This window comes from Wenzhouxiangella sp. YN1, assembly GCF_056324145.1.
Genome location: NZ_JBJNIO010000090.1, coordinates 57,672 through 114,540 on the forward strand (window position 1 = coordinate 57,672; position 56,869 = coordinate 114,540).

A 56,869-nucleotide genomic window follows, 5' to 3' on the forward strand; every position below is an offset into this window, starting at 1 on the left:
GCCGGGATCATCGATTCGAAGCCGGACTGGCGCAGCTGCTTTTGCACGTGGTGAAACAGCTCGCGGTAGCGCGCTTCGACCACCTGAGCCAGGGTCTGACGTTCAAGGCGGCGCGGCGCGCGGTCGCCGACGCTGGGTACCTGGATGGTTTCATCGGAGCCCGCCATCTGCTCCAGGGCACAGGCATATTTGATCTTGATTTCCTCGGCGTGCACGGTCGGAGTGCGCAAGGCCACGGCAATGTCGTTGGTCACCAGGTCGCCGGCAATCGGAATGCAGGCGGTATGGCGGATGGCGCCCTCGGTAAACACGGCGATGTCGGTCGTACCGGCGCCGATATCGACCAGACCGATCCCCAGGTCCTTTTCATCTTCGCTGAGCACCGCATGGCTGGAAGCCAGCTGCTGCAGAATGAGATCATCGACCTGCAGGCCGCAGCGGGCCACGCATTTGGTGACGTTCTGGACCGCGCTGACAGCAGCGGTGACCAGATGCACCCGCGCCTCCAGACGCACACCCGACATGCCGACCGGCTGGCGGATGCCGTCGGTGGAGTCGATCACGTATTCCTGCGGCAGCACGTGCAGGATGTTCTGATCGGCCGGAATGGCCACCGCGCGGGCCGACTCCAGCACGCGTTCGACGTCGCCGTCGGTGACCTCCTTGTCGCGGATGGCCACGGCGCCGTGCGAGTTGAGCGAGCTGATGTGGCTGCCGGCGATGCCGGCAAATACCGAATGAATCTGACAGTCGGCCATCAGCTCGGCCTCCTCGATGGCACGCTGAATGGACTGCTCGGTCGACTCGATATCCACCACCACGCCGCGCTTGAGCCCGCGTGAGGGATGCGAGCCGAGGCTGACCACCTCGACCTGCCCGTCCGACTGCACCTCGCCGACAATCGCGACAATCTTGCTCGTGCCGATATCCAGCCCGACCACCAGTGATTTGTCCGGCCGCTTAGCCATGACTCGTTTGCTCTCCCGCGGAATCTTCGTCGTTGTCTTCGATCACATCGACCCAGCGCACGGCCAGGCCGTTGGTGTAGCGCATGTCGACCATCCGGATCGGTCGCTCGAGGTCGAAAAGCGCCGGCTGCGCGCTGATGTAGCGCTGCAGACGCAGGTCGACATGCTCCCGGCCGAGCACCAGTACCAGGCCGTTGTCGAGCCGCAGCCGCCAGGCGCCACGTTCGTCGACCGTCAGCTCGGCGACATCGCGCCCGATCTGCCCCAGCTGGCTGCGAAAGGCCTGCCAGCGCTCGAGCACCTCGTCGGCGCGCGTCTCCGGCCCGCGCAGGCGCGCCAGCCCCTGCATGCTTTCGCTGCCACTGACAGCGAAGACTTCGCCGCGCTGGCTCAGCAGACGGTCGTCATTCCAGCGCGCGATCGGGCGATGCTCGACAATGTCGATCAACAAAGCGTCGGGCCACTGGCGGCTGACTTCCGAGCGCGCGACCCAGGGCAGCGACTCGACCCGTTCGCGTATGTTATCCAGGTCCGCAGCGAAAAAGCCCTGGCCGGCCTCGTCGGCCACGGCCGCGCGAATCTGGCTGGCGCTGGTGCGCGTCAGCTCACCGGCCACGTCCAGCCAGCGAATCGGCCACTGCTCGCCGCCAATCAGCCCCGAGCGCAGCCACAGCGCCGCAAGCAGGGTCACACCGACCAGCACGGCGCTTGCCAGCCACACCGGTCTCATCGTGCGCTCAGGCTGGTTTCCAGAATCCGCCATACCAGCTCCTCAAAATCGATTCCGTCCGCTTTTGCGGCCATGGGCATGAGCGAATGATCCGTCATGCCCGGCGTGGTGTTGACCTCCAGCAGCCACGGCTGCCCTGATTCATCCATCATCACGTCGACCCGCCCCCAGCCCGAGGTGCCCAGCACCTGGAACGCCTGCAGACAAACGCCGGCAAGGCTGGATTCGGTGTCTGCATCCAGGCCGCAGGGGCACAGATACCGGGTGTCGCCGGTCTCGTACTTGGCCTGATAGTCGTAGAACTCGCGCGGCGTTGTCAGCCGGATCAACGGCAGCACGCGATCATTCAGGATCGCGGCGGTGTATTCAGAACCGCCGATCATTCGTTCGACCAGCACCGTGGTGTCGTAAGACAGGGCTTTTTCCAGCGCCGGAGCCAGCTCGTCGGGCTCGAGCACGCGGCTCATGCCCAGGCTCGAGCCCTCGCGCGCCGGCTTGACAAACAGCGGCGGCGGCAACGTTTCGAGAATTGCCGCGGCGTCTTCGACAGCATGCGCCACGCGCCATTCGGGTGTGGGCAGTCCGCAGGCGGCGAAAACCCGCTTGCTCTGCAGCTTGTCCATGCTCAGTGCTGAGGCCAGCACGCCCGAACCGGTAACCGGCACGCCGTAGATGCGCAGCGCGCCCTGGAGCATGCCGTCCTCGCCGCCGCGACCATGCAGCAGGTTGAACACGCGGTCGTAATGGCCGGCCGCCACGTGCTCCAGCAGCCGCCGCGCGCCGTCGACCACGCTGAACTGGATGCCGAGTTTCTCCAGGGCGGCGGCTACGGCCCGACCACCGCGCAGCGAGACTTCGCGCTCGCCGCTGTCGCCGCCCACCACCAGGGCCACCTGTCCGAACTTGCGCGGGTCGCCCAGGTTCATGCCGCCTCCTGCGCATAACGCCGGCGCAACAGCTCGCCCAGACGGCCGACATCGCCGGCACCGGTCACCAGCAGCAGATCGCCGTCTTCAAGCAACTGCGGCAGCACATCGACCGCCTCGTCAACCGCGCCCACGCGCAGCTGCGGTATCTCGCGGCGCCGCTTGACCGCCCGCGCCAGCGCGTCCGAATCGATGCCGGCCAGCGCTTCCTCGCCGGCCGAATACAGATCCGCCAGCACCAGCGAATCGGCGCTGGCAAGCACTCTGACAAAGTCGTCGAACTGATCCCGGGTGCGGGTATAGCGATGGGGCTGGAAGAACAGCACCAGGCGACGATCCGGCCAGCCTTCGCGCGCGGCCTCGATCACGGCTTCCAGCTCGGTCGGGTGATGCCCGTAATCCTCGAAGGCGAGCACGCGGCGACCGTGTACTTCAAGCGCGCCGATTTCGGCAAACCTTCGGCCGATGCCACCAAAGCCTTGCAGGCCGCGCACGATGACCTCCGGTGCGATGCCGATTTCGCTGGCCACGGCAGCCGCGCCAAGGGCGTTGAGTACGTTGTGGCGCCCGGGCTGTGCAAGGCTGACGGCGCGAGCGCTTTCCTGGCCAGGCAGCCACAGATCGAAGTGCATGGTTCGCCCCTGCTGGCGCAACCGACTGGCACGCACGTCCGCGCGCTCGTCGAACCCGTAGGTCACGACGGCGCGTCCGACTTCGGGAATCAGCTCGGCAACGTGCGCGTCGTCGATGCAGAGCACGGCGACGCCGAAAAACGGCAGATGGTGCAGAAAATCGAGAAACGCGCGCTGCAGCTGGTCGAAACTGCCCTGATAGGCATCCAGATGATCACGGTCGATATTGGTCACCACCGAGATCACCGGCTGCAATTTCAGAAACGATCCGTCGGACTCGTCGGCCTCGGCGACCAGATAACGACCCTCGCCCAACCGGGCGCCCGTTCCGAAAGCGTTGACCAGCCCGCCGACGATGAAAGTCGGGTCCAGGCCGGCCTCGGCCAGCAAGGTGGCCAGCAATGAGGTCGTGGTTGTCTTGCCGTGGGTTCCAGCCACGGCAATGCCCTGGCGAAAGCGCATCAGTTCGCCCAGCATCTCGGCGCGGGCAATGACCGGAACCCGCCGCTCGCGGGCAGCCATCACCTCGGGGTTGTCCTCGGGGACAGCGCCGGACACCACCACCACATCGGCATCACCCAGATGATCAGCGGCGTGGCCGATGTGGACCTCGGCACCATGCGCGCGCAATCGCGACAGGTTGGCCGACGTCTGCAGGTCGGATCCGCTTACCAGAAAGCCCAGGTTGATCAGCACCTCGGCGATGCCGCTCATGCCGGCACCACCGATGCCCACCAGGTGTATCCGGCGCGTGCGATGCATCAGATGCTCAGCCTGCGTTCGCGCGGTCATGCCGCCACCTCCAGGCAGGCGCTGGCCACCGCCTCGGCCGCGGCGCCTCGCGCCAGGCTCCGTGCATTGCGCGAGCGCGCCAGCAGCTGTGCGCGGCTGGCCTCGCCCAGGAACTCGACCAGCCAGTCGGCGTCAAGCTCGTGGTCGCGCCGCAACCAGGCCGCATCCGCGTCCACCAGATAGCGGGCATTGCGGTATTGATGATCATCCACGGCGTGGGGAAACGGCACCAGCAAGGCCGCCAGCCCGGCGGCGGCCAGCTCGGCCACGGTCAGCGCCCCGGCGCGGCAGATGGCCAGATCGGCCTCGCCCCAGGCGCCGGCCATATCGTCAATGAATTCGACCACCTCGGCCTGCACTCCCGCCTGGCGGTACGCTCGGCGAGCATGCTCGAGCTGGCGACCGGCCTGATGCAGTACCCGCGGTCGCCGCGACTCAGGCAAGCGCGCCAGCGCCTGCGGCAACACTTCGGCAAATACGCGCGCGCCCAGGCTGCCGCCGACGACCACCAAGCGCAACGGGCCTTGCCGCTGCGCGAAGCGGCGCTCGGGATCGGGCAGCTCGGAGATCTCGCGACGGACCGGATTGCCCACGTGCTGCGCGCGCGCAAGCGTATCGGGAAAGCCGGTCATCACGCGCTGTGCCAGCGGCCGCAGCCAGCGATTGGTCAGGCCGGCAATCGCGTTTTGTTCATGGATCACCAGCGGCACGCCCTGCAGGCGCGCAGCCAGGCCACCGGGCCCGGCCACATAGCCACCCATGCTCAGCACGCAGTCAGGCCGCTGCTTGCGAATCAGGCGTCGGGCCTGACTCATGGCCTTGAGTACGCGCCAGGGCGCAGCCAGCCAGCCGGCAAGACCGCGACCGCGCAGGCCGCTGATCGTGATTCGCTCGAGGGCAAGCCCAGCGGCCGGCACCAGCCGGTTTTCCAGCCCCGAAGGCGTACCCAGCCAGCTCACCCGGGCACCCCGCTCACGCAGCACCGCGGCGACCGCCAGGCCGGGAAAGATGTGGCCGCCGGTGCCCGCCGCCATGATCATCACGCGCGGCTGACTCATGCCTGCCACTCCCGGCGCCGGCGCGGTTGCCGGCGCGCCTCCAGGCTCAGCTCGCTGTGGACCTTGAGCACCACGCCGATGGCCACCAGGGTCATGATCAGACTGCTGCCGCCGGCGGAAATCAGCGGCAGCGTCAGGCCCTTGGTTGGCAACATGCCGAGGTTCACGCCCATGCTCACCAGCGCTTGCATGCCGATCCACAGGCCGATACCCCACACCAGAAAGGCCGAAAAGGGTCGCTCCTGGCGCTGCGCCTGCGCGCCGATCAGAAAGATGCGCCCCACCAGCAGGGCAAACAAGCCAAGCACGAAAACGATACCGACGAGGCCGAGCTCTTCGGCCAGCACCGCGAAGATGAAATCGGTATGCGCCTCGGGCAGGTAGTAAAGCTTTTGCACGCTTTCGCCCAGACCAACGCCGTTGATCTGGCCCCGCCCCACGGCAATCAGCGCCTGGGTCAGCTGAAACCCGGTGTTGAATGGATCGGCCCAGGGATCAACGAAAGTCATCACGCGTTTGAGGCGATAAGGCTCGAGGGCAGCAAATGTCAGCAGCGGCACGCTGCCCAACCCGAGCACGAACAGATGCTTCCAGGCAGCGCCCGCCAGCCAGATCATGCCGCCGACGATGGCTCCCAGAACCACGGCCGAGCCCATGTCGGGCTGCTTGAGCAGCATGGCTGCCAGCAGCCCCACCAGCAGCAAAGGCTTGAGCGTTTCCAGAAACTTGCCCCGCCCCAGCTCCGGGCGCTTGGCGAGGTAGCCGGCCACGAACATGATCATCAGCAGCTTGACCGCTTCGACCACCTGAAAATTCGACACGCCCAGGTTGATCCAGCGCGTGGAGCCGTTGACCTCATGGCCCAGCCCCGGAACAAACGGCAGCAGAAGCAACACCACCGACAAAGGAAAGGCCAACGGCGCGAGCTGCTGCATCCGGCGCGTGCCGATGGTGGCCACAACGGCAGCAAATGTCAGGCCCAGAATGATGAAGATCATGTGCTTGGCAAGAAAATGCCAGACCGATACCGAATAGCTGTCGGCCACGGCAATCGAGGTGGATGCCACCATGATCACGCCCACCACCAGCAGTCCGATCGTCGACAGAACGACCACCTTGTCGACATCGGTCGGAGGCGTGACATCGGTTGCGCGATATGCTTGTCTGACATGTGCCATCGCAATCACCTGATCTTCATCGTGGCCAGGCCCGCCAGAACGAGCATGACGGAGATGATCCAGAAACGCACGATCACTTTCGGCTCGGGCCAGCCCTTGAGCTCGAAGTGATGATGAATCGGGGCCATGCGGAAGAGCCGGCGCCCGGTCAGCTTGAAGGAAGCGACCTGCAGAATGACCGACAAGGTCTCGATGACGAAAATACCGGCCATGACGAAAAACACGATCTCCTGGCGCACGGCCACGGCAACGACACCCAGCGCAGCACCCACGGCCAGGGCACCGACATCGCCCATGAATACCTGAGCCGGATACGTGTTGAACCACAGAAACCCGAGCCCGCCACCGGCCAGCGCCGCGCAGAAGATCGCCAGCTCGCCGACGCCGGGAATATAGGGCAGGGCCAGATAATCGGCAAAAACGGTGTGCCCGGTGGCGTAGGCAAATATCCCCAGCCCCACCGCCACGAACACCGCCGGCATGATGGCCAGGCCGTCGAGACCGTCGGTGAGGTTGACGGCATTCGACGAGCCGACGATCACGAAATAGCTCAGGGCGATAAAGCCCAACCCCAGCGGCACGGCAACATCCTTGAAGAAGGGCACGAACAGCTGCGTATTGGCCGGCACATCGGCGCTGAGATAGAGAAACATCGCCACCAGCAGGGCCGTCAGCGACTGCAGACTGTACTTCCAGCGCGCCGACAGACCGTCACTGCTCTTGTACTTGAGCTTGCGCCAGTCATCGACGAAGCCGATGGCGCCGAAGGCCGCGGTCACCAGCAGCACCATCCAGACATAGCGATTGGCCAGGTCGGCCCACAGCAGCGTCGAAAGCAGCAACGCCACCAGCACCAGCGTGCCGCCCATCGTCGGTGTACCCGCCTTGGTCAGATGCGACTCGGGCCCGAGCTCGCGAATGGGCTGACCAATCTGGCGCTCGGTCATGTGGCGAATGAACAAGGGGCCCACGACCAGCGACACAACCATCGCCGTGAGCGCGGCCATGATGGTTCTGAAAGTGATGTAGCCAAACAGCGCAACGTCGGCCATCAAAACGTAATCGAGCAGCCAGGTCAGCATGCAATCTCCCCCTCCAGCAACAGCTCAACAATGCGCTCCATGCTCATCGAGCGCGACCCCTTGATCAGGCAGACCACGCCGGGCCGGAGCTGCGCGGCCAGCGATTCGAACAATGCCTCGTGACCCTCGAAGTGCTGCGCCCGACCCTCGAATTCGGAAGAGCTGATCGCGGCCAGCTCACCGATGGTGAACAGGCGGCTGATGCCCAGATCATGCGCCGTACGGGCGATATCGGCATGCAGGCGCTCACCATCGGGGCCCAGCTCGCCCATGTCACCCAGCACCAGCCAGCGTTCCTCTGCCTCCATTTCAGCCAGCACCTGCAGGCCGGCAAGGAGTGAGCCCGGGTTGGCGTTGTAGCTGTCATCAAGAAGCTGCCAGCCCTGCCGGTGGCGGAGAAGCTGCAAGCGCCCGGGTACCGGCTCGATGGTCGACAGCGACTCGGCGATGGCGGCGAGCGCCACGCCTCGCGCGACGGCCACCGCGGTCGCGGCGAGCGCGTTGCAGAAATTGTGCCGGCCCGGCAGCCTCGGCTCGAAACGAAAGTCGCCGGCCGGTGTATTGACCAGGCCGGTACCGTGCGCGAGCACGCCGGAGACATTGGCTGCGCCGCTCATGCCGAAACTGATGATGCGCCGATCGCCGACCAGCTCGCGCCACAGCGGAGCGAATGCATCGTCGGCATTGATCACTGCGATGCCGTCGGCAGGCAGGGCAGAAAACAGTTCACCCTTGGTCCGGGCCACCCCTTCGATACTGCCCAGCCCCTCGAGATGCGCCGGCCCGGCATTGGTGACCACGGCGACGTCGGGCCGGGCCATTTCAGCCAGGATGGCAATGTCGCCCGGCTGATTGGCACCCATTTCGATCACCGCGTGATGGTGCGATGCGTCGAGGCGCGCCAGCGTCAGCGGCACGCCCAGTTCGTTGTTGTAGTTGCCGCGCGTGGCCAGTACCGGGCCCTGGCGACCAAGCATGGCAGCCAGCATTTCCTTGACCGTGGTCTTGCCGTTGCTGCCGGTAATGCCGATCACGCCGACATCCAGCCTTTCACGCCAGGCCCGGGCAAGCCGCGCCATGGCCCGAGGCACGTGTTCGACCAGCAGCTGCGGCAGGCTGGCGCCGATGTCGCGACTGACCAGCGCAGCCGCCGCACCCGCCTGTCGAGCCTGATCCAGAAAGGCATGCCCGTCATGACGTTCGCCTTGCAGCGCACAGAACATCTGGCCGGCCTCGAGCTGCCGGGTGTCGTGGATCATGCCCTGGACTTCGACGTTGTCGCCAAGGACCCGGCCGTGGGCAATGGCCGCCATCTCCTCGAGAGTGAAGCGCATCATGCCGCCACCCCCAGCGCCTGGCGGACGCTGTCGTGGTCATCGCAGGGCAGGCGTTCATCGCCGATGACCTGCTCGGTTTCGTGGCCCTTGCCCGCCACCAGCACGACGTCGCCGGCCTGCCCCTGGCCAAGCGCGTGGGCAATGGCACCGGCGCGATCGCGAATCACGGTCGAGTGCTGCGGTCGCGCCATGCCGGCCTGAATATCGCGAATGATGGCCAGACCATCCTCGTTGCGCGGATTGTCGTCGGTCAGCACGATGTGATCGGCCAGGCGCTCGGCAAGACGCCCCATCTTCGGTCGCTTGGCGCGATCTCGATCGCCACCGCAGCCAAAAACGCACCACAAGCTGCCCTTGGCCAGCTCGCGCGCGCTCACAAGCGCGTTGTCCAGAGCATCGGGCGTGTGCGCATAGTCAATCAGCGCCAGCGGGTGGCCCGATCGTCCGATCGGCTCCATGCGCCCGGGCACCGGCTTGAGCGCCGCCAGCTTTTCGCTGATCGCTGCAGCACCGTGTCCGCGCGCGGCCAGCTCGGCGGCCACGATCAGGAGATTCCACAGATTGAGGCGACCGACAAGCCGTGAGCGGGCGACAAGGCGGGTACTCTCCAGCTGGAAATCGGCTTCCAGGCCGCTGGCATCGGCGCGCAGCAACTTCGCCCGCGCGCAGCCGGCGGCACCATTCGACAGCGAATAGCCGATCACCCGACCATCTGCGGCCAGCCGATCAGCCAGTGAGCGCCCGAAATCGTCGTCCAGGTTGATCAACTGGCGTTCGCTGCGATAGGCAGTAAACAATCGCGTCTTGGCCGCCGCATAAGCCGCCAGGTCGGCGTGGTAGTCCAGGTGGTCATGGCCCAGGCAGGTAAGAATCGTGGTGGTGAACTTCAGGCCTTCGAGCCGGCCCTGATCGAGCGCATGAGAGGACGCCTCCAGCACCACGCTTCGGATGCCCCGCGCCGCCAGCGCGGCCAGCTGGCGGTAAACGCTGAAAATATCCGGCGTGGTCAGGCTGGCGGCTCGCAGCTGCCCGGGCCGGCCCCAGCCCAGCGTGCCGATCATGGCGCCGTCCAGCGCCTGGGCCAGCAGCCAGGCGACCGAGCTCTTGCCGTTGGTGCCGGTCACCGCGACCAGATCGAGCCCCTCGATACGCTCACCCCAGCAGCGGCGCGCCAGCTCGGGCAGATGCGCGGGCAGCTCGGGCAGCTGCGCAACCGGCAACTCCACGCCTGGCGGTACCGCCATGCGGCCATCATGCACGACGGCGACGGCCCCGCGCTCGCGGGCCTGCTGCAAAAACCGCAGGCCGTGGCCGGACGCGCCCCCGAGGGCAACGAACACGTCGCCGGGTTCGAGTACCCGGGAATCCAGGCACAGACCGTTGACCGCAGGATTCCCGCGCGGCAGTGACTCGGCCAGGCCGTCCAGGAGCCGGTGGAGCGAGAGCTCAATCATGCGCTTCCTCCACCCGGGCCATCAGCAGACCGGGATCATCGGGCGGCACGTTGAACAGGCGCAGACCCGCAGCCATCACATCGGCAAACAGTGGCGCGGCAACCTGACCACCATAATAATGATCGCCGGAGGGATCGTTGATGACGACAACTGCCGCCAGTTTCGGATCGGATACTGGCGCAAACCCGGCAAAGCTGGCTACGTAGCGATCACCATAGCCACCGGCTGCCGCCTTGCGCGATGTGCCGGTCTTTCCGGCCACCCGATAACCTTCAACACGGCCGGCCCGGCCGGTGCCCTCGGGACCGGTCACGGTTTCGAGCATGTGCGTCAGCTCGCGAGCCAGGTTGGGGTCGAGCACCGAGTGCGGCGGATTGTTGGCGTCGGCGATGAAAGTCGGCTGGCGAAGTCGCCCCTCGTCGGCAATCGCGGCCATGGCCCGGGCCAGCTGCAGGGGCGTGACCGAAAGGCCGTAGCCGTAGGCCAGCGTGGCCTGTTCGAGCTTGCGCCAGCGCTCATAGTCACGCAGCACTCCGGCCGACTCGCCGGGAAAACCGGTACCGGCCACGGCGCCGAACCCGAAGCGTGAGTACATGCTCCAAAGGTGACGGGCGTCCATCGACAGCACCAGCTGCACCACGCCGACGTTGGAGGACTTGGTCAGGATCCGCTCGACCGTCAGATCACCATAGTCGCGCACGTCGCGAATGTCGTGGCCCGACACGGTGATCACGCCCGGCGAGGTATCGACGACCATCCCGGGGCTGGCGACCCCGGCTTCAAGTGCTGCAGCCACGGCGAAGGGTTTCATCACCGAGCCCGGCTCGAGCACGTCGGTCAGCGCGCGATTGCGCAGGCCTTCGGACGGATGGCGAGCGCTTGCATTGGGGTTGTAGGAGGGGTAGTTGACCATGGCGAGAATCTCGCCGCTGTCGACATCCAGCACCACGACCGAGCCGGAACGCGCCTCGAACTCCATGACCTGGGACTTGAGATCCCGGAAGGCGAGATACTGCAGACGCCGGTCGATGGTCAGCTTCAGATCCCGCCCGGGACTGGCCTCGCGAATCAGATCGACGTTCTGCACGGTGCGACCGAAGCGGTCCTTGATCACGCGCTTGGCCCCGGGCTGCCCCTGAAGCCAGTCGTTGTAGCCCAGCTCCAGCCCCTCCTGGCCGATATCATCGATGTTGGTAAAGCCCAGCACCTGGGCGCTGACTTCACCGGTGGGATAGAAGCGCCGATACTCGCGCTGCAGGAACACGCCGGGAATGGCCAGCTCACGGATCTTTTCAGCCAGATCCGGATTGATCTGACGGCGCAGCCAGACGAACTCGCGGCCGGCGCGCTGGGTCAGGCGTCGCTCCATGTTCTCGGCGTTGGCGTCGAGCAGGCTGGCCAGACGTGGAATCTGATCGGCTGCCTGGAGCAGCTCGCCCGGGTGTGCCCAGACCGACTCGACCGGCGTCGATACGGCCAGCGGCTCGCCGTTGCGATCCAGAATACTGCCGCGAACCGTTGGAATGGATACCTCGCGCAGATAGCGGGCTTCCCCCTGGCTCTGCAGAAACTCGGTTTCCATCACCTGCAGATTGACTGCGCGTGCCACCACCGTCACCGCCGCAAGCAGCATCAGCCCGGCCGTGATCCACACTCTTGTCGTGCTGGAGCTGGCTGACTTGTCGCTCATGGCGAGGTCACCAGAATGCGGACGTTTTCAGGGGTGGCCATGTCGAGCTGCTCACGTGCCTGACTTTCGACTCTTCCGGCATCACCCAGCCAGGCCTGCTCGAGCTGCAGCCGGCTCCATTCAACACGTGCCGCATCGCGTGCGGTTTCGGCGTTCTGCAGGGCAACAAACAGCTGACGCGACTCGTGGCGCAGCACGACCACGCCGATCGCACTGCCCAGTACGGCTGCAGTCAACACCAGCACCAGCAGCCAGCGAATCATGTTGCCTCCCCGGCGGTCTTTTCGGCCACACGCATACGCGAACTGCGAGCGCGTGGGTTGCGTTCGGCTTCGCTCTCGTCGGCCTGAACCATCGAGCCGACCAGCCTCAGCTGGGGGACAAACGCCGGCGCCACCGGCAGACGACGACTGGCCGGCGGCGGCTTGGCGGCCCTGGCAAAGCGGCGCTTGACCAGCCGATCCTCCAGCGAGTGGAAGCTGATGACCACCAGGCGCCCGCCGGGCGCGAGCGCCGCAATGGCGTCGTCGAGCGCCTGTTCGAGCGCGCCGAGCTCGTCGTTGATGAAGATCCGCAGCGCCTGAAAGGTGCGCGTGGCAGGGTGCCGGGGCGAAGGCGGCCCGGGCACGGCCTCGCTGACGATTGCCGCCAGCTGTGCGGTCCGCTCGATGGCCTCGTGCTCGCGCCGTCTGACAATCGCGCGGGCAATACGGCGGGCAAAGCGCTCTTCGCCGTACTCCTTGATGACCCGGGCGATTTCCGTCTCGCCGGCCCGCGCCAGCCACGCGGCCACCGGCTCACCGCTGTCGGGGTCCATGCGCATGTCCAGCGGGCCATCGTGTTGAAAGCTGAAGCCTCGTGCGGGATCATCGAGCTGCGGGGAGGAAACACCGACATCGAGCAGCAGGCCATCGACCCGCCCGCCCAGGTCAAGCGCGTCGATGACAGCTCCGATCTCGGCGAAGTTTGCGCGGCGGATCGTCACTCGAGTATCGTCGGCGTATTTCTCGCGCGCGTCGGCTATCGCCTGTGGGTCGCGGTCAGTCAGCACCAGTCGCCCTTCCTCGCCGAGCAGCTCCAACAGCGCCGCGCTGTGGCCGCCGCGGCCGTATGTGGCGTCGACATAGATGCCATCGGAACGCACCTGCAATGCATCGAGAGCCGGCCCTTGCAGCACCGGTATATGTTGATGTCTGATTGCCATCGGCTTCAGAGAACCAGCTGCGCCATTTCCGGCGACGCCTGATCCTGAATCTCGCGTTCTTCGACGGCCCGGCGCTCATTGAGAATGTCTTCGTTCCAGATCTCGAAGCGCTGCCCCATGCCCATGAACACCGCCCGCTTTTCAAGGCCGGCCACCTGCCGGAGCGTGAGCGGCAACAGAATTCGGGAATTGGAGTCCAGCTCGAACTGGGTGGCCGAGCCCACCAGCCGACGCTGCAGACTGCGGTGGCTGGCGTTGAAAGTGGAAAGACCCATCACCTCGTCGCGGATCCGCTCCCACTCCGGGTAGGGATAAAGCCAGAGGCAACCGGCGTCGAAAGCCGAATAAGTGAGCACCAGGCGATTCCCGCACTCTTCCTCGAGCTCCTCGCGGTACCGTGTTGGCACCGCCAGGCGGCCTTTGGAGTCCAGATTGATGGCGGTTTCACCAAAAAACACGGCTCGGCTCTCGCTTCCACTAAAAAACCACTAAATCCCACAATTTCCCACTTGCCGTCACCTTATCCGGCGCAATACCGGCTGTCAAGCAGTTTCAACGGCGTGGCAGCGAGGTCCGAACGGCCCTGTGGACGGCCAAACCGGCATCGAAAACGGGGATATGGTCAGATGCGCAATGCCGGATCATCGGCAGTGGCGTGGATGCGGGAAGAACCGGGCGCCCTGCTGCGCCGATGGCCAGTCGAGCCTCGGACCACCACGGCACTTTCGGATACTGACGGAAGCGGCATTGGAAACCGGGGCGGGGTGATCCCCCGACCGCGATCCAGTCACTCCGCCCCCGGCCCCCAGAGCATGCGATCGAGCGCGCGTTCCGGGCTGAAACGCTCGAGGTCGATGGCGTCATCTTCGAACTCGACGCCCTCCTCCTCGAGGCGCCGGCGCTGTTCGGCAGCCTTGTCGCTGCCTTCGGGGAAGCTGATTTTTCCCTGGGCGTTGACAACGCGATGCCAGGGCAGCGCCATCCTTTTCGGCGCACGACCGAGCGCCTGACCAACCAGGCGCGCGCGGCCCGGCAGGCCGGCGCGGCGGGCCACCTCGCCATAGTTGAGCACGCAGCCCGGCGGGATGCCGGCAACCGCGTCGCGGATGCGCTGATAGCGGTCCTCGTCGCCGGCCGGCTCAGGGGTCCTGTTTGTCCGTTCGTTCACGCGCAAGACTCAAGATTTGGGAGAGAATACCGTTGAGGATGTTGAGTTCGTTGTCGTCGGGTCGTGCACGCAGGTAGAGTCGGCGCAAGCGCTGCATCAGGCGCTTGGGCTGGTCGGGGTTGAGGAAGCGTATCGCCAGCAGCGACTCTTCCAGCCGCTGGAAGAAGAACTCCAGACGCCCGGGCTCGACCGGGGACCAGTCCGGTGGTGGCGTTTCCCCCGGCCCGCCGCCGATCATCGCCAGATGGACTTCATAGACCAGAATCTGGACCGCCTGAGCGAGGTTGATGGAGGAATAGCTCTCGCTGGTCGGAATATTGACCAACCAGTGGCAGCGCCTGATCTCTTCGTTGTCGAGCCCGCTCTTCTCGCGCCCGAAGACCAGCGCCACCTCGTGGCGACCGGCCTCCTGAACCGCTTTTTCGGCGGCAGTGCGCGGGTCGAACAGCGGCTGCGACAGCGAACGCTTGCGGGCGGTGGTGCCCAGCACCAGCGGGCAACCGGCAATGGCTTCCATGAAACTGTCGACCACGACTGCACGAGCCAGGATATCGTCCGCGCTGGAAGCCATGGCAATGGCTTCCGCCGACGGGAACCGTGACGGCGACACCAGGCAGAGCTGATCGAGCCCCATCACCTTCATCGCACGTGCCGCAGCACCGATATTGCCCGGGTGCGTGGTGCCCACCAGCACAACCCGGATATTGCTCGCTGGGTTTGTCATGCGCGACATTCTACCTTTGCGCCTGTATTCGAGTCTTGCCGCTGATCACCAGGCCCGCACAAGCGGCAGCAATCCTTTATGCTTGTGGTCTCGGCACTTCAACCTGTTTGCAATGTCCAATCCGCATCTCAACATCGCTACGGAAGCGGCGCGTCAGGCCGCTGATATCGCACTTCGCTATCGCTCGCGCCTGGAAGGCATTCCGATCGAGCGCAAGGCCCGGCACGACTACGTCAGCGAGGTCGACCGGGCTTGCGAGCAGGTCATACGCGAGCATATCGGCCGGCACCACCGTGATCACGTCATCCTGGGCGAGGAAGGTGGTCGGACGGGCAAAGGCGATCACGTATGGATCGTCGACCCCATCGACGGCACAAGCAACTACCTGCGCGGCATCCCGCACTTCGCCATTTCCATTGCCTTGCAGATCAGGGGCCGTCTCGAAGCCGGCGTCATCTACGATCCCCTGCGTGAGGAAATGTTCACCGCCAGCCGTGGTCAGGGCGCCTTTCTCAACAGTCAGCGCATGCGCGTGTCGGGCCGCAAGGAGTTGTCCACGGCGGTCGTGGCGACCGCCTTTCCGTTTCGCCAGCGACGCCTGATGACGGCCTATCAGGCGATGTTCGATTCGGTCTTCGACCGCGTCGAAGACATTCGCCGTGCCGGCACCGCTTCGCTGGACCTGGCCTATGTCGCCTGTGGTCGCCTCGATGGCTACTGGGAACTGAACCTCAAGCCCTGGGATATTGCCGCCGGCGCCCTGCTGGTACAGGAAGCCGGAGGCGTGGTCATGGATGTCACCGGCGGCGATCGCTGGCTGCAGTCCGGCCATATCCTGGCGGCCCCGTTCAAGCTGATCACCTCCATGCGCGCCGCGATCGAACCGCACGTGACCGAGAGCATCAAGGCGCGCGTGTCGGGGGCGACTGCGCTGGCCGAGGGCGACGGCGAATCCGGTAGCTGAGGCCGGGCGACCCGCTCAAACCGCCAGGCCGGCAGCATGCCCCGATGCCCAGGCCCACTGAAAGTTGTGGCCGCCGAGATGCCCGGTGACATCGACGACCTCGCCGATGAAATACACTCCGGGATGGTCACGGCAACCCAGGGTCTTTGACGACAATACGCTGGTATCGACACCGCCGATAGTGACCTCGGCGGTGGCGTAACCCTCGGTTCCTGCGGGCCATACCCGCCACGGCTTGAGCCGCATGACGGCATCGTCGATATCCACGTCGGACACCTCGGCCATGGGCTTGTCGGCCAGCCACAGCTGGCACCAGCGCTCGGCGACGCGGCGCGGCAGCAGCTCGGCCAGCGCATTCTTGAGCGTCAGCCTGGGGCGACTGCGCCGCAGTTCGCGTAAACGCCCTGCCAGATCAACATCAGGCAGCAAGTCGATCAAGACGGGCTCGCCGGGGCGCCAGTACGAAGAGGTCTGCAGCATGGCCGGCCCGCTGAGCCCCTGATGCGTGAACAGGATGTTTTCCCGAAACTCCTCGTTACCGGCCCTGCTGCGGCTGTCCATGGACACGCCGGCGAGGTCGCGAATCTGCCCGAGCTTGCGACCTTCGAGTACAAAGGGCACCAGCGCCGCGCGCGTCGGCTGGATTGGCAGCCCCAGCTGGCGGGCAAAGTCGAATCCGAAGCCACTCGCTCCCATGCGCGGAATGGAATAACCGCCGGTGGCGATCACCAGCGATTCGCAGTACAGCGCACCAGCCGGACCGCGGAGCCGATGTGGCGGCCCCAGCTGCTCGATGTGGACCGGCGAATGGGTGCGCACTTCAACGCCGGCGGCCTCACATTCGGCCAGCAGCAGCCGGACGATATCCTTCGAAGAGCGATCGCAGAACAGCTGCCCCAGCTTCTTCTCGTGATACGGAATTTCGTGGCGGTCGACCAGAGCAATGAAGTCAAACGGTGTGTAACGGCTGAGCGCAGACTTGCAGAAGTGCGGATTGGCGGAGAGGAAGTTCTCGGGCCCGGAATGCATGTTGGTGAAATTGCAGCGGCCGCCGCCAGACATCAGTATCTTCTTGCCGACCTTGTTGGCGTGGTCAACCACCCGCACCGAGCGCCCGCGGCGCCCGGCCACCAGCGCACACATCAGGCCGGCTGCACCGGCGCCGATGATGCACACGTCAACGTGATTCGTCTCGCTCCCGGGGCCGCTCATCGCGGCATTCTACTCGAGACGCAGCGGTTTCAATCCGGTTTCTGAAGGATCAGGCGGGCAGCCAGGCCGCCCGGAGCCGGCCGGTTGGCCAGCTCCAGACGCGAGTCGAAACGCTCGCAGACGGCGGCCACGATCGACAGACCCAGGCCGCTGCCCGAACCCGGCTCACCGGCGCGGTGAAAGCGCTGCGTCACCACCGCCAGATTCTCCGGGGCAATACCCGGCCCGCGATCGCGGACATCAATGACAACCGTGTCGTCGCCGGTGCGAATGTCGCAACGCACCTGCGCGCCCCTCGGGCTGTGCTGAATCGCGTTCTCGATGAGATTGCGCACAGCGACATGCAAGAGCCCGACCGGCATGCTGACCGCTATCGAGTCCGCCGCAGCGGATGTTGTCAAGCGCACGTCTCGGGCCTGCATCAGAAATGAGAGTTCGCGCGCGACAGCCGCGATCACTTTCACCGCGTCGGCCCGATGGTCGCCCTCGGCAGGCACCGTGTCTGCATCAACCCGTGCAAGCATCAGCAGTTGCTCGACCAACCTGCTCATGCGGTCGACACCCACCTCGGCCTGTGACAGCGCACGGCTGCGCGCCTCACCTTCGGCCGCCTGTGCCACCTGAAGCTGAGTCTTGACCCCGGCCAGCGGGGTCCTGAGTTCATGCGCGGCGTCGGCGTTGAAGCGGCGCTCGCGCTCGATCGATGATCGCAGTCGCTCGAACAGGCGATTGAGGGCTGCCACCAGCGGCTCGACCTCGGGCGGCGCTCCCCTTTCCGGCAGGGCCTCAAGCGCGTCGGCATGGCGCTGCCGGATCGATTCGCGCAAACGCTCCAGCGGAGCCAGCCCACGGCCCACGCCAGCCCAGACCAGAACCACCATGCCCGGCAGCACCAGCAGGAAAGGCAGTGAAACGGCCAGGGCCGCATCGCGCACCAGCTCGGAGCGCAACGCCTGACGCTCGGCGGTTGCCAGGCGCACGCCGCTGATGCGATCGGTGAGGGTAAAAACCCGCCACCGCTCGCCGTCGACCCGGCGGGTACTGAATCCATCTTCGCGTGGCTGGTCGATCAGCGGCGGGGCATCTCCGGACGTGCTCAATACCTCGCCTTCCAGGCTCCACAGCTGACAGGTCAACTGCGAGGGAAGCGCCCCGGTGCCAGTTTCGGTGTTGATGACCGGACAGGACATGCCGCGTTCGCGCAGCTCGAACTGGCCACGGGCAAGCAGGCCCTGCACCATCCGCGCCGAAGATGCCAGGCGGATATCGAGGACCTGCTGCAGCTCCGCGCGCACGTGCACCAGAAACCAGGCCATTGCGGCGACCCAAAGTACCGTCAGCAGCGCGGCGATGCCGATGACCAGGCGCTTGCGCAGCGACATCAGGAGGCGGCCCCGGGAATGCGGTAGCCCAGACCGCGGACGTTTTCAATCAAATCGCGTCCCAGCTTGCGCCTGAGGTTGTGGATGTGTACCGTCACGGCGTTGCTCTCCACACCCTCGTTCCAGCCATACAACCAGTCCTTGATGCGTTCGAAGCTGACCACCTTGCCGCGGTTTTCCAACAGCAGGTGAAGCAGCGCCGCTTCGCGACGTGACAGGTCGATGCGGCTGCCCTCGAGCATGGCCTGCTGTTCGATCGGATCGAAAGCGAGCCTGCCGTGGCGAATTTCGCTGACGGCCTGGCCGCCGCTGCGGCGCTGGACGGCCCGCAGGCGAGCCGCCAGTTCGTCCAGATCGAACGGTTTGGTCACATAATCATCAGCGCCACAGTCAAGACCGGTGATCCGCTCGCGGACATCATCGAAGGCCGTCAGAATGACGACCGGGCGGTCACCACCCCGTGCCCGGAACCAGCGCAGCAGCTCCAGCCCGGAACATCCGGGCAGCGCCAGATCCAGAATCACGGCATCAAAGCCGGGCTGCTCCAGCCCGTGGCGGCCCTGGTGACCATCGCGCAGCCAGGTCACGGCGAACCCCTTCAGCCCGAGGCCGGCAACGATTCCTTCGCCGACCAGCGGGTCATCTTCAATCAGCAGGACGTGCACGCAGAGACCTTCCTCATCAACATCGCGCCACCGGGCGTTAACTCTGTCTTAATCCTGACCGCGTACGCTGTCAACCAGAGCAATGGTTTGCGCTCCCGGCCAACCACAGCGCTGCGCCTGAAGCGACTGCGGTCCGGCGATGAAGTTCCCGACTGCACCTGCTGCGCTGCCGCACGGCTGAGGCAAATCCTGGACATGAACATGAACAAGGAGTGGATGATGAAATTCCGGACCCGACTATCGCTGCTGGCCATCGGGTCGGCTCTGCTGATGATCAACGTCAGCGCCGCCGCCGAAGATGACTGGCCACAGGCGCTGCAGGCGCTTGAGTCCCGGGGCCTGCAGATCGATGACGAGTTCCCGGCACCGGACGGCCTGCGCGGCTTCGTGGGGCAGGCCAATGGCCAGCAGGTCGCCATTTACGCCACCGGCGACAGCGACCGCGTGATCATCGGGCAGATGATCGACGGGCAGGGCAACAACCTGACCCAGCGCCACCTCCGGGATCACGCGCCAAAACCCGACCTTGAAGCGGCCTGGAAACGACTGGAAAGCGCCGACTGGATTCGGGAAGGCTCGGCCGAGGCTGAACGCGTGGTCTACGTGTTCACCGACCCCAACTGCCCCTACTGCAGCGCGTTCTGGCAAGCCTCTCGCCCATACGTCGGCAAGCAGGCGCAGCTGCGCCACATCATGGTAGGCGTCATCCGCCCCGACAGCACCAACAAGTCGGCAGCCATCCTGGCGTCGGACGACCCCGCGGCCGCACTGACCCGCCACGAAAGGAGCACCAAGCGCGGTGGTGGCGGTGTCGAGCCACTGAACCCCGTTCCCTCCTCGCTGCAGCAGCGCCTGCAGGCACATCGCCAGCTCATGAACGAGTTTGGCGCCCAGGCTACGCCGGCCATTTTCTTCAAGGATGAAAACGGTGAAGTTCGTCGTCTGATGGGCATGCAGTCCATCCAGGTGATCGCCGAACAGATCTTTCAGCAGCCCAAGCAGCCCGTCAACGACCCAAGCCTGAAACGCTACGATCGTTGATCCGGGACAGCTGGTGCGCGCCGGGCCGGTGACCTGAAACTCGCCCGGGGCAGGCTCAGCCGCCGGTAAACAGCCGCACCGGCTTGAGCCGGCCCTGTCCGTCCATCTCGCCGATACCAACAAAGGCGCTCGGCCCATAGATTCGGACCTGCCCTGCGTGTGCCGGGCGCAGCTGGGCCAGACGCTGGCCCTGGGCAATGCGGCGCGCCTGCTGGTCATCGAGCTCGACCGCGGGCAAGTGCGCCAGCGCCTGATCTGGGGGCAGCATCAGCGCATGCGCCTCGGCGCGGGCCAGTGACTCGAGCGCTTCGAGCGCGACGGCATCATCGACGCTGAACGGCGCGCTAGCTGTCCGGCGCAGGCCCGAAAGGTGAGCGCCGCAACCCAGTGCCTGGCCGATATCTCGCGCCAGCGATCGGATGTAAGTGCCTTTCGTGCAGTGCACCCTCAGGCGCAGGGTGTCTTCGTCTCGACCGAGCAGCTCGAGCGCATGGATGACGACAGCGCGCGGCGGTCGTTCCACGCTCTCGCCCCGGCGGGCCAGCTCGTAGAGCCGCCGCCCCTTGTGCTTGAGCGCCGAGTGCATCGGTGGAATCTGTTCGATGGGGCCGCGGAATTGCTGCAGCACGGCGTCGAGGCGCACATCGTCCAGCACCGGTACCGGCCGCCGTTCGAGCACTTCGCCCGTGGCATCCTCGCTGTCGGTCGTCAAGCCCAGGCGCACATCGGCTTCATAAGTCTTGTCGGCTTCGAGCAGAAAGGCGGCCACCTTGGTGGCCTGACCGAAACACAGCGTCAGCAACCCCGAGGCCATCGGATCGAGCGTGCCGGTGTGGCCGGCCTTCTTGATGCCGATGATCCGCTTGGCCCGCCCCAGCGCGGCGTTGGAGGTCATGCCGGTCGGCTTGTCGAGGAGCAGAATCCCGTTTGCGCTCATCGTTTGTTGCTGAATCACCATTGAACTCACTCAACGCGAAGGGCGCGAAGAAGGCATGAGAACCTCGAAGACAGACGTATTCAGGACGTGCGCCGGGCGGCTCCCGTCAGTCGATTGAACTTCAGGATCTTTTCCTCGCCGACGCCAGAAGCTGCTCGATGCGGTCACCGGTTTCCGACGAGGTATCGTGCATGAACTTCAGCGTGGGCGTGTGGCGCAGGTGAACGCGCTTGCCCAGCTGGTGGCGAACCTGGCCGACGTGCTCGTTGAGAAACTCCACGATCTCCGGAGCCTGCTCGACCTCGAGGACAGCAACGAAGATCTTCGCGTGCGAGATATCGCGCGAGACCTCGACGTCGGTGACGCTGATCAGCCCGCTCGGGATATCGTACTCGAACTCGCTGTGCAGCAAGTCGGCGAGCTCGCGCCGCAGCAGTCCGGCGACGCGTTCCGAGCGGGGTGCCGTATTCATCGCCGCGCCCGCCTCAGTCCAGGGTGCGCTGTACTTCAATACGCTCGAAGCACTCGATCTGGTCGCCCGGCTTGACGTCGTTGTACTGCTTGACGCCAATACCGCACTCGGTGCCGGCCTGAACTTCAGCAACGTCGTCCTTGAAACGGCGCAGCGACTCGAGCTCGCCTTCGAAAATGACCACGTTGTCGCGCAGCACACGGATCGGGTTGGCTCGCTTGACCACGCCTTCGACGACCAGACAGCCTGCAATTGCGCCCAGCTTGGACGAGCGGAACACGTCCTTGACCTCGGCCAGGCCGATGATCTGCTCCTTGGTATCGGTACCCAGCAGGCCGGAAATGGCCTTCTTGATATCGTCGATCGCGTCATAGATGACGCTGTAATAGTTCAGGTCCAGGTCGGCTTCCTGGATGATCTTGCGTGCGGCCGCATCTGCGCGCACGTTGAAACCGATGATGATCGCGCTCGAAGCCTGGGCCAGGCTGGCATCGGATTCGGTAATGCCGCCAACGCCGGAGGCGATCACGTTGACCCGGACTTCCTGGTTGGACAGGCGCGTCAGCGCGTCACGTAGCGCCTCCACCGAGCCCTGCACATCGGCCTTGATCACAAGATTGACATCCTGCTGCTCTTCAGGACTTTCACCCATCTGATCGAACAGGCTCTGCAGCTTGGCGGCCTGTTTCTCGGCCAGCCGCCCTTCGCGGGCGGACTGCTTGCGCTGGTCAGCGGCCTCGCGCGCCTTCTTCTCGTCGGCCACGGTGAGCACATCATCGCCAGCGTCGGGGACGCCCGAAAGACCCAGCACCTCGGCTGGAATCGAGGGCCCGGCCTCGTCGATGGGCTGTCCGGCCTCGTTGAACATAGCCCGCACGCGGCCGAATTCCTCTCCGGCCAGAATGGTGTCACCACGCCTGAGCGTACCGTCCTGTACCAGGATGGTGGCCACCGGCCCGCGGCCGCGATCCAGTGAAGACTCCACCACCACGCCCCGGCAGCGCCGCTCGGGATTGGCCTTGAGCTCCAGCACCTCGGCCTGCAACAGAACTGCATCGAGCAGGTTGTCGATACCGTCGCCGGTGATGGCCGACAGCGGCACGAAGATCTCTTCGCCACCCCAGTCTTCCGGAACGACTTCTTCGGCGGCCAGCTCGGACTTGACGCGATCGGGATCGGCCTCGGGCTTGTCCATCTTGTTGACGGCGACGATCAGCGGCACGCCGGCAGCGCGGGCGTGTTGAATGGCCTCCTTGGTCTGTGGCATGACGCCGTCGTCAGCGGCCACCACCAGAATGACGATGTCGGTTGCCTGCGCACCACGCGCCCGCATGGCCGTGAACGCGGCGTGACCCGGCGTATCCAGAAAGGTGACGACGCCGTCATCGGTTTCAACGTGATAGGCGCCGATATGCTGAGTAATGCCGCCCTCTTCTCCGGAGGCCACCTTGGCACGACGAATGTAGTCAAGCAGTGAGGTCTTGCCGTGGTCCACATGGCCCATCACGGTGACCACCGGGGGCCGCGAAACCCGATCAGCGTCATCGACGACTTCGTCTTCCTCGGCCACCAGCTGCTGTTCGATATCCTGTTCCTCGGCTGCCTTGGCCGTATGCCCCATTTCCTCGACCACCAGAATCGCGGTGTCCTGATCAAGCGGCTGGTTGATCGTGACCATCGTGCCCATGTTCATCAGCACCTTGATCAGCTCGCCAGCCTTGACCGCCATCAACTTGGCGAGCTCGCCGACGGTGATCGTCTCGGGCACTTCGATCTCGCGCTTGACCGGAGCGGTCGGCTTCTGGAAACCGTGTTCACCACTGACCGTGCTGGCAACACGTGCGGCGCGAGCGCCGCCCTTGCGCTTGGGCTTGCGGCGCTTGGACTTGGGCGCAATGCGCAGCTCTTCACGGCCGTAGCGCGTGGGCGCATCGCCCTTGCCCTTGGCTGCCTGGCGCTCGGCCTCCTTCTGTCTGGCCTGGCGCGCCACTTTTTCCTCGACTTTCTTGAGCGCTTCGGCTTCGGCGCGCTGACGCGCCTCCTCCTTGAGCCGCTCTTCTTCCTCGGCCTCGCGCTTCTTGCGCTCCTCCTCGTCGAGCCGCGCCTGTTCCGCGGCCTCGCGCTGGCGACGCTCGGCTTCTTCGCGTTCAGCCTGCTCGGCTTCTTCCCGCTGGCGCCGGGCTTCTTCCAGCGCCTTGGCCGCGGCCTCGCGCTCGGGGTCGCCCTGCTCCTGCTCGGAGATGTCGCCACGCTTGACGTACGTGCGGCGCTTGCGCACTTCCACGTTGACCGTCCTTGACGGTGCCGCACCGCGCGACCGGGTTCGACCCGCGCCGCCGGTAGGCACCTTGAGCTCACTCACGCTCTTGCGCGTCAGCGTGACCCGGGTCGGCTGGGTGGCATCATCACCTTCGCTCTTGCCGTGGCTCGAGCGCAGGTGGGTCAGCAACTTGATCTTGTCTTCATTGGTCACCTCGGCCTCGGCGTCCTTGACCTCGATGCCGGCCTCATTGAGCTGAGTGATCAGGCGTTTGACATCAACGCCCAATACATCAGCAAGCTGCGAAACAGTGACCTGAGACATGTGTATTCCTCGAACCTCTTTTATTCCTCGGCAAACCAGTGCGCGCGTGCCTTCATGATCAGATCGGCGGCGAGCTCGGGCTCCAGACTCTCGATCCCGTCGAGCTCGTCGACCGAGCACTCGGCCAGATCGTCACGCGTCCGGATGCCCTTTTCCGCCAGCCGGTAGGCAATGGTGTCGGTCATGCCTTCCAGATCAAGCAGATCCTGCTCCGGCTTGTGCTCTTCGAGCTGTTCCTCGGAGGCGATCATCTGCGTCAACAGGGCATCGCGCGCGCGCTGGCGCAGTTCAGAGACGACGTTCTCGTCGAACTCCTCGATTGCAAGCAGCTCGCTTTCCGGCACATAGGCCACTTCATCGATATTGGTGAAGCCTTCCTGCACCAGAATGCTTGCCACCTCCTCGTCGACATCCAGTTTGGTCTTGAACATCTCGAGAATGGTGCGTGCTTCCGTCTCGCTCTTGTGCTCGGCTTCCTCGACCGTCATCACGTTCAGGTCCCAGCCGGTCAGCTCGGAAGCAAGCCGGACGTTCTGTCCGCCGCGGCCGATCGCCTGTGACAGGCTGTCTTCCTCGACGGCAATATCCATGCTGTGGGTGTCTTCGTGAACCACGATCGAATGCACTTCCGCCGGCGCCATCGCATTGATCACGAACTGGGCGGGGTTTTCATCCCACAGGATGATGTCGATACGCTCGCCGGCGAGTTCATTGGATACCGCCTGAACGCGCGAGCCACGCATGCCCACACAGGCACCGATCGGGTCGGTGCGGTCATCGAGGGCATGCACGGCGATCTTGGCGCGGCGGCCGGCGTCGCGGGCGGCGCCCTTGAGCTCGAGCAACTCCTGGCCAATCTCGGGCACTTCGAGCTTGAACAGCTCGATCAGGAACTCGTTCATCGTGCGGCTGACAAAAAGCTGCGGCCCGCGCACTTCCGAACGCACCTCGTACAAATAGCCACGCACGCGATCATTGATGCGGGCCGTCTCTCCGGGAATGGTGTGGCGCGACGGAATGAAAGCTTCGGCATTCTCTCCCAGATCGAGCATGATGCCGCCCTTTTCCATGCGCTTGATCTGACCGCTGATGAGTTCGCCCACGCGCTCTTCGAAGGCCTCGACCACCTGGGCGCGCTCGGCCTGGCGCACGCGCTGGACGATCACCTGCTTGGCGGCCTGCGCGGCAATGCGCCCGAATTCCGGCGGCTCCATCGGCTCTTCAATCGCGTCGCCCACATCCAGATCGGCATCGTATTCGCGCGCCTCGGTCAGACGGATCTGACGATCCTCGGACTCCAGCTCTGCCTCTTCCTCGTCATCGGAAATCACTTCCCAGCGGCGAAATGCCTCGTAGCCGCCGGTGCGGCGATCGATGGCGACGCGCACTTCGATATCTTCGGGGTGACGACGGCGCGCGGCTGACGCCAGCGCGGCCTCGATGGCCTCGAAGATCGTCTCGTGTGACAGACCCTTCTCGTTGGAGACGGCCTCGACCACCTGCAGGATTTCCTTGCCCTTATCCATCATTGCCAAGTTCCGCAAAATTCACTACGAATTCGTTCCTATTGCCGCTTCGCGGCCAGCAGTGCGTCGACATCAGGCGCCAGGCTGGCGCGCTGAATGTCGGCAACGGTGAGCGTATGCCGTTCGCCGTCGACTTCCAGCGTCACCTGGTCGTCGTCGGCGCTGACGATCACGCCCTTGAATCTGCGCCGCCCCTCAACGGGTGCAGCCAACCTCACTTTTGCCATCTGGCCGGTAAAGCGGGCGAACTGGGCGCCGGTAAACAGCGGTCGTTCGATACCGGGCGAAGACACTTCCAGCGTGTACTGGCCGCTGAGCGGGTCTTCAACGTCAAGCAGGGCCGAAACCTCTCGGCTGACGTGCTCGCAGTCGTCGATGCCGACACCGATTTCCGGTCGATCGATATACAGCCGGATCAACCGATTCTTGGGGTTGGACTGGTACTCGATGCCGACGAACTCGTAGCCGAGGTCGGCGACCAGCGGCGCCAGCATAGCTTCCAGCTTGTCGCTCACTGCCACGTCGGCTTCTCCAACAAAAAAAGCCCCTTGGACCAGGGGCTTTTTTCTTCATCTGAAAACCTGGTAGCGGGGGCAGGATTCGAACCTGCGACCTTCGGGTTATGAGCCCGACGAGCTGCCAGACTGCTCCACCCCGCAATCGAAGTTGATCATTATAGAATCGAGTGCATTCAAATGCAAGCCCGATCCCCGAAAAAAGCCTTGAAAAATGTCAGCCTCCTCGATCTTCCGTCTGACGATCGTCCGCCTGACGACCTCGAGGGCGCGCAAGCGTATCACGAAGTGCGGCCACGATGTAGAGCGAAAAGGCGACGGCCGTGACCTGCCCGACCATGTGCAGGCGCCGCAGCAGCCCGCGCCACCAGCCGAACTTGTGTTCCTTGGTGCGGTGCCGAAGCCCGCTGATCAGTTCGAAACTCATGCCCCGCCCGAAGCGCTTGGCGGTGTAGTTCAGCGCCACCTCGATGCGAAAACCGCGCTTGTGCCGCGCCGGCACCAGCTGCCAGATCCGCCGCTGGACGGCACGCTCACCGCCGATGATCGGAAAGACGTGCAACAGCCGGTTGAGCCACAGCGTTCGCCGAGCACGCAGACCGACGTGCATGTCCACCTTTCCGGCGGCCACCGGCGCAATGAGCCGCGAAATGTCGGCGTGAGTCAGGCCGGTCACGTCGGCGTCGAGAAACAGCAGAATCTCGCTGCGCGCGCGCGCCACTCCCGCCTCGAGCGCAGCCGCCTTGCCGCCGTTGGCCGGCAGCTCGATCACGCTGGCACCCGCGGCCCGGGCGCGCCGGGCGGTCGCATCGCTGGAGCCGTCGTCAACGACAATCACCTCGCAGAGCTGCGGATGACTGACCACAGCCGCAACCACGCAACCCACGGTCGCCGCCTCGTTGTAGGCTGCCATCACGACCGAAACCATTGCTTCCTCACCAGCACACCCACAATCAGATACGCCGCCGCGGCCAGCAGCACGAAAACGAGAAAGGCCAGTTCGACATGGACGATCAGATCTTCGAGGCGCTGGGCCGAATCGACCACGCCGAAAGCCAGCCCGGCCAGCAGCAGGGTGATGCTGGCCACCGCGGCCAGGTTGATCACCAGCCAGCGTGCCGGCGGCATCCGGAAAACTCCGGAGAGCACCTGTGCCGCGATCCGCGTGCCGTAGACGAACTTGGAAAGATAGAGCAACCAACCGCCGTTCTGAACGAACAGCGCTTCGAGACGCAGGAACAAACGGCGAGACTGGCGTCGCCGGACTCGCTCGCGGGCAAACTCGGGGTACCAGCGGCCGAGCATGTACCAGACAAAATCCGACAGCATCGTGGCGGCCACGGCCACTGCCAGCACCGTCAGCCACTCCAGTCTTTCAGTGCCGGCCAGGTACAGCGCCGGCAGAAGAACTGCCTCGCCAACCAGCAGCAGGCCGACAAACAGCATGAGATAAGGGTAGGCCGCAAAAAAGCCCAGCACCGGCTGAAAAACCCCCGCCGCCTCTTCCATCCACGCTCTCCGTTCGTTGATGCGTCTTACATCTTCAGTGCGGATTGTACCTGCAAGCCAAACGGCCGCAGCGCGGCGCATCAATTCTTGCGTGTAGAATCCGAAAGCTGGATCCAACAGACCCTGTGAATAGAATGAAACGACTGATTCCGGCAGCTCTGCTGCTTTTGGCCGGTTCCGCACTGGCCCAGACGCCCGCACTGAAGCAGATCATGGCCGACCCGCAGTGGATTGGCCCGGCGGTCGAACAAGCCTGGTGGCAGCTCGACGGCCAGGCGATTCACTATCGCGTTGCGCGCGCCGACAGCGAACTGCACGACATCCACAGGATTGACCTTGCCAGCGGCGAGGACCGCATCCTCGACCACGCCGCACAGGCGCGAATGGACGGCGCCAACCCGGTTTTCCATCGCGCGACCGGCCGCGTGGTTTTCGTACGCAACGGCAACCTGTTTGCGCGCCTGCCCAGAACAGCCGAACTGCTGCAGCTGACCCGCAGCACCGAGGCCGATGCCCAGCCTGCCTTCGACGCCGACGGCCAGCGCATCGTTTTCCGGCGCGGCAACCAATGGTGGACTTACGACCTGAACCGGCGTCTGGGCTGGCCGGCAGCCGACCTGCGCTTTGAAGACGAGCCCGACACCGAGCCCGAGGATGAGCTCGCGCAGATGCAGCTTCGCCTGTTTCAGAGCCTGCGTGACCAGCTGGACACCAGGCAGGAAGCGCGCGACGAAACCGAGCAGGCGGCCAGCGAGGACCCCAGCCGATCGGTCGCGCCCTGGTACCTGGGTGAGAGCATGCAACCGGGTGCCTCAGCGCTTTCGCCCAACGGACGCTGGCTGCTGCTGGCCGTTGAGCCGGCTGCCCACAACAACGGCCAGACCGGCCAGATGCCGCACTACGTCACCCAGTCGGGCTATATCGATGTCGAAGATGTGCGCACCCGGGTGGGTCGCAATGCACCGGCACCGAGCAAGCTCTGGCTGCTCGACCTCAAGACACGGAAGAAGCACGAGCTCAGCTTCGAGAGCCTGCCGGGGATCGATCAGGACCCGCTGGCCGAACTGAAGAAAGCGCAAGACATCGAGCCTCTGGGCGAAGACGAGCTGCGAGACGTGAGCATCAGCGGCATCGAATGGCACGCCGAAGGCCGGCTGGCTGCCGTCCAGCTGCGCGCTATCGACAACAAGGACCGCTGGCTGGCGGTGATTGACGCCGCCGCCGACGAGCCATCGCTGCACCACCGCCACCGCCTCAGCGACGAGGCCTGGATCAACTGGACTTTCAATGAGTTCGGCTGGATGCCCGATTCCGAAGAGCTCTGGCTGCTGTCGGAAGAGTCCGGTTTCAGCCACTTCTACACCATCGGTGCTCGCAGCGGCTCGGCAAGACAGCGCACCCGCGGCAAGTTCGAAGTCCTGAGTCCGGTCATCATCGCCGGCGGCGAGAACGTGTTGCTGCTCTCGAACCGATCACACCCCACCGAATACGACCTCTACCGCCTCAACCTTGCCGACGACGAACTGGAACGCGTCACCGAGCAGCGCGGTATCGAGTCCTTCACCGTGCGGCCGGGAGACAACAAGCGTGTACTGGTGCGCCATTCCGCATCCTATCTGCCGCCGCAGGCAGCTGTCGTCGATCTCGACTCCGGCAAGCTCGAATCACTGACCGATACGCGCAGTGACGACTACAAAGCCGTCGAATGGCAGCAGCCCGAACTCGTTGCCGTGCCCTCGAGCCATGTCGACCGGCCCGTCTGGTCCAAGTTCTACCCGGCGCGCAACGACCCGCCCCACGGCGGCGACAAGCATCCGGTGGTGATGTTCGTTCACGGCGCCGGCTATCTGCAGAACACCTGGCAGCGTTATCCCAACTACTTCCGCGAGCAGATGTTCCACAACCTGCTCACCGAGCGCGGCTACCACGTGCTCGACATGGACTACCGCGCCAGCGCCGGCTACGGCCGCGACTGGCGAACCGCCATCTATCGCCAGATGGGCACACCCGAACTCGAAGACCTGATCGACGGCGTTGACTGGCTGATCGACAACCACAATGCCGACCCCGAGCGCGTCGGCGTCTACGGTGGCTCCTACGGCGGATTCATGGCATTCATGGCCATGTTCAATGCACCCGAAAGATTCCAGGCCGGCGCAGCGCTGCGACCGGTGACCGACTGGGCACACTACAACCACTTCTACACTTCCAACATTCTCAACACCCCGGAGATCGATCCGGAAGCCTATGCGCGCAGCTCACCGATCGAGTTCGCCGAGGGCCTGCAAGGCCACCTGCTGATCGCCCATGGCATGCTCGACTCCAACGTTTTCTACCAGGATGCCGTGCGCCTGGCGCAGCGCCTGATCGAGCTGGAAAAAAACCACTGGGAAATGGCCTCCTATCCGATGGAAGGCCACGGATTCACCCGGGCCGACAGCTGGCGCGATGAATACTGGCGTATCCTGAACCTGTTCGAAACCACTATCGGGAGGAAATAAAAGACAATGAATGTGTTCATTACGGGCAACAGCGGCGGCCTCGGCCTGGGTCTGAGCGAGGCGCTGCTCGAGCGCGACGCCATTGTCTGGGGCATGAGCCGGCAGGGCTGCCCGCTGGCCGAGCACCAGGAGGACGGCATCCGCGACCGCAAGCAGGACATCAGCAACCTCAATAACCTCGAAGAAGGCCTCGAGCGCCTGCTCTCCGACTGCCTCAGGCTGGACCTGGTGATTCTCAACGCCGGCATGCTGGGTCGTATTCAGGAAATCACGCTTACCGACGTGCACGACCTCGAGCACATCATGCGCGTCAACGTGTGGGCCAACAAGGTGATTCTCGACTGGCTCATCGAGCGCCAGATACCCATCGATCAGATCGTCGCGGTTTCCTCCGGTGCCGCCGTCAACATGAACTACGGCTGGGGTGGCTACTCGATTTCCAAGGCCGCGCTCAACAACCTGATCAAGCTCTACGCCGCCGAGATGCCCGACACGCATCTGATCAGTCTGGCACCCGGACTGGTCGACACCGGCATGCAGGACTACCTCTGTGGCGAGGTCGACAGCGAGGAATTCCCCTCGGTACAGAAACTCAGAGAGGCGCGCGGCACCGACAACATGCCCAAGCCCAGAGAAGCGGCCGATCACATCCTCGACCTGCTGGACCAGCTGAAGGAAAACCACGAGTCAGGTGATTTCGTCGACCTGCGCCATCTGTAAGCCTGCCCTCTGCGGCCCCGGCCACCGCAACGTGGCGAGCCGGGGCCGCACAACCCATCCCGCCAGCAGATCCATTCGACCGCCTGGCACAATTTCCGTCGTTTTCCCGTACTATCAGGCAGAAACCAACCCGGCTGAAAGAGGGATTCTGCAATGATGGATTTCAAGATCGGCGAAGTGCTGGGCCTGATGGCCAGGACACTGCCGTTTCTGGTGTTTCGCTTCCTGATTTACTTCGGGATCACGCTGGCCTACGTACTGGTCACCGGCGTGGGCGCGGGGGTCGGATATTTTATTGGCCATATCGGCGACAATCCCGGCGCGTTCAGCGTCTGGGGCGGTCTCGTCGGTTTCGGCATCACCGCAACGATCATCTACTTCCTGCGCGAGTATCTGCTCTACCTGGTCAAGGCCGGCCACATCGCCGTGCTGGTCGAGCTGCTCGAAGGCAAGGAGCTGCCCGGCGGCAAGGGTCAGATCGACTACGCCCAGAGCATCGTGCGCGAGCGCTTCGCGGAATCATCAGTACTGTTCGGCATCGATCAGCTCATCAAGGCCGTGCTCAAGGCCTTCAATCGGGCGTTTTTCACCATCACTTCGTTTTTGCCGATCCCCGGCGTGCAGGGCCTGGTGAAGTTCGTCAACACCATCATCAACCTGTCGCTGACCTACCTCGACGAAGTGATTCTTGCCCACAACATGCGCACCCGCGCCGACAACCCGTGGCGCTCGAGCCAGACGGCGCTGATTCTCTACGCGCAGAACTACAAGACCTTTTTGAAGAACGCGTTCTGGCTGGCGCTGTTCATCTGGGCCCTGACCTTCATCGTGTTCCTGATCGTGCTGCTGCCGGTCGCCGGCCTGGTCTCGCTGTTCCCCGGTACCGCCGGCATTCTGACCCTCGTCATCGCCCTGGTCTTCGCCTGGGGCATCAAGCAGGCGGTCATCGAGCCGATCGGCATGACCGCCCTGATGCAGGTCTACTTCAAGGTCACCGAAGGCCAACAGCCCAACCCCGAATGGGACGCGCGCCTGAGCAAGGTCACCAAGAAGTTCGGACAGATCAAGGACAAGGCGCTCGACTGGGACCGCGAAAAAGGCACCCGGCCCGAGGCGGGCGACGAACCGCCCCAAGGCGGCACGCCACAGCCCGAGCAAACCTGAGCAAGAAGAACAAGTGATGTACCCGCGGGGCCACACCCTGCGCACAACAACAAAGCGAACTGCCCCGCAACGACTGGTTGCGGGGCTTTTTTATCTTGAGAAGCCGGCTCTCGCCCCGGAAGCCAATCTTGCGCCGGCCGCGGAAAAAGCGGCTGACTTCACTGGGCGAATCGAATGTACTCCAGCGTGGCACGCGGGGTCGACAGCACGAGCCGCTGCGATTCGGCGAGTTCGGGCTGTCGCAGCGCACTCGGGTCGAGCGACTCGAAGGCCTGCCGTTCTCTTCCCGCGCGAGTCGCGTCATGATTCGCTTCTGAGCACTTCCAGCAAGTCCTGCTTTCCGAACGACTCCAGATACTGCCCCGGGCCATTCGCAATTCAAATCCCGCACCGGCAGTTGACTCAGTCGCCGGCCAATAGCGCCTGGATGGTTTCTTCGTCAATCGGCGGCTGGTCTTGTTCACGGCCTTTGCCGTAGACGCTCTGTGCCAATTGTTGCTTGTGCTCTTGCAACGTCAGGATCTTTTCTTCAACGGTGCCTTCGGCGACCAGCTTGTAGACGAACACGGGTTTGTCCTGGCCGATCCGGTGGGCGCGGTCGGTGGCCTGGTGCTCGACGGCGGGATTCCACCACGGATCGTAGTGAATGATGGTGTCAGCCTCGACCAGATTCAGGCCCACGCCGCCGGCCTTGAGGCTGACCAGAAACAGATTGACCTCCCCATCGCGAAAGCGTTGAATGGCGGCATCCCGCTTGCGCGTCTGGCCGGTCAGCTTGGTGTAGGTCAGGCCACGCTTGCCGAGCTCGCGTTCGATCAGACCGAGCATCGTCGTGAACTGCGAAAACAGCAGCACCCGGCGCCCTTCTTCGAGCAGCTCGGGAAGCAACTCGAACAGCAGATTGAATTTGGCCGACGGCACGCCCCGAACGCCGCGAGTGCCTTTGGGAAGCAGGCGCGGGTCGCAGCAAACCTGGCGCAGTTTCAGCAGCGCATCGAGCACAACGATGTGGCTTTTGGCCAGACCCCTGGAGGCGATTGCTTGATGCACCTTCTTCTCCATCGTCAGCCGAATACTCTCGTACAGCGTGGCCTGCTTGCTGTCGAGCCTGGCGTGGCGCAGCAGCTCGGTCTTGGGCGGCAGTTCAGCGGCCACGAGGTCTTTGGTCCGGCGCAACAGAAACGGGGCGATGCGCCGATTGAGGCGCTCGAGGCGCTGGCGGTCATTGTGTTTTTCGATGGGCGTGCGGTAGGTTCGATTGAAGCTTGGGCGGTCGCCCAGAAAACCCGGCATCAGGAAATCGAACTGCGCCCACAGCTCGCCCAGATGGTTTTCCATCGGCGTGCCGGTCAGGCACAGCCGATGCCGGCAATTGAGCTTGCGCGCCACTTGCGCGGCCTGGGCGGCCGGGTTCTTGATCTGCTGGGCTTCGTCCAGAATCAGGTAGTGCCATGGCTGTTCGAGCAAGACCGCGCGGTCGCGCGGCAGCAGTGGATAGGTGGTCAGCACCAGGTTGAATTCGCCCAGACGGTCGAAATAGGCGGTTCGCCCGGGCCCGTGCAAAACCGCCACCTCGAGCCCCGGCGTGAACAGTGCCGCTTCGCGCTGCCAGTTTCCCATCAGGCTGGTCGGCGCAACGATCAGGCTGGGATGGCGCATGCGCCCGGCGCGCTTTTCCACCGCCAGATGGGCCAGCGTCTGGATTGTCTTGCCCAGCCCCATGTCGTCGGCGAGAATGCCGGACATTTCGTGCTCGCGCAGGAACTGCAACCAGTCGAGGCCGTGCTGTTGGTATTCGCGCAGCTTGCCTTTGAAGGTGGTCGGCAGATTGACCTTCTTCAGGCCGGAAAAGTCGGTCAACTTGCGCGCCAGCTTCTTCAGGCTGGTAGCCCCGCGCACCGGAATGCCCTCGAGATCCAAAAGCCGCGTCGCATCGGGCCGGGCCAGTTTCAGCGCATCGTCGTCGAGCCGGTCGTAGAGGTCGAGAATGGTCTCGAGCACCGGCTCGATCTGCTCTGCCGGCACGCTCACATAGTGCCCGTCACCCGTATCCAGGTAGAGTGATTCCGGCAGATCGCCGGGGCGGTAGTTGTGCAGCAACTGATTGACCAGCGGCAACACCGGCATGATCCAGCCGTCGAACGCCAGGTCGAAACGCAGGCTGAACCAGTCGTTGCCTTGCGCTTCGACCGCGGCGTCGATGCTGTCGGATTCGCTTAAGCTGAACCCGTCGACGTCGGCCATTTCGATGCGCCAGCCGGCGTTGCGCAGCTCGGGCGCACGATGTTGCAGCCAGTCAAACCAAGCATCCCGCAGCGCCGTTCCCTCGAGCTCGCCGGCCATGCAGAAACGCTCGGTATCCACGAGCGCCAGCCCGCTTTCGATCAGCGTCTCCTGCAACCGGCTTTCAGCCGCCGTGTCCCGATGGGCGCGGATCAGGCGGTCGTTCGATTCCGACACGATGACCGTCTCCGGCTGATCCATTGGCACAACCAGATCGCCATAGGCTACGCTCAACACAGCCTCTCCCCGCTTGGGGTCAGCCGGGTCGAACGCGACCTGAAGGCAGCCCGATGGCGGCTGGTCGATGTCTTCGTAGTGCACCTCGACCGGTGTCGGCAACGCCGGCATGGCCAGCGCCAGTCGGCGGCTGAGGCGCTGCGCTTCGGTGGCCGGAATGGCCGGCGCATCCCCGAGCCAGTCCAGGGTCTGGGTGTCGAGACCCTGCGGCAGCTCCACCCTTCCGATCACGAGCGCCTCGGGATCGACGTAACACGGCGGCTCAACCGGGGCCAGCAAGCCGCCGTGCTCGACGGTCATCTCGAGTCTGTAGCCCTTGTCCTTGCCCTTGCCCTCGCGCCGCCAGTCCACGTCGAGCCTGCGCGCCTCGCCGGTCCGGAACGGCCCGCGCCGATGCCGGCCCCAGAACGCACGGCCGGACTCCGCAATTTTCATCAGTGCCAGATGACCGGCCGCCCCCGACGCTGCAAATTCGCGCGCCCAGGCTTGCGGTGCGCTGGCGCGGATCAGCGACAGAATCTCCTCGTCGGCTGGGCGCAAATAGACGGGCCGCGTCCAGGAATTGCTGATCGTCGAGGGGTTGACGCTCCGGCCCTTGCCCCAGGTTCCATCCTTCTTTAGCCGCGAAATATGGAAATCGATCGCAATCTCGCCGCCGCGGCCCGGCTGGCCGTCGAGCACGTACAGCAAGGCCTCGCGCGATTGCTCCGCGGGATCGACACTATCTGGCCTATCTGCGAGCCATCCGGCAATTTCATCACGGCTGACCGGCTCGCGGGACGATCGTGCCTGCCAGGTCAGGACCACAGCAACCACGTGCTTGCAGTTGAACGCCACCGGGCAGGAACACTCACCATCCAGCAGCACGTCACCACCATGGCGCTCGATCTCGATCAATTGCCGGTACGGCTCGAATGCCGTGCCCTGGCAACTGCCGATCAGGCGTATGCCACCGTCGGGAAGCCGCTCATGCTGCAACACGACGGCGCGACCCTCGGCAAAGTAGCGATTACCACGGCGCCAGGAACCCGGATCTGTCTCGCTCGACAGCCAGGCGGACGAAAGCTGGTGGGGGTGAATCATAGAAGGCCGTATCGGCTGGGAAAATGCTGCGATAGTTTAGCGTGCGTTGGCAGTCATTGTCAGAGCTTGGCGCCTGTTGACCCCAGCCTGGCCGCAGCCCTTTCTCCGACTCGGGTACGGTTATCAAGGCGCATAATGCCCACCACCGGCGGCAAAGCCGGGGCAAAGCAGAGGTCTTGGCATCCGGTGCATGGCCTGGTCATGCAGCATGTAGCGGCTTGATCCGATCTACCTCTTTCCTGACTGACCGGACTGCCGACCAAAGATCAACAGATCGCTGCGCATTCAACCAGAATTCCGGAGAGTTGCCAAACAAACGAGCAAACCGAAGCGCCATTTCGGGACTGACAGCACGGCGCTCGCGGAGTAATTCATTCACTGACTGGCGAGAGACGCCCAGAGACTCAGCCAATCCCGTAACAGTCAGGCCATAGTCCGGCAAGAAATCTTCTCTCAACATTTCACCAGGATGAGTCGACTTACGCTGCATACCGACGATATTAGGAATACCCCTAATCATCACCTCACTTAGCCCGGACTATTCATGACCCGACCGTCGCGAGACGGCGCCAGGTTCCGTAGCCCAAGGCGTTTCGCGACCGAGCACACCGCAATCGTACTCAGGAGACAGAATCAGGACACCCATGATCTATAGGAAATCTCCTACAGCTCACCGGGACAGTCTCCGGATTGGCGGGCGTCTCTCCCGGCGCCAGAATAGAGACATGACCTATCCACGCAGTCAGTTAGTCAGCGACGAGGAGCCCGGCTTCTTCCATTGTGTCAGCCGATGCGTACGGCGCGCCTTTCTTTGTGGCACTGACCAATACACCGGCAAGAACTTCGAGCACCGACGTCAGTGGATCGAGGACCGCCTTTTCAAGCTCTCCGAAAGCTTCGCTGTTTCGGTCTACGCCTATGCCGTCATGTCGAACCATTTCCACGTAGTTCTGCGCAGCGATCCCCGTGCGCCTTGGCGTTGGTCGGACCGAGAGGTCGCTGAACGATGGTTAGCGGTCTTTCCGGGATCGATCAGTAATCGCGACGACCCGGCCTGCGTGGAGCGCGCCACCCTCGCCCTACTTGGCAACGCCGAGCGGCTTGACGTAATCCGCCAGCGGCTCGGCTCGATCAGTTGGTTCATGCGCGCACTCAACGAACCGATTGCCCGGATGGCCAATCGGGAGGACGGCTGTACGGGGCGCTTCTGGGAGGGGCGGTTCAAGTGCCAGGCACTACTGGATGAGCAGGCCGTTGTGTCGTGCATGGCTTACGTCGACCTGAATCCGGTTCGGGCCGGCATGTGCGAGACGCTTCGCGACTCCGAGCACACCTCCGTCCGGCACCGGCTCGGGTCGACCCGATCGGCCATCGGGACAGCACTCGGCCGGGGATCACAGGACCAGTCCCTCAAGCCCGTAGCCGGGCTCGATAGCGACATGCTCGCCGACCTGACGCAACGAAGCTACATCGAGCTCGTGCGCTGGACAGGACTGCAGACGCGTCCAGACAAGCGCGGCAAACTCTCCGCAACCGAAAAATCGCCGCCCGAAGGGCTCTGGAGCGTCGCCAGCCACCCTCATGAATGGATGCGACGCGTCCAAGGCACAGAAAGCCGCTACTATCGCGCGATCGGCTCGGCTGAAGCGCTGATGCTCAAAGCCGCCGATCTCGGGCAGTGCTGGATGAAGGGCGTTTCGGGAGAGTTCGCCCTCATGAAGCTGCGAGAACAACCACTTCCCTGGTAGGCCCCTCCAGAAGCCACAAACCGGTCAATCCGGGGCCTCCGCAGGAGCGACTGCGGGCAAATTCGGCCCCAGCAAGGATTTTCGATGCGCAGATCGCTAAATCACCTCACCACCATCAACCTTTCCGACTGGTCTACCCATCGGGAAGTCGTGGGCGACGGCTATTCAGCCGTTAGAATCATGGCTGTCCTGGTTTTTGGATCAGAGTCCAATCAGATCAAGCATGCTGGCGGTTCAAGGCTTTGCGAGATCCGGATATAGCCAAAATGATGAGTTAGACGCCACTGTGCGGATACTTTCTGGGTATCCGATGAAAACGGCTGATGCCTGCTCTAACTCTTTCTCTATCTGCCGTTCTAACGATGGGTCAGGAAGGATACAGCGGTATGGATAGACGTCGCTACTCCAAAATCCAAATACCAGAACCAGGGGGATGAGCTGTCTCATAGGAGCCCACTTGCAACTAGTTCAAAAAACAGCGCTTAGTGATCAAGTCGCCCATTGCCCCGGGAATCGGTCTTATGCTGGAGATTGGGCCACTTTCCCCGCCCCCTCGAGCGCACTTATTGCAGTACGCCAGGGCAACAAAGCATTACGTACCCTGGCGGGAAACCCGCTGACGGCTCGCAGGCAATTCATATCGCCCAGATCAGGGCGGTCTGGCAGGTTGGTATCGTCAAGTAGCTGGCAGAATCGCTTGAACTCGATTTTGAGCTCGCCCGACGATCGGCCAGGGAGCCATTCCATCAACATGGAAGCGCTGGCTTTCGTAATGGCGCAGGCTTCGCCCGAGAAGGCAGCTTCCTGGATCGTTCCGTCGGCCACGCGTAACTCGACCAGGATGTCGTCGCCACACAGGGCGTCCTGCCCGCGGGCGCTATGGGTTGCATCCTGCAGGCGGCCTTGGTACCGCGGGGAGCGGTTATGGTCGAGTATGACCTGCTGGTAGAGCTGCTCGAGTGCCATGGCGGAGAATTCTATCAGCCGCCGCTGGCGCGCAATCAGATGGCTCGCTCAGGCGAGCATGTCGCGGGCCTTGCCCAGGGCTTCGATGAAGACGTCGATCTCCTTGTGCAGGTTGTACGGAGCGAACGACACGCGCGCGGTTGCGGGTACGTCGTAGAACTGCATGACGGGCATGGCGCAGTGGTGGCCGGTGCGGATGGCCACGCCGTAGTGATCGACAATCGTGCCGATGTCGTTTGGGTGGGCGCCTTCCAGGGTGAAGGACACGACCGGGCTCTTGTGTTGTGCCGTGCCGATGATGGTCAGGCCGTCGATGGCCTGCATCTTCTTGGTGGCCTCCTCGAGCAGGCGCTCTTCCTGCCAGACGATGCCCTCGTAACCGATCTCTTCGAGGAACTCCACGGCCTTTCCGAAGCCGATGGCGCCGGAGATGTTGGGCGTGCCGGCTTCGAACTTGTGCGGCAGATCACTGTAGCTGGTGCCTTCGAAGCTGACGCGGTTGATCATCTCGCCGCCGCCCTGCCATGGCGGCATGTCTTCAAGAATCGACTCGCGCGCCCACAGCGCGCCGATGCCGGTCGGGCCGTACATCTTGTGCGCGGAGACGCAGTAGAAATCGCAGCCCAGAGCCTGGACGTCGACGGCCATGTGCGGCGTGGCCTGGGCGCCGTCGACAAGCACGGGCACGTCGTGCTTTCTGGCGATGCGGCAGACTTCCTCGACCGGGTTGATTGTGCCCAGGGCGTTGGAGACGTGCACCAAGCCGATGAGCTTTGTGCGCTCGTTGATCATGGCCGCCAGCTCATCGACCAGCAGCTCGCCGCGCTGGTTGATGGGCGCGACCTTGAGCACCGCACCGGTCTGCTCGCACAAAAGCTGCCACGGCACGATATTGGCGTGGTGCTCCATGTGCGTGATCAGGATCTCGTCGCCTTCCGTCAGCCTTGGACGCAGGTAGGCCTGGGCAACGAGATTGATCGCCTCGGTGGTGCCGCGGGTGAAGATGACTTCGCGAATGGAGTCGGCATTGAGCAGGCGGCGAACGGACTCGCGGGCATTTTCGAACTGCTCGGAGGCCTCGACGGAAAGCTGGTGGACACCGCGGTGAACGTTGGCGTTGTAGCGGCGATAGAAGTCATCCATCGCCTCGATGACCTTCAGCGGTCGCTGCGCCGTGGCGGCGTTGTCGAAATAGACCAGCGGCTTGCCGTGTACTTCGCGGGCGAGCACGGGGAACTGCTCGCGCAGGGCGAATACGTCGAGCTGATCTTTTACTTTGGATTCGACTGTTTCCATTGGCGTTTTTCGATACTCAACATGGAACCACGGAAGACACGAAATGCACGGCAATGAGCCCGTTTCAGATCGACTGGTTTAGAAGCGACGCATCATTGGAGAAGAACCTTCCGCGTGCGCTGTCTGTAAAAACATTCCAGTTTCCGTGTCTTCCGTGCCTTCCGTGGTTCCAACAGGTTTTCAAAGTACAGCCTGCAGTTCACTCAACAACCAGTCGCGCACCGCCTCTTCGGCCTGCCCTTCCAGTGGCCCGGCGGCAAAGCCGTATTTCAGAAGGCTGTTGGCCTCTTCGGCCGGCAGGCCACGCGTGCGCAGATAAAACAGGGCGTCTTCGTCAAGCTGCCCGATGGTAGCACCATGGGCTGCCGTGACTTCTTCGGAATAGATCTCCAGTTCCGGCTTGGCGTTGATGCGGGCCATGTCACCCAGCAAGAGGCTGGCGGTACTGAGATCGGAATGGCTGTCGTCGGAATCCTTGTGGATGTGGATGCGGCCGTTGAACACACCCACGCCGCTGCCGTCGGCCAGCAGATGGAAGGTCTCCCGGCTGTGAGTATGGCCGGTGCAGTGGTCGATCGCGGTGTGATAGTCGACGTGCTGCCTTGAATTCAGGATGACGGTGCCGTCGATCTCGGCCTCGGCGCCGGACTCGTTGAGAAAGATGCTGATGTCCTGACGCCCGAGCCGGGTGCCGGTGTCAAGAACGAAGCTCTGGTAGTCGGCATCGCGGGCGACATCGACGTCGGTGCGCGCAATGTGCACGGTATCGCTGCCGGAACGCCGCATCACATGATTGAGCGCCGCCCCCTTGCCCACGTGAACGCTGCTGACGGCGTTGACCATGCCCTCGCCGGCGCCGGTGTGGGTTTCGATGAGCGTGGCGCGGGCATTGCCTGTCAGCTCGATGAACAGCCTCGGATGTACCGCCGCTGCAAAATCGTCGGCCGTGGTGGTGGCCAACACCAGCGGGCGCGCCAGCTCAGTGTCTATCGTCAGCTTCCAGGCCTGGGCAAAGCAGGCCAGATTGAGCCAGGCAAAGGCATCCTCGCGGCCGCCATACTCCAGCCCGTCAAACTCGTCGAGCCCGGCCGGCTCCAGCGTGACGCCTGCGGGAAGCGTGATCGCATCGGCATTCAGGATGCCGTTGTCGAAGTGCAACACATCAGCTGCAAAGGGCAGCTCTGAAGGCGCCGACGGCGATGAACCGCTGGCGGTGAAGTCGCGCTTTTCGAGCAGCTTGATGGGAGTGTACTTCCAGGCTTCGGTCTTGAGGGTCGGAAAGCCGTGCTGCATCAGCGCGCGACGGGCACGCTGGCGCAGGTCGGCAAACTCGCCCGCGACCGGCTCGGCGGGTGCTACCAGTTTTTCAGCCAGTTCACTCATGGTTGCTCAAGCCTCGGCCGCTTCGGCCTGGAGATAGGAGTAACCTTCCCTCTCGAGACGCTGGGCAAGCTGCTTGTCACCCGACTCGATGATGCGGCCTTCCGAGAGCACGTGCACATAATCAGGCGTCAGGTGCTCGAGCAGGCGCTGATAGTGGGTGATGACCATGAAACTGCGCTCGGGGTTCCTGAGGCGGTTGATGCCTTCAGCCACCAGTTTGAGCGCGTCGATATCCAGCCCCGAGTCGGTCTCGTCAAGCACCGCCATGCGCGGCTGGAGCACGGCCATCTGCACGATCTCGTTGCGCTTTTTCTCGCCGCCGGAGAAGTCTTCGTTGACGGCGCGCTTGAGCAGCGTGTCGTCCATCTTGAGCTGGCCGAGCAGCTCGCGCACGGTCTTGAGAAATGTCATCGAGTCGACCGGCTCCTCGCCTCTGACCTTTCTCTGGGCGTTGAGCGCCGAGCGCAGGAAGTAGGCATTGTTCACGCCGGGAATCTCGACCGGATACTGGAAGGCCATGAACAGACCGGCGGCGGCGCGCTCCTCGGGCTCCATGTCGGCCAGATCGGTGCCATCGAACTCGATCGAGCCCTCGGTGATCTCGTAGCCTTCGCGGCCGGCCAGCACATAGCCGAGCGTCGACTTGCCAGAGCCGTTGGGGCCCATGATGGCGTGAAGCTCACCGGGACCGATCTCGAGGTCGAGGCCGTTGAGTATGTTCTTGCCGTCGATGCGGACGTGCAGGTTCTTGATCTTCAGCATTGCTATTCCGTCTGGTTTCTGTTTCGCGGAGGTCGGGGTTGCATCCCCGACGGTATCGGTGTCTGTTTCGCGCAGGCCGAGGTCAGCTCCCCGACGCTGGACTTCAAGGCTCTGTGCACGCGCCGCTGCGCGTGTTCAAACCTGCCATCCCGCCGGTCGCGGAGGTAACCGCAACCTGCGCAATCTTCGATTCTTTCCTAGCCAACGGCTCCTTCGAGGGAAATCTCGAGCAGCGCCTTGGCTTCTACCGCGAACTCCATCGGCAGCTCCCGGAACACTTCCTTGCAGAAGCCGTCGACGATGAGCGCGACCGCGTCTTCCTCGTCCAGGCCGCGAGAACGGCAGTAGAACAGCTGGTCCTCGCCGATACGCGAGGTGGTCGCTTCGTGCTCGACCACGGCCGTGGGGTTGAACGACTCGATGTAGGGGAAGGTATGCGCCCCGCAGGTCTTGCCAATCAACAGGTTGTCGCACTGGGTATAGTTGCGAGCGTTGTCGGCGCGACGCGCCATGCGCACCAGCCCGCGGTAGCTGTTGTTGCTCTTGCTTGCCGAAATGCCCTTGGCGATGATCTTGCTGGTAGTGTTCTTGCCCAGATGAATCATCTTGGTGCCGGTATCGGCCTGCTGGTAGTTACGCGTCAGCGCAACCGAGTAGAACTCGCCGGCGGACCGATCGCCCCTGAGAATGCAGGACGGATATTTCCAGGTGATGGCCGAGCCGGTCTCAACCTGCGTCCAGGTGATGCGCGAGTCGTCCTCGCGGCAGTCGCCGCGCTTGGTCACGAAGTTGTAGATACCGCCCTTGCCTTCCTCGTCGCCCGGGTACCAGTTCTGAACGGTGGAGTACTTGATATGGGCGCCTTCCTTGGCGACCAGCTCGACCACCGCCGCATGCAGCTGGTTCTCGTCGCGCATCGGCGCGGTGCAGCCTTCCAGATAGCTGACGTGGCTGCCGGGTTCTGCAATGATCAGGGTGCGCTCGAACTGACCGGTATCCTCGGCGTTGATGCGGAAGTAGGTCGACAACTCCATCGGGCAGCGCGTGTTCTTCGGAATATAGACGAAGGACCCGTCGGTAAACACCGCCGAGTTGAGCGCGGCGAAGTAGTTGTCGGTATGCGGGACCACCGAGCCCAGGTATTCGCGTACCAGGTCAGGATATTCCTGCACCGCCTCGGAGAAGCTGCAGAAAATCACGCCGGCCTCCTTGAGCTCCTCCTTGAAGGTGGTGCCGACCGACACCGAGTCGAACACGGCATCGACGGCCACGCCGGCCAGACGCTCGCGCTCGTGCAGCGGCACACCCAGCTTGTCGAAGGTTTCGAGCAGTTTGGGATCAACCTCGTCGAGGCTCTTGGGCCGGTTCTTCTGCTTGGGCGCGGCGTAGTAGTGAATCTTCTGGAAGTCGATTTCCGGCAGATTCAGGTGGGCCCAATCGGGGCCTACCATCTTCTTCCACTGATGAAACGCTTTCAGGCGCCACTCCAGGAGCCACTCGGGTTCATCCTTCTTGGCCGAAATCATGGCGATGATCTCTTCATTCAGGCCCGCCGGAATACGATCCATTTCAATGTCGGTGTAGAAACCGGCCTTGTAGCGCTGCTGAATGTAGTCCTGAACTTGTTCGACGGTCTGACTCATGAAATTTCCCTTGGCGGTTCAGCCACCACTTGTGCGCGGATGGCAATGCGGCGCGAAGCGGGTTCGGCGAGGTCGGCCAGGCTCATTGCGGACAGGGCATTTTCAACGGCCTGTCCGATCTTCTGCCAGTTGCCCCGCAGGCTGCAGTCGGGCTCATGCAGACACAGCCCGGACTCGAGACCACACTCGGTCAGTGCGATCGGCCCTTCCATGGCCTGAATGATGCAGGCCACGGAAATGTCCTCGGGCGCGTCGGCCAGCTTGTAGCCGCCGTTGACGCCGCGAACGGAGTTGACCAGGCCGGCGCGCGCCAGCGTCTTGAGCACCTTGGCCACAGTCGGCAGCTCGAGCCGGCTCAGCTCGGCCAGACGACGGGCGGGCAGGCACTCGTGCGGGCGGTGTACCAGCTCGGCCAGAAGCACCGTCGCGTAGTCCGTCAATTTACTGATTCTCAGCATGCATGAAACGCCCGAAACGACCTCGCCCATAATTATGCGGGTCAAAGCCATCTTAAACAAGACCGATTTAGTATTCTTTCCCTAAAAACGCGTGATTTTCAGGCTTCAGCAAGCTTGATTCTGTTGGTGGGCGTTCGCACGCCCGGATGCCGTCAAAGCACACGCCACGCCGATGAACGCCAGCAGTCTGCAAGGTACACTACGCGCTTTGCCAAACGATTCAAGGTGCTTGGGCAGTGTCTGGAACGGACTTCAGCTTTTCCATTTCATCGGGCGGCGGTGCCGCGAAAGCACCGCCTGCGGACCAGTATATTGCACCCCCGTTTGACGCCTACACGGCGAGCGAGTCGCGGGCGCTCCTGCTCGAAAAAGGCAGCGGCAGCGTTGAAGCACTGCCGCTCGAGCTGGCCCAGCTGCTTGGACAATGCGGCCGGCTGAGAACGCTCGATGAGCACACAGGACACATCGTGAAAACCCTGCGGCTGCGCAGCGCGCAATCCGGGGCTGTTCGCCAGTCGCTGGCCAGGCTGGCTGATCTGGGGCTGCTGAAAACCGCGCGCGACCTGTATGGCGAACTGGTACGGTCCAGCGCTGATGCCGACCAGGCAGGCCCGCCGGCAATCGAAACCTTATGGATCCGCACCTGCGACCGACCGGACAGTCTCGAGCGCCTTCTGGCAAGCCTCGCGGCCCAGCCCCTTCCGGCTGAGCTCGTGCACTGCATCGTTTTTGACGACAGCCGCCAGCCCGGCAGCCGGCAAGCCACGCGCCGGGTCATCGCGGACATGCGCCCGCGCTTTGACGGCAGGCTGCAGCTGATCGATCGTGATCGCTGCCGCGCGATGCTCGAACATCTGGCCGCCCACTCCGGCGCCCGACTCGAAGCACTGAGCTGGCACCTGGAGGGAGATGCCGGTGACGAGGCGCGCAGCTTCGGGACCGGCTTCAACTTTGCGCTGCTCGCAAGCGCCGGAACCGGGCTGGCCCTCATGGACGACGACATGAGGATTGAGCCCCACCAGCTGTCGGCATGTCGCGATCAGCCCGCCTTTGTGAGAATGCAGCACGCCCGGCTCGAATTTCCGCCGCCCGATCAAGCGCCTGCCGAATCGCATTTTCCGGCGGTCGACGGCCACCCGCTCGAACTGCACGCACGCTATCTGGGCAAAACTGCCGCGCAGTTTGCAACGTCTGGAAAAGACGAGCCCGCCAAGCTCTTCCACGACCTGGATCCTCAGCTCTGGGCCGAACTGGAGCCGCAGAATCGGGCGCTGCTGGCCACCAGCGGCACGCTGGGTGATCCGGGCACTGGCAACATCCACTGGATTTTCGCCGAAAACGCCGATGCGCTCGCGCCGCTTTGCGAAAGCGAAGCTCGATATCGCGAACTGCTCGGGCGCCGCCAGGTGGCGCGCTGTGCCATTCAGCCCCAGGCCTCGACCGCGTTCGGCCTGATGACCGGCGGAATGACGTCCATTGACAACCGACAGCTGCTGCTGCCGACTCAAGCCCGGCAGCAGGCCGAAGACCTATTGTTCGGCGCGCTGGTCAGCTACCTGCACCCGGGCGCGCTGCAGATCAATCTGCCGCACATGCTCGTTCACTCTCCGCCCGACCCCAGAGCGTGGACCGATCAGGACATCGCCAAGCCGCGAACCATCACCCGCGCCGGCTTTTTGGCAACGCAGCTCGAAACGCTGCAGGCGGTCGCGCCCAAGGGCTCGATCCGGTCGCGTATCGATCTGCTCGCCGATTTTTTCTCGGGCCTGAGCCGCACCAGTCAGAACGAACTGCAGTCAAGGGTTCGCCGCGAGCTGCTGTCCTTGCGTGAGACCACGCTGCAGCACGTGGCTGCAACGCGTGACCAGCTCGCCGCTCCACCGTGGCTCGCGCGCGCCTTCGAAGCCAGCATCGCGGCTCATGGCCAATACGACAACGCCGACGGGCGTCACGTACAACAGCTTGCCGCCGCGCTCCCCGACTTCCTGTCCAGCTATGCTTCGGCCCTTCCCGACTGGGAGCTGGCCTGGCAATACTGCGCCAAGACCGACTTGTCTCAGCTGCTGGAGCGTTTCTCATGACGGCCGCCGAGCCGCGTCGCGAACTTGCCGTTTCCTGGGCCGGGGAGCAGCTAGGCTGGACTGATTTCTCCCAGGAGTCGATTTCCAGCGACGCCAGCTTCCGGAGCTACTTCCGGCTGCGCTCGGGGCAGGACTCACGCGTGGTCATGGATGCCCCGCCGGAGCTCGAAAACAACACCCGGGCCTTCGCTGACGTCGCCGCGCGGCTGGCCGACAGCGGCGTGCATGTGCCCGAGATATTCGCCCACGATGCCGAACGCGGCCTGATGCTGCTGGAAGACCTGGGCTCACAGCCCTATCACCACCTGCTCGACGACGGCAATGCCGACCGGCTGTACGGCAACGCCGTCGAGGCGCTGATCCGCATCCAGGGCCGGGCTGACACCACCGGCCTGCCCGACTACGATGCGGCCCTGCTGCTGAGCGAGCTGGCGCTGTTCACCGACTGGTTTCTGGCGCGCCACTGGCGGGTCGAACCAAGCGAAGGCGAGCTCGATGCCTGGGACCTGCTGTGCGCCACCCTGATTCGCTGGGCCCTCGACCAGCCGCAGGTGTTCTGCCACCGCGACTACATGCCGCGCAATCTGATCCAGGGCCAGGCCGACCCCGGCATCATCGACTTTCAGGACGCGGTACGCGGCCCGATCAGCTACGATCCGGTCTGCCTGTTCCGCGATGCCTTCATCAGCTGGCCGGTCGAACGCACCGACGCCTGGCTGGAAGACTATCGGCGCAGGGCCCTGTCGGCCGGGCTGCCCGTTGCCGAAGACCCGCAACTATGGCGCAGAACCTGTGACTTCATGGGCGTGCAGCGCCACCTCAAGGTGATCGGCATCTTTGCACGCATTCGCCATCGCGACGGCAAGCCGAAGTATCTGGACGATGCTCCGCGGTTTTTCGGCTACCTCAAACACGCCATTGCGCGCAACCCGGAGCTTGCCGAGCTTGACCGCCTGCTGACAGCCTGGCGCCGGCGGGCCGCCTGACGCCGCATTTTCAGGCGCCCTCGACCCGATTGCGGCCGGCTCGCTTGGCCCGATAAAGCGCCTGGTCGGCCTGTCTGATCAGCGCATCGGCCTGGTCGGCATGCAGCGGGAAGCCCGCCACCCCCAGTGATATCGTGACGTGATCGAGCAGCTGACGTTCGTGGTGCAGGGGCCGCTCGGCAACCGTATTGCGCAGCCGCTCGGCCGCCTCCAGCGCCTGTTCGGGCATGGTTCGCGGCAGCACGATGACGAACTCCTCGCCGCCAAGCCGGCAGACCAGATCCATATCACGCGCCTGCTCCTGCATCACGCCGGCGATGGTCACCAGAACTGCATCTCCGGCATCGTGGCCCCAGCTGTCGTTGAAACGCTTGAAGTGGTCGACGTCGAAGATGATCAGCGACAGCGGATGGCCGGTCCGACGGCTGCGCGACAGCTCACGGGCCAGTGTTTCATCCAGAAAGCGGCGGTTGTAGAGCCCGGTCAGCGGGTCACGGATGGATTGCCGGTGCAGTTTCTCACGCAAGCGCAGATTGCCCGTGCTCAACGACAGCGTTTCGGCCAGCACCGCAGCCATCTGTCGCGTCGGTTCGCCCAGGTGCGAGCCTTCCAACGGCGTGAGGCTGAGCACGCCAAGCACCTCACCGCGGTCCATCATGGGAATGCACAAGCCTTCGCTCTGGCCACACAGCGGAAAGTGGCGGCAGCCAGGATCGCCCTGCTGCTTGCAGAAGTGATAGCTGTAGCCCGAACGCAGAGACAGGCAGTCGTCGGGATTGAATACGCCATCCTCCGGAGCCGAATCATTCTCGGTCGCCCAGGTAATGGCCGTGGTCAGGTGGTCACGCGAGGCGCGATAGACGGCAACGGCCCCGCGGGTGCCCAGGAGCATCTTCGAGACATAACCTGAGGCCACTTCAAAGGCTTCGCTTCAAAGGCTTCGTCGATATGCTGACAACCCTGCAATGCCCGCGTCAGCCGATCGAGAAGCATGCCCTGCCGATGGCGCTCGGCCAGACGCTCGGCCATGCGGTTGAAACTGTCGGCCAGCTGGGCCAGCTCGCGGCTGTCTTCCAGGTGGATGCGATGGGCAAGATCACCCTGCGCGACGCGCTCGGAGGCATCGGCCAGGCTTTGCAGGCCGTGACGAACGCGGCCGATGGCGGCCGCCACCAGCAGCAGCCCCAGCAAGACCGCCAGCGGAGCGCCGATGATGCCCACCAGCTGTGCCTGCCGCTGCCGCAGCTCGGCCCGCTCGGTGCGGGTGGCAACCTGATTGCGCGCGTGTTCGATCAACTCGCGGGAACTGCGCTTCATCTCGTCGACCAGCGCCCGGCTGCGCTGGCTGGAAATGATGGCCTCCAGCTCTTCCTGCGCCGACGCGTCACCGCCCTGTTCCCGCGGTGGCAGGCTGCGCTGCAGCGCAATGACGGGCTCGGCGATCTCGTCGCAATAGCTCTGGAAAAGATCGGCAAAGCGCTCCAGCAGCCGGCGCTGCCTCGTGCCCTCTGGCCATGTCTGCCGGCCCTGCGCCAGAATCGCGGCATGGCGGTCGGTGGCCTGCTGATAGGGAGTGAGGGCGTCGCGCTCGCCGGCAATGACAAAGTCGCTTGTACCGGCCTGCAGGTCTAGGATACTGATCAACATCTGCTGTCCCAGAGTCACCCGCTGGCTGCTGCGCTCGACCTGATGCGACAGTTCGGCGTGGTCATGCATCAACTGATAGACCGCCAGGGCGATCAACAGGGCCAGCGCGCAGGGCACCAGGGCGTCAATCGCCACCTGCTGGCCGATGGTGCGGCGCTGGCCGGAGAAGGTACGTTGATAGGCTCGACTGTAGGCTTGACGCATGAGCTGCCGATACGATGGTGATGGCGGTGCAGAGTTCAGTGTAACGCGTGGCCGATGCATTTAGACTATGCAGCCTGCATGCTGACCAGTGGAGACCGCCATTGCGCGCCATGATCCTGGCCGCCGGTCGCGGCGAACGCCTGCGGCCGCTGACCGACACCACGCCCAAGCCGCTGATCGAAGTTGGCGGCAGACCCATGATTGTCCGGCACCTGGAAAGGTTGGCGGGCGCCGGAATCAAGCGGGTCGTGATCAACCTGGCCTGGCTAGGTGATCAGATCGTCGACCAGGTCGGCAGCGGCGATGATTTCGGCCTGCAGATCGACTATTCGCCCGAGCCTCCCGGCGCCCTCGATACCGCCGGTGGCATCGTCCAGGCCCTGCCCCTGCTGGGTCACGACCCGTTCATCGTGGTCAGCGCCGACATCTTGACCAACTACCGCTTCGAGCACCTGCCTGCCCGCCCGCAGGCGCAGGCTCACCTGGTTCTGGTCGACAATCCCGTGCATCATCCCGAAGGCGACTTCAAGCTGAGCGCAGGCCGAGTGCACTCGGGCACGGGGCGCCGCCTGACCTTCAGCGGCATCGCGGTGTTCCACCCCGAACTGTTTGCCGACCTGCCTCCGGGGCCCAAGCCACTGCGTCCCGTTCTGGAACAGGCCATCGTCGCCGGGCGCGTCAGCGGCGAGCACTTTGCCGGTTGCTGGGCTGATATCGGCACGCCACAGCGGCTCGCGCGGGCTCAGCAGTCCGGCCTCGCAGCCTCCTGAGCAAGACAGCGCGCACGCTCTAAGTCCGGCCGGCCGTCGTCGCCGGCGAGCGTCGCAGCCGCTTTCCTCAGCGGCGCCGTGGCCTCGACGATGGCGTGGAAGATGGCATTCTGCTCGATCACACCATGAATGGCCGCGGCGCCCGGCCCCCGGGCGTATACCGGAACGTCTTCGCCCGAGTGCCCGCCTGACCACAGCCCCACCGCTGACTCCTGCAGGTAGTCGGGGTTGCGGGGATCGACTTCGCTGAAGTCCGGCCGCTTTCCGGCGCGATAGCCCGGACCGCTGGCATAGCCCAGCACGGTGATCGGTCTGTCTTCCTCGTCTCGCATCAGGCGCGGCTCACCGCCCTCCAGACCCGGCCTTTCTGCCAGCCCGGCGATCGGGTTGCCGCGCCTGCCGTAGCCGCCAAAAGTCAGGGCATGACCGTGATCGGCGGTCACGATGATCAGGGTGTCTTCGCCGGTCATGGCGTCGGCGCGGCCGACCGCCTCGGCAAAGGCGATGGCGTCGGTCAGTGCGCGCCAGGCGTTGTTGGCATGATGTGCATGATCGATGCGACCGCCCTCGACCATCATGAAAAACCCCTGCTCTGAGTCGGACAGCAGGTCGACGGTTCTGGCCGTCATGTCGGCCAGGGAAGGTTCGCCGGCAATATCGTCGGCGCGGTCGTGCTCGTAGTGCATGTGGCTGGGCTGAAACAGCCCGAGAACCGGACCCTCGGCAGGTGCCTGCAGCGCCTCGAATCCGTCCAGATTCCACACGTAGCGCCCGGTTTCGTGGATGGCCTGCCATTCCTCGATCAGGTTGCGGCCGTCGCCGCGGTGGCCTCGCTGATCGGCGTCTTCCGGATCGCTCACGCTGGCAGGCAGAAAGGCCCGACGCCCGCCACCGAAGACCACGTCGATGCGGCCCAGTGGATACTCGATCAGCTGGCGCGCGATGTCATGGCAGCCGAGCTCGCGCTGCGAAGAGGGAATGCCGCGGTCGGTTTCCCACTGGCGATCCACTGCGCGGGCATACAGCGCGGCCGGAGTGGCGTGGGTGATGCGGGTGGTGGTCACGATGCCGGCCTTCATCCCGCCCAGCTTGGCGAGATCAAGCAGGGTCACCAGCTCACTGCCGCGCATCGAATCGCAGTCGGCGCGCGTGGCGTTCTGATCAACGGCAATGGCACCGGCAAAGCTCTTCACGCCAGTGGTCATGGCCGTCATCGTGCCGGCCGAGTCGGGCGTCTGCTGATTGGTGTTGTAGGTCTTGGCCAGGGCGGTATGGCGAAAATGCTCGAAGTGAAGGAGGTTCTCCTCCCCCGATTCACCACGCAGCTGGCCTTCGAGAATGCGCGCCGCCGCTACCGTGGCCAGGCTCATACCGTCGCCGACAAACAAAATCACGTTGCGCGCCTCGCCCGGAGCATCCAGCGCCGAGCGGCGTTCGGCAATCAGGGTCTGGCCGTCGCGGTACCAGCGCGCCGGGCTTTCTCCGGCCGCGGCCACGCCAGGCGACAGCCACATCCACGAGATGGCAACAAGCAAGAAACAAATCAGTCTGTTCATGCGCTCGAGTCTAAGGCATCCTGCAAATATAATGGCGGGCCGGGTTCGCGCTTGACGTGTTTGACGCCCAACGCAATTGAACAGCGCCGCTGTGACCGGCTACACTTTGCACCTGCCAGTCTTTCTGGGCAGCGTTGGCGCTCGAGATCGATATTGCTCGGGATACCGTACCCGCTTGGGCCACGAGCATGCCCGAAGGTGAACGCAGCTGCCGTGTTCGACGGGGCCAGGGCGCCCGGACAGCAGGCCGGGAGCACTGCAAGACCCGGCCGGAGAACCAAGGCCACCGGGCACTAGCCAATCGCAGTACCAGAATCGTGGCGACGGGACGAATTGACGCTGCCTCTTGACAGGTGTGTTGGTGACGTACAACACTAGCACCAGATTTCGATAACCGAACATCCCCCGGAGGGAATTGAACCATGATCCGCAAGCTTGCCGTTCTCGGCTTTTCCACTCTGCTCGTCGTCGGCTGCGGCCAGGACGAAGCAGACAGCTCGGCATCGGACCGCCCGTTCGACGCCGATTCCGATCAATCCGACATCGCCGCGACGCTGTTCGATCGCGTCGATGCCGATACCGCCCTGCTGCTGGCCAACCTCGAGCCGATTCCTGAAGATCTCAGCGAGAAGCTCTGGGCGCCGCTGCAGTCCATGTCGGACTTTCACAGCAAGAACTACAACGAACTTGCCGACGAGCTCGATGACGCCCCGGTGGCCGCCGCGATTCTGCGCGAGTTCTCGAAAATCGACGGTGCCGCCGCCTTTGCCGAGCGTGGCCTCGACCCCAACGGGCACTGGGCCATGCACGCCGTGAGCCTGTATCCCTTCATTCACTGGCAGCTGTCCGATGCGCAAGCCTTTCGCGCCACGCTCGAGCGCATTGCGGCCGATGCCGAGACCGAGCTGAACTGGCGCAAGATCGAGGATCGCGAGGTGCTGTGGGCCGAGCTGGAAGATGTCGGCGTCGCGCTTTCCTACGACGACCGCTTTGCCACCCTGGCGCTGGTGCCCGAAAACGACACCCTGCTGCGGCGCGTGGCCAACCTGGACCAGCCGACCCGGGCGTATGATCCAACCGACCTGGAGAGTTTTTCCGACGAACGCGGCTATACGCCCTACGGCAGCGGCTTCATGGACTTTGGCCGGCTGATCAATCAGCTGCTCGACAGCGACGAAGAGATGCTGGCCGCGGTTCGCGAGTCCACCGAGCTGGGCCAGATCGCCGGCAACCCGGCCTGTCGCAGCGAGTTGAACGCGCTGGTGGCGCTGTTCCCGCGCGCCAGCCTGGGCTATACGGAAGTCAGTGACAATCGAATGGCCTTCGACATGACCGTCGAAGCCGACCCGACTTTTGCTCAGCGCATGCAGACCATTGCCGACACGCCGATCGACCTTGGCGGTGAAAATGCCGGCGTCATCGAGTTCGGGCTGGCACTCAACATCGTGGGCACACGTGATTTTGCCCGCGAAGTGGTCGGTGGCTGGGTGGAGAACCCGCCCCAGTGCCCGCTGTTTTCCAGCATTGGCGCCAAGGCCGGTGAATGGCAGACCACCCTCAACCAGCCCATTCCGCCGGTCGTCACCAACTTTCACGGCCTGCGACTGAACCTCGACAGCCTCAGCCTCGACGATCAGTTCAACGTCGAATCCGCCAACGGCTCGCTGGCGCTGTTCATGCGCAACCCGCAGATGATGCTGGGCATGGCGCAGATGTTTTCGCCGGAGCTGGCCGCCATTCAGCTCGAGCCGGGTGGCGAGCCCCAGCCGGTACCGGCCGAGGTGATCCCGAACCTGCCCGAGGGCATCGCTGCCTTCATCGGCATGAGCGACGGGGCACTTGGTCTGGCGGTGGGCGAGCAGCAGAAGGATGCGCTCAACGAGGCCATGGAGCCGGGCGAGAGCGATGGCGCCGTGTTCAGCTACGGCATCAACTTTGCCGGCTATGCCGACGCCCTAGGCGACCTGATGGCCGGCATGCAGGAAAAACTGCAGACCGAGGATGACGAAGCGCTCAACGACAGCCCCGCCGCGGCCCTGGACGCCATGGCCGAGCTGTACGACTACACCGAAGCGAGCATGCACCTGACCGAGCGCGGCATCGAGTTCCGCAGCACGGTCACGCTCAAGGACTGAAGCCGTGTGTTCCATTCTCGGCCTCTTTGATATCCCCGCAGGCCGCACCGGCCTGCGGGGCCTTGCCCTGGAGGCCTCGAAAAGACAGCGTCACCGCGGCCCCGACTGGAGCGGCATTCACGTCCACGAGCGCGCGATCATCGCCCACGAGCGCCTGGCAATCGTTGACATCGAATCCGGCGCGCAGCCCCTCGTGTCCACCGACGGAAACCTGGCGCTGGGCGTCAACGGCGAGATCTACAATCATCGCGAACTGCGCGCTGAGTGCGCGGACCACGATTTCCAGACCGGCTCGGACTGTGAGGTCATCCTCGCCCTCTACCGCAGGTACGGCAGCGAATTCCTGAATCGCCTCAACGGCATTTTCGCCTTCGTGCTCTTCGACAAGGCAGAGGATCGCTACCTGATTGCGCGCGATCCGGTCGGCGTCATGCCGCTCTACCACGGGCGCGACGACGACGGCATGCTCTGGGTTGCCTCCGAGCTGAAGGCCATCGAGCCCTGGTGCCGGCAAGTCGACATCTTTCCGCCCGGCCACCTGCTCGACTCGCACGAGGGCGAGATCCGTCGCTGGCATCAGCCGGTCTGGCGCGAGTTCGACAACGTCACCCGGCCCGCTGACCGGGGCCTGCTCAGGCAGGCGCTGGAAGATGCCGTGCACCGTCAGATGATGTGCGACGTACCCTACGGTGTACTGCTCTCCGGCGGCCTGGACTCGTCGCTGATTGCCGCCATCACCCGGCGCTACTCCGACCACCGCATCGAGTCGGGCGATACCGAAACGGCCTGGTGGCCGCGTCTGCACTCCTTTGCCATCGGCCTGGAAGGATCACCCGATCTGGCGGCGGCGCGCATTGCCGCCGAAGCCATCGGTACGCAACACCACGAGTTCCACTTCACCATTCAGGAAGGCCTCGACGCGCTCGACGACGTGATTGCCCATATCGAGACCTTCGATGTCACGACCGTACGCGCGGCAACGCCGATGTTCCTGCTCGCCCGGCGCATCAAGGCCATGGGCATCAAGATGGTGCTCTCCGGCGAGGGGGCAGACGAAATCTTCGGCGGCTATCTGTATTTTCACAAGGCGCCCGATGCGCGTGCCTTTCACGAGGAAACCGTGCGCAAGCTCGACAAACTGCACCAGTTCGACTGCCTGCGCGCCAACAAGGCGATGGCGGCCTGGGGAGTTGAAGCCCGGGTCCCGTTTCTCGATCTGGCGTTTCTCGATACCGCCATGTCGATCGACCCGGCCGCCAAGATGGCCGGTGCCGGCCGGCCCGAAAAGGCCATCCTGCGCGAAGCCGGGGAAGGCCTGCTGCCCGACGAGATCCTGTGGCGCCAGAAGGAGCAGTTTTCCGACGGTGTCGGCTACGGCTGGATCGATGCCCTGAAAGAGCATGCCGAGGCGCGGGTAAGCGATCGGGAGCTGGCCGAAGCGGCGCAGCGCTTCCCGGTCAACCCGCCGACCTCCAGGGAGGCCTGCCTGTACCGCCGGATGTTCGAGCGGCATTTCCCTTCTCCGGCAGCCGCCACCACCGTACCCGATGGGCCGTCGGTGGCCTGCTCCACGCCCGAAGCGCTGGCCTGGGATGCAGCCCTGATGAACTTGAGCGACCCGTCCGGCCGCGCCGTGCGCGGGGTGCACAAACAGGCGTATTGAGCCGATCAGAGCGCGTTTGATCGACGCTGCGCAACTCCCTCGTTGAGCAAGTCGCGCACCAGCGGCACCGATAACGTGCGCCGCTCCACCAGCGCCCGCTGGGCACCGGTCTGGATCAGCTCGGCCAGGCAGCCGGGGTTGCGGGGCGCACGGCTGAGCGCATACTCGACCACGCCCCGACCCAGCACGACTTCGTGTTCGGCGGCCAGCTTGCGAACCAGCTCGCCCAGCTCGGGTTCCTCGAGCGGCTTGAGCGTCAAACGGGTAGCCTGACCCAGGCGGGAACGCAGGTCGGGCAGCGCGAACGCCGCACGCCCCGCCCCCGACATCAGCACCCCCGTGCGCTCGGCACGCCAGCGGTTGAGCGCATTGAAAAGCGCCTGCTCGCCTTCCGGATCGCCGGCCAGCTGGTCGATATCATCAAGCACCACCCAGTGGCCCGTGGCGTGTTCCAGCAGCAGATGCTGACGCGGTTTTTTCAAGGCGACAAAATGCGCCTGCTCGCCCTGCCGGCAACGCTCGGCAAAAAAGGCGGCCAGCAGATGCGAACGCCCCGAGCCCGGCGGCCCGGCCAGAAAACACCACTCGCCAACGGCCACGCCCCCGTTGAGGGTGGCCACCACCACCCGGTTGGGCCCGGCAACAAAGTTGTCAAAGCTCGGCCGACGCGGCGGATTGAGCGCAAGTGGAAGCTGAAGACGGGTCATGCAGGCAGAAACCTCAGGGCCCGGGGTCACTCTCGCCGCGGCGCCGCGAGCGACTGACCACGATCGCCCGCCCGACCCATATCCAGAGATACTGGGTGAGCGTGATGACCGCCAGCAGACCCACCAGCCAGACCAGCCCGATCTGCGCTTCTCTGGGCAGCGGCAGCCCGGCCAGGCGAACGAGAACGAACCACATCAGAAACACCTGACAGAAGGTGTTGAAGCGCGACAGCTGGGTAGGCTCGGCGTCGAACCGTTCGAAACGGGTGTAGTAGACATAGCCGCCGATCACGATCACCAGGTCGCGAAAAATGACCAGCCCGATCAGCCACCAGGGCAACTCGGCCAGCCAGCCCAACGTCAGATAGCCGGCCATCATCAGCATCTTGTCGGCCAGCGGATCAAAAACACTTCCCCAGCGCGACTGCCAGGAAAAGCGACGCGCCAGCCAGCCGTCCAGCAGATCGGACACGCCGGCGAATACCGCCAGCGCCAGCGCCCACTGATACTGGCCCACAAGCAGCAGCCAGACCAGGGGCGGCACCACGACCATGCGCCCGATCGTCAGCAGATTGGGAATGAAGCTCAGATTCAAGGGACCAGCCTGAGGTGAAGGCTGCGGTCGCTCCGGCGGCGCGCCATTTCCAGCAAGCCCGACAGCGTCAGATAGGTTTCCAGATCCTGCCCGCTGGCGAGGACCTCGAAAGTGATCTGCCGGTCTTGCGCCGCGACCACGCGCAGCTCCTCGACCACGCTGAGATTGTCGATATGGCGCAGCACCTCAGCGTATTGCACCTCATCGACAATGCCGTTTACGGTGACCTGCCAGCGCGCCGGTTCGCCGTCAAGGTCGAGCACGGCATAGCGCGATGCCAGCGCCGATGCGATCCGCTGCAGACCGCTGCGAATCAACGCTTCGGGATGCTCTGCGCTGTGACTGTAGGAGGCATCCTGTTGCTCGATTCGCCAGCGCCAGCGGCCCGACCAGTGCGGCTGCTCGGGGTCCGGATCGGCCAGCCGGAGATCGAGCATGGCGATGACGCCGGCGCCATAACGGCGGGCGCTGGCCGTGGCCGAACCGAGAAACCCGCCGCGCACGTCCTGCAGCGACATCTCGGTCAGATCC

At 64.1% G+C, this 56,869-nt stretch carries 51 protein-coding genes and 1 tRNA gene (2 of these 52 only partly in view); 12 read left to right on the top strand and 40 right to left on the bottom strand.

What is annotated here, in order from left to right; translation table 11 throughout:
* The 15 genes from ftsA to ACEWQZ_RS01445 form a co-directional block, all read right to left on the bottom strand.
* A protein-coding gene (gene ftsA / locus ACEWQZ_RS01375) for a cell division protein FtsA (RefSeq protein ID WP_476481277.1) crosses the window boundary here: on the bottom strand, positions 1–968 show its 5' portion. 262 nt of this gene lie to the left of the window's left edge; 968 of the gene's 1,230 nt are visible here — the first part of the coding sequence; its start codon is at positions 966–968; its stop codon lies off the left edge, out of view.
* Positions 961–1,698 carry a cell division protein FtsQ/DivIB gene (locus tag ACEWQZ_RS01380; RefSeq protein WP_476481278.1) on the bottom strand — a complete coding sequence of 246 codons (738 nt, stop codon included), beginning with the start codon at positions 1,696–1,698 and terminating at the stop codon, positions 961–963. Before ACEWQZ_RS01380 ends, ftsA begins: the two co-directional genes overlap by 8 nt.
* A complete protein-coding gene (locus tag ACEWQZ_RS01385) occupies positions 1,695–2,624 on the bottom strand; it encodes a D-alanine--D-alanine ligase (protein ID WP_476481279.1) in 930 nt (309 codons plus the stop codon). Before ACEWQZ_RS01385 ends, ACEWQZ_RS01380 begins: the two co-directional genes overlap by 4 nt.
* Positions 2,621–4,048, bottom strand: coding sequence for a UDP-N-acetylmuramate--L-alanine ligase (gene murC / locus ACEWQZ_RS01390; RefSeq protein WP_476481280.1), 1,428 nt, complete (start codon positions 4,046–4,048; stop codon positions 2,621–2,623). Before murC ends, ACEWQZ_RS01385 begins: the two co-directional genes overlap by 4 nt.
* Positions 4,045–5,106, bottom strand: a complete 1,062-nt coding sequence (gene murG / locus ACEWQZ_RS01395) for an undecaprenyldiphospho-muramoylpentapeptide beta-N-acetylglucosaminyltransferase (RefSeq protein WP_476481281.1) — start codon at positions 5,104–5,106, stop codon at positions 4,045–4,047. Before murG ends, murC begins: the two co-directional genes overlap by 4 nt.
* A complete protein-coding gene (gene ftsW, locus ACEWQZ_RS01400) occupies positions 5,103–6,284 on the bottom strand; it encodes a putative lipid II flippase FtsW (protein WP_476481282.1) in 1,182 nt (393 codons plus the stop codon). Before ftsW ends, murG begins: the two co-directional genes overlap by 4 nt.
* Before the next feature lie 5 nt (positions 6,285–6,289).
* Positions 6,290–7,366: a phospho-N-acetylmuramoyl-pentapeptide-transferase gene (gene mraY / locus ACEWQZ_RS01405; RefSeq protein ID WP_476481283.1), complete on the bottom strand. Its 1,077-nt coding sequence runs from the start codon at positions 7,364–7,366 to the stop codon at positions 6,290–6,292.
* A complete protein-coding gene (locus ACEWQZ_RS01410) occupies positions 7,360–8,703 on the bottom strand; it encodes a UDP-N-acetylmuramoyl-tripeptide--D-alanyl-D-alanine ligase (RefSeq protein ID WP_476481284.1) in 1,344 nt (447 codons plus the stop codon). The genes mraY and ACEWQZ_RS01410 overlap by 7 nt, the downstream gene beginning before the upstream one ends.
* A complete protein-coding gene (locus ACEWQZ_RS01415; protein ID WP_476481285.1) occupies positions 8,700–10,157 on the bottom strand; it encodes a UDP-N-acetylmuramoyl-L-alanyl-D-glutamate--2,6-diaminopimelate ligase in 1,458 nt (485 codons plus the stop codon). Before ACEWQZ_RS01415 ends, ACEWQZ_RS01410 begins: the two co-directional genes overlap by 4 nt.
* Positions 10,150–11,847, bottom strand: coding sequence for a peptidoglycan D,D-transpeptidase FtsI family protein (locus ACEWQZ_RS01420; protein ID WP_476481286.1), 1,698 nt, complete (start codon positions 11,845–11,847; stop codon positions 10,150–10,152). The genes ACEWQZ_RS01415 and ACEWQZ_RS01420 overlap by 8 nt, the downstream gene beginning before the upstream one ends.
* Complete coding sequence (gene ftsL, locus ACEWQZ_RS01425; RefSeq protein ID WP_476481287.1) at positions 11,844–12,110, bottom strand: cell division protein FtsL; 267 nt, start codon at positions 12,108–12,110, stop codon at positions 11,844–11,846. The genes ACEWQZ_RS01420 and ftsL overlap by 4 nt, the downstream gene beginning before the upstream one ends.
* Positions 12,107–13,051, bottom strand: a complete 945-nt coding sequence (gene rsmH / locus ACEWQZ_RS01430) for a 16S rRNA (cytosine(1402)-N(4))-methyltransferase RsmH (protein WP_476481288.1) — start codon at positions 13,049–13,051, stop codon at positions 12,107–12,109. Before rsmH ends, ftsL begins: the two co-directional genes overlap by 4 nt.
* Before the next feature lie 5 nt (positions 13,052–13,056).
* Positions 13,057–13,509, bottom strand: a complete 453-nt coding sequence (gene mraZ / locus ACEWQZ_RS01435) for a division/cell wall cluster transcriptional repressor MraZ (protein ID WP_476481289.1) — start codon at positions 13,507–13,509, stop codon at positions 13,057–13,059.
* 329 nt (positions 13,510–13,838) lie between these two features.
* Positions 13,839–14,219 carry an MGMT family protein gene (locus ACEWQZ_RS01440; RefSeq protein ID WP_476481290.1) on the bottom strand — a complete coding sequence of 127 codons (381 nt, stop codon included), beginning with the start codon at positions 14,217–14,219 and terminating at the stop codon, positions 13,839–13,841.
* Positions 14,191–14,943, bottom strand: coding sequence for an RNA methyltransferase (locus ACEWQZ_RS01445; RefSeq protein WP_476481291.1), 753 nt, complete (start codon positions 14,941–14,943; stop codon positions 14,191–14,193). Before ACEWQZ_RS01445 ends, ACEWQZ_RS01440 begins: the two co-directional genes overlap by 29 nt.
* 112 nt (positions 14,944–15,055) lie before the next feature.
* Between ACEWQZ_RS01445 and ACEWQZ_RS01450 the strand changes: the two genes are divergently transcribed.
* Positions 15,056–15,907 (top strand): inositol monophosphatase family protein, encoded by an 852-nt coding sequence (locus ACEWQZ_RS01450; protein WP_476481292.1) that lies wholly within the window; start codon positions 15,056–15,058, stop codon positions 15,905–15,907.
* A 15-nt stretch (positions 15,908–15,922) separates the two neighbouring features.
* Here ACEWQZ_RS01450 and ACEWQZ_RS01455 read toward each other — a convergent pair whose 3' ends face one another.
* From ACEWQZ_RS01455 to ACEWQZ_RS01465, 3 genes are read right to left on the bottom strand one after another with little or no spacing between them, the layout of a single operon-like run.
* Positions 15,923–17,119, bottom strand: coding sequence for a BaiN/RdsA family NAD(P)/FAD-dependent oxidoreductase (locus ACEWQZ_RS01455; protein WP_476481293.1), 1,197 nt, complete (start codon positions 17,117–17,119; stop codon positions 15,923–15,925).
* 29 nt (positions 17,120–17,148) lie between these two features.
* On the bottom strand, positions 17,149–18,501 hold the full coding sequence (locus ACEWQZ_RS01460; RefSeq protein WP_476481294.1) for an ATP-binding protein: 1,353 nt from the start codon (positions 18,499–18,501) through the stop codon (positions 17,149–17,151).
* Positions 18,501–19,166, bottom strand: coding sequence for a response regulator (locus ACEWQZ_RS01465; RefSeq protein ID WP_476481295.1), 666 nt, complete (start codon positions 19,164–19,166; stop codon positions 18,501–18,503). Before ACEWQZ_RS01465 ends, ACEWQZ_RS01460 begins: the two co-directional genes overlap by 1 nt.
* 195 nt (positions 19,167–19,361) lie before the next feature.
* Between ACEWQZ_RS01465 and dsbG the strand changes: the two genes are divergently transcribed.
* Positions 19,362–20,207 (top strand): thiol:disulfide interchange protein DsbG, encoded by an 846-nt coding sequence (dsbG, locus tag ACEWQZ_RS01470; protein WP_476481296.1) that lies wholly within the window; start codon positions 19,362–19,364, stop codon positions 20,205–20,207.
* A 55-nt stretch (positions 20,208–20,262) separates the two neighbouring features.
* Here the strand turns inward: dsbG and truB are convergent, their stop codons facing one another.
* The 8 genes from truB to ACEWQZ_RS01510 form a co-directional block, all read right to left on the bottom strand.
* Positions 20,263–21,144 carry a tRNA pseudouridine(55) synthase TruB gene (gene truB / locus ACEWQZ_RS01475; RefSeq protein WP_476481297.1) on the bottom strand — a complete coding sequence of 294 codons (882 nt, stop codon included), beginning with the start codon at positions 21,142–21,144 and terminating at the stop codon, positions 20,263–20,265.
* A 121-nt stretch (positions 21,145–21,265) separates the two neighbouring features.
* The gene (rbfA, locus tag ACEWQZ_RS01480) at positions 21,266–21,616 is read right to left on the bottom strand and encodes a 30S ribosome-binding factor RbfA (RefSeq protein ID WP_476481298.1); all 351 of its coding nucleotides are present in this window, start codon (positions 21,614–21,616) and stop codon (positions 21,266–21,268) included.
* A gap of 13 nt (positions 21,617–21,629) precedes the next feature.
* Positions 21,630–24,200 (bottom strand): translation initiation factor IF-2, encoded by a 2,571-nt coding sequence (infB, locus tag ACEWQZ_RS01485; protein WP_476481299.1) that lies wholly within the window; start codon positions 24,198–24,200, stop codon positions 21,630–21,632.
* 20 nt (positions 24,201–24,220) lie between these two features.
* Positions 24,221–25,729 carry a transcription termination factor NusA gene (gene nusA / locus ACEWQZ_RS01490; protein ID WP_476481300.1) on the bottom strand — a complete coding sequence of 503 codons (1,509 nt, stop codon included), beginning with the start codon at positions 25,727–25,729 and terminating at the stop codon, positions 24,221–24,223.
* A 35-nt stretch (positions 25,730–25,764) separates the two neighbouring features.
* The gene (gene rimP / locus ACEWQZ_RS01495; protein WP_476481301.1) at positions 25,765–26,247 is read right to left on the bottom strand and encodes a ribosome maturation factor RimP; all 483 of its coding nucleotides are present in this window, start codon (positions 26,245–26,247) and stop codon (positions 25,765–25,767) included.
* A 61-nt stretch (positions 26,248–26,308) separates the two neighbouring features.
* Positions 26,309–26,385, bottom strand: a tRNA-Met gene (locus tag ACEWQZ_RS01500).
* Between the two features lie 73 nt (positions 26,386–26,458).
* Positions 26,459–27,154, bottom strand: a complete 696-nt coding sequence (locus ACEWQZ_RS01505) for a glycosyltransferase family 2 protein (protein ID WP_476481302.1) — start codon at positions 27,152–27,154, stop codon at positions 26,459–26,461.
* Positions 27,154–27,750, bottom strand: coding sequence for a DedA family protein (locus tag ACEWQZ_RS01510; RefSeq protein ID WP_476481303.1), 597 nt, complete (start codon positions 27,748–27,750; stop codon positions 27,154–27,156). The genes ACEWQZ_RS01505 and ACEWQZ_RS01510 overlap by 1 nt, the downstream gene beginning before the upstream one ends.
* Before the next feature lie 134 nt (positions 27,751–27,884).
* Between ACEWQZ_RS01510 and ACEWQZ_RS01515 the strand changes: the two genes are divergently transcribed.
* The 4 genes from ACEWQZ_RS01515 (at position 27,885) to ACEWQZ_RS01530 (ending at position 32,452) form a co-directional block, all read left to right on the top strand.
* Positions 27,885–30,251, top strand: coding sequence for a S9 family peptidase (locus ACEWQZ_RS01515; RefSeq protein WP_476481304.1), 2,367 nt, complete (start codon positions 27,885–27,887; stop codon positions 30,249–30,251).
* A 6-nt stretch (positions 30,252–30,257) separates the two neighbouring features.
* The gene (locus ACEWQZ_RS01520; protein WP_476481305.1) at positions 30,258–30,971 is read left to right on the top strand and encodes an SDR family NAD(P)-dependent oxidoreductase; all 714 of its coding nucleotides are present in this window, start codon (positions 30,258–30,260) and stop codon (positions 30,969–30,971) included.
* A 153-nt stretch (positions 30,972–31,124) separates the two neighbouring features.
* A complete protein-coding gene (locus ACEWQZ_RS01525; protein ID WP_476481306.1) occupies positions 31,125–32,135 on the top strand; it encodes a hypothetical protein in 1,011 nt (336 codons plus the stop codon).
* Positions 32,136–32,263: 128 nt separating this feature from the next.
* Positions 32,264–32,452, top strand: coding sequence for a hypothetical protein (locus ACEWQZ_RS01530; protein ID WP_476481307.1), 189 nt, complete (start codon positions 32,264–32,266; stop codon positions 32,450–32,452).
* 85 nt (positions 32,453–32,537) lie between these two features.
* Here ACEWQZ_RS01530 and ACEWQZ_RS01535 read toward each other — a convergent pair whose 3' ends face one another.
* Together ACEWQZ_RS01535 and ACEWQZ_RS01540 are read right to left on the bottom strand one after the other, a co-directional pair.
* Positions 32,538–35,738 carry a DEAD/DEAH box helicase gene (locus tag ACEWQZ_RS01535; RefSeq protein WP_476481308.1) on the bottom strand — a complete coding sequence of 1,067 codons (3,201 nt, stop codon included), beginning with the start codon at positions 35,736–35,738 and terminating at the stop codon, positions 32,538–32,540.
* Positions 35,739–35,937: 199 nt separating this feature from the next.
* Positions 35,938–36,258, bottom strand: coding sequence for a HigA family addiction module antitoxin (locus tag ACEWQZ_RS01540; protein ID WP_476481309.1), 321 nt, complete (start codon positions 36,256–36,258; stop codon positions 35,938–35,940).
* A gap of 205 nt (positions 36,259–36,463) precedes the next feature.
* Here ACEWQZ_RS01540 and ACEWQZ_RS01545 point away from each other — a divergent pair, with 205 nt between their 5' ends.
* Complete coding sequence (locus tag ACEWQZ_RS01545; RefSeq protein ID WP_476481310.1) at positions 36,464–37,486, top strand: transposase; 1,023 nt, start codon at positions 36,464–36,466, stop codon at positions 37,484–37,486.
* 519 nt (positions 37,487–38,005) lie between these two features.
* Here ACEWQZ_RS01545 and sufU read toward each other — a convergent pair.
* The 6 genes from sufU to ACEWQZ_RS01575 form a co-directional block, all read right to left on the bottom strand.
* A complete protein-coding gene (gene sufU / locus ACEWQZ_RS01550) occupies positions 38,006–38,452 on the bottom strand; it encodes a Fe-S cluster assembly sulfur transfer protein SufU (protein WP_476481311.1) in 447 nt (148 codons plus the stop codon).
* Between the two features lie 48 nt (positions 38,453–38,500).
* The gene (locus ACEWQZ_RS01555; protein ID WP_476481312.1) at positions 38,501–39,748 is read right to left on the bottom strand and encodes an aminotransferase class V-fold PLP-dependent enzyme; all 1,248 of its coding nucleotides are present in this window, start codon (positions 39,746–39,748) and stop codon (positions 38,501–38,503) included.
* 180 nt (positions 39,749–39,928) lie between these two features.
* Positions 39,929–41,131 (bottom strand): Fe-S cluster assembly protein SufD, encoded by a 1,203-nt coding sequence (sufD, locus tag ACEWQZ_RS01560; protein ID WP_476481313.1) that lies wholly within the window; start codon positions 41,129–41,131, stop codon positions 39,929–39,931.
* Positions 41,132–41,137: 6 nt separating this feature from the next.
* On the bottom strand, positions 41,138–41,893 hold the full coding sequence (gene sufC, locus ACEWQZ_RS01565; protein ID WP_476481314.1) for a Fe-S cluster assembly ATPase SufC: 756 nt from the start codon (positions 41,891–41,893) through the stop codon (positions 41,138–41,140).
* 197 nt (positions 41,894–42,090) lie between these two features.
* Positions 42,091–43,536, bottom strand: a complete 1,446-nt coding sequence (sufB, locus tag ACEWQZ_RS01570; RefSeq protein ID WP_476481315.1) for a Fe-S cluster assembly protein SufB — start codon at positions 43,534–43,536, stop codon at positions 42,091–42,093.
* Positions 43,533–43,994, bottom strand: a complete 462-nt coding sequence (locus ACEWQZ_RS01575; RefSeq protein WP_476481316.1) for an SUF system Fe-S cluster assembly regulator — start codon at positions 43,992–43,994, stop codon at positions 43,533–43,535. The genes sufB and ACEWQZ_RS01575 overlap by 4 nt, the downstream gene beginning before the upstream one ends.
* A gap of 236 nt (positions 43,995–44,230) precedes the next feature.
* On the opposite strand from ACEWQZ_RS01575, the gene ACEWQZ_RS01580 reads away from it, so the two are divergent.
* Together ACEWQZ_RS01580 and ACEWQZ_RS01585 are read left to right on the top strand one after the other, a co-directional pair.
* On the top strand, positions 44,231–46,075 hold the full coding sequence (locus tag ACEWQZ_RS01580; protein WP_476481317.1) for a glycosyltransferase family 2 protein: 1,845 nt from the start codon (positions 44,231–44,233) through the stop codon (positions 46,073–46,075).
* Positions 46,072–47,061, top strand: coding sequence for an aminoglycoside phosphotransferase family protein (locus ACEWQZ_RS01585; protein ID WP_476481318.1), 990 nt, complete (start codon positions 46,072–46,074; stop codon positions 47,059–47,061). The genes ACEWQZ_RS01580 and ACEWQZ_RS01585 overlap by 4 nt, the downstream gene beginning before the upstream one ends.
* 10 nt (positions 47,062–47,071) lie before the next feature.
* Here ACEWQZ_RS01585 and ACEWQZ_RS01590 read toward each other — a convergent pair whose 3' ends face one another.
* Positions 47,072–47,953, bottom strand: a complete 882-nt coding sequence (locus ACEWQZ_RS01590; protein WP_476481319.1) for a GGDEF domain-containing protein — start codon at positions 47,951–47,953, stop codon at positions 47,072–47,074.
* Complete coding sequence (locus ACEWQZ_RS01595) at positions 47,896–48,912, bottom strand: CHASE3 domain-containing protein (protein WP_476481320.1); 1,017 nt, start codon at positions 48,910–48,912, stop codon at positions 47,896–47,898. Before ACEWQZ_RS01595 ends, ACEWQZ_RS01590 begins: the two co-directional genes overlap by 58 nt.
* Before the next feature lie 101 nt (positions 48,913–49,013).
* Between ACEWQZ_RS01595 and murU the strand changes: the two genes are divergently transcribed.
* On the top strand, positions 49,014–49,682 hold the full coding sequence (gene murU, locus ACEWQZ_RS01600) for an N-acetylmuramate alpha-1-phosphate uridylyltransferase MurU (RefSeq protein WP_476481321.1): 669 nt from the start codon (positions 49,014–49,016) through the stop codon (positions 49,680–49,682).
* Here murU and ACEWQZ_RS01605 read toward each other — a convergent pair.
* A complete protein-coding gene (locus ACEWQZ_RS01605; protein WP_476481322.1) occupies positions 49,655–51,238 on the bottom strand; it encodes an alkaline phosphatase family protein in 1,584 nt (527 codons plus the stop codon). The genes murU and ACEWQZ_RS01605 overlap by 28 nt on opposite strands.
* A gap of 422 nt (positions 51,239–51,660) precedes the next feature.
* On the opposite strand from ACEWQZ_RS01605, the gene ACEWQZ_RS01610 reads away from it, so the two are divergent.
* On the top strand, positions 51,661–53,373 hold the full coding sequence (locus tag ACEWQZ_RS01610; RefSeq protein ID WP_476481323.1) for a hypothetical protein: 1,713 nt from the start codon (positions 51,661–51,663) through the stop codon (positions 53,371–53,373).
* A gap of 4 nt (positions 53,374–53,377) precedes the next feature.
* Complete coding sequence (gene asnB, locus ACEWQZ_RS01615) at positions 53,378–55,036, top strand: asparagine synthase B (RefSeq protein WP_476481324.1); 1,659 nt, start codon at positions 53,378–53,380, stop codon at positions 55,034–55,036.
* Between the two features lie 5 nt (positions 55,037–55,041).
* Here asnB and ACEWQZ_RS01620 read toward each other — a convergent pair whose 3' ends face one another.
* The 3 genes in view from ACEWQZ_RS01620 to ACEWQZ_RS01630 are tightly spaced (at most 13 nt apart) and all read right to left on the bottom strand, a layout consistent with a single transcriptional unit that may run on beyond the window.
* Positions 55,042–55,743 carry a hypothetical protein gene (locus ACEWQZ_RS01620; protein ID WP_476481325.1) on the bottom strand — a complete coding sequence of 234 codons (702 nt, stop codon included), beginning with the start codon at positions 55,741–55,743 and terminating at the stop codon, positions 55,042–55,044.
* A 13-nt stretch (positions 55,744–55,756) separates the two neighbouring features.
* The gene (locus ACEWQZ_RS01625) at positions 55,757–56,338 is read right to left on the bottom strand and encodes a CDP-alcohol phosphatidyltransferase family protein (RefSeq protein WP_476481326.1); all 582 of its coding nucleotides are present in this window, start codon (positions 56,336–56,338) and stop codon (positions 55,757–55,759) included.
* Positions 56,335–56,869: the 3' portion of a DUF2066 domain-containing protein gene (locus ACEWQZ_RS01630; RefSeq protein ID WP_476481327.1), read on the bottom strand. Its footprint extends 506 nt past the window's final position; only the last 535 of its 1,041 coding nucleotides appear in the window; the start codon falls outside the window, past its right edge — the gene reads right to left on this strand; its stop codon occupies positions 56,335–56,337. Before ACEWQZ_RS01630 ends, ACEWQZ_RS01625 begins: the two co-directional genes overlap by 4 nt.

Bases quoted from the DNA above. Each gene is read 5' to 3' on its own strand.
- ACEWQZ_RS01610 (WP_476481323.1), top strand. From the start codon at position 51,661: ATGATCCGCAAGCTTGCCGTTCTCGGCTTTTCCACTCTGCTCGTCGTC.
- ACEWQZ_RS01555 (WP_476481312.1), bottom strand. From the start codon at position 39,748: ATGGAAACAGTCGAATCCAAAGTAAAAGATCAGCTCGACGTATTCGCC.
- ACEWQZ_RS01605 (WP_476481322.1), bottom strand. From the start codon at position 51,238: ATGAACAGACTGATTTGTTTCTTGCTTGTTGCCATCTCGTGGATGTGG.
- mraY (WP_476481283.1), bottom strand. From the start codon at position 7,366: ATGCTGACCTGGCTGCTCGATTACGTTTTGATGGCCGACGTTGCGCTG.
- ACEWQZ_RS01540 (WP_476481309.1), bottom strand. From the start codon at position 36,258: ATGATTAGGGGTATTCCTAATATCGTCGGTATGCAGCGTAAGTCGACT.
- truB (WP_476481297.1), bottom strand. From the start codon at position 21,144: ATGAGCGCAAACGGGATTCTGCTCCTCGACAAGCCGACCGGCATGACC.
- ftsL (WP_476481287.1), bottom strand. From the start codon at position 12,110: ATGATTCGCTGGCTGCTGGTGCTGGTGTTGACTGCAGCCGTACTGGGC.
- ACEWQZ_RS01420 (WP_476481286.1), bottom strand. From the start codon at position 11,847: ATGAGCGACAAGTCAGCCAGCTCCAGCACGACAAGAGTGTGGATCACG.
- sufU (WP_476481311.1), bottom strand. From the start codon at position 38,452: ATGGCACTCGAGCAGCTCTACCAGCAGGTCATACTCGACCATAACCGC.
- ACEWQZ_RS01545 (WP_476481310.1), top strand. From the start codon at position 36,464: ATGACCTATCCACGCAGTCAGTTAGTCAGCGACGAGGAGCCCGGCTTC.
- ACEWQZ_RS01505 (WP_476481302.1), bottom strand. From the start codon at position 27,154: ATGGCAGCCTACAACGAGGCGGCGACCGTGGGTTGCGTGGTTGCGGCT.
- rsmH (WP_476481288.1), bottom strand. From the start codon at position 13,051: ATGGCAATCAGACATCAACATATACCGGTGCTGCAAGGGCCGGCTCTC.
- murC (WP_476481280.1), bottom strand. From the start codon at position 4,048: ATGACCGCGCGAACGCAGGCTGAGCATCTGATGCATCGCACGCGCCGG.
- ACEWQZ_RS01460 (WP_476481294.1), bottom strand. From the start codon at position 18,501: ATGTCGCTGCGCAAGCGCCTGGTCATCGGCATCGCCGCGCTGCTGACG.
- ACEWQZ_RS01515 (WP_476481304.1), top strand. From the start codon at position 27,885: ATGAAACGACTGATTCCGGCAGCTCTGCTGCTTTTGGCCGGTTCCGCA.
- ACEWQZ_RS01410 (WP_476481284.1), bottom strand. From the start codon at position 8,703: ATGATGCGCTTCACTCTCGAGGAGATGGCGGCCATTGCCCACGGCCGG.
- rbfA (WP_476481298.1), bottom strand. From the start codon at position 21,616: ATGAATACGGCACCCCGCTCGGAACGCGTCGCCGGACTGCTGCGGCGC.
- ACEWQZ_RS01415 (WP_476481285.1), bottom strand. From the start codon at position 10,157: ATGATTGAGCTCTCGCTCCACCGGCTCCTGGACGGCCTGGCCGAGTCA.
- ACEWQZ_RS01620 (WP_476481325.1), bottom strand. From the start codon at position 55,743: ATGACCCGTCTTCAGCTTCCACTTGCGCTCAATCCGCCGCGTCGGCCG.
- ACEWQZ_RS01450 (WP_476481292.1), top strand. From the start codon at position 15,056: ATGTCCAATCCGCATCTCAACATCGCTACGGAAGCGGCGCGTCAGGCC.
- ftsW (WP_476481282.1), bottom strand. From the start codon at position 6,284: ATGGCACATGTCAGACAAGCATATCGCGCAACCGATGTCACGCCTCCG.
- dsbG (WP_476481296.1), top strand. From the start codon at position 19,362: ATGAACATGAACAAGGAGTGGATGATGAAATTCCGGACCCGACTATCG.
- ACEWQZ_RS01525 (WP_476481306.1), top strand. From the start codon at position 31,125: ATGATGGATTTCAAGATCGGCGAAGTGCTGGGCCTGATGGCCAGGACA.
- ACEWQZ_RS01595 (WP_476481320.1), bottom strand. From the start codon at position 48,912: ATGCGTCAAGCCTACAGTCGAGCCTATCAACGTACCTTCTCCGGCCAG.
- ACEWQZ_RS01520 (WP_476481305.1), top strand. From the start codon at position 30,258: ATGAATGTGTTCATTACGGGCAACAGCGGCGGCCTCGGCCTGGGTCTG.
- sufD (WP_476481313.1), bottom strand. From the start codon at position 41,131: ATGAGTGAACTGGCTGAAAAACTGGTAGCACCCGCCGAGCCGGTCGCG.
- ACEWQZ_RS01590 (WP_476481319.1), bottom strand. From the start codon at position 47,953: ATGCTCCTGGGCACCCGCGGGGCCGTTGCCGTCTATCGCGCCTCGCGT.
- ACEWQZ_RS01585 (WP_476481318.1), top strand. From the start codon at position 46,072: ATGACGGCCGCCGAGCCGCGTCGCGAACTTGCCGTTTCCTGGGCCGGG.
- ACEWQZ_RS01575 (WP_476481316.1), bottom strand. From the start codon at position 43,994: ATGCTGAGAATCAGTAAATTGACGGACTACGCGACGGTGCTTCTGGCC.
- sufB (WP_476481315.1), bottom strand. From the start codon at position 43,536: ATGAGTCAGACCGTCGAACAAGTTCAGGACTACATTCAGCAGCGCTAC.
- ACEWQZ_RS01380 (WP_476481278.1), bottom strand. From the start codon at position 1,698: ATGAGACCGGTGTGGCTGGCAAGCGCCGTGCTGGTCGGTGTGACCCTG.
- sufC (WP_476481314.1), bottom strand. From the start codon at position 41,893: ATGCTGAAGATCAAGAACCTGCACGTCCGCATCGACGGCAAGAACATA.
- infB (WP_476481299.1), bottom strand. From the start codon at position 24,200: ATGTCTCAGGTCACTGTTTCGCAGCTTGCTGATGTATTGGGCGTTGAT.
- ACEWQZ_RS01455 (WP_476481293.1), bottom strand. From the start codon at position 17,119: ATGAGCGGCCCCGGGAGCGAGACGAATCACGTTGACGTGTGCATCATC.
- ACEWQZ_RS01445 (WP_476481291.1), bottom strand. From the start codon at position 14,943: ATGACAAACCCAGCGAGCAATATCCGGGTTGTGCTGGTGGGCACCACG.
- ACEWQZ_RS01510 (WP_476481303.1), bottom strand. From the start codon at position 27,750: ATGGAAGAGGCGGCGGGGGTTTTTCAGCCGGTGCTGGGCTTTTTTGCG.
- nusA (WP_476481300.1), bottom strand. From the start codon at position 25,729: ATGATGGATAAGGGCAAGGAAATCCTGCAGGTGGTCGAGGCCGTCTCC.
- ACEWQZ_RS01385 (WP_476481279.1), bottom strand. From the start codon at position 2,624: ATGAACCTGGGCGACCCGCGCAAGTTCGGACAGGTGGCCCTGGTGGTG.
- ACEWQZ_RS01535 (WP_476481308.1), bottom strand. From the start codon at position 35,738: ATGATTCACCCCCACCAGCTTTCGTCCGCCTGGCTGTCGAGCGAGACA.
- murG (WP_476481281.1), bottom strand. From the start codon at position 5,106: ATGAGTCAGCCGCGCGTGATGATCATGGCGGCGGGCACCGGCGGCCAC.